This is a genomic window from Nocardia sp. NPDC049737 (genome assembly GCF_040674755.1).
Classification (GTDB): Bacteria; Actinomycetota; Actinomycetes; order Mycobacteriales; family Mycobacteriaceae; genus Nocardia.
In genome coordinates this window covers 114994-171636 of sequence record NZ_JBFANH010000015.1, presented here as the reverse complement: position 1 = coordinate 171636, position 56643 = coordinate 114994, and the positions used below count along the sequence as shown (strand labels likewise).

At 65.5% G+C, this 56643-nt stretch carries 52 protein-coding genes, 1 tRNA gene and 3 pseudogenes (2 of these 56 cut by a window edge); 28 read left to right on the top strand and 28 right to left on the bottom strand.

Annotated elements, in window-relative coordinates; translation table 11 throughout:
* A protein-coding gene (locus AB0J47_RS21370) for a HAMP domain-containing sensor histidine kinase (protein WP_364348311.1) crosses the window boundary here: on the top strand, nucleotides 1–729 show its 3' portion. It extends 483 nt beyond the left edge of the window; the window shows 729 of its 1212 coding nt (coding positions 484–1212); its start codon lies off the left edge, out of view; the stop codon is at nucleotides 727–729.
* A 91-nt stretch (nucleotides 730–820) separates the two neighbouring features.
* Entirely contained in the window at nucleotides 821–1324 is a 504-nt protein-coding gene (locus AB0J47_RS21365) for a hypothetical protein (RefSeq protein ID WP_364348308.1), read from the top strand.
* A 284-nt stretch (nucleotides 1325–1608) separates the two neighbouring features.
* Here AB0J47_RS21365 and AB0J47_RS21360 read toward each other — a convergent pair whose 3' ends face one another.
* The 5 genes from AB0J47_RS21360 to AB0J47_RS21340 all read right to left on the bottom strand — a co-directional run bounded on the left by AB0J47_RS21360 (nucleotide 1609) and on the right by AB0J47_RS21340 (nucleotide 5942).
* The gene (locus tag AB0J47_RS21360) at nucleotides 1609–2904 is read right to left on the bottom strand and encodes an amino acid permease (RefSeq protein WP_364348305.1); all 1296 of its coding nucleotides are present in this window, start codon (nucleotides 2902–2904) and stop codon (nucleotides 1609–1611) included.
* A 1108-nt stretch (nucleotides 2905–4012) separates the two neighbouring features.
* A complete protein-coding gene (locus tag AB0J47_RS21355) occupies nucleotides 4013–4336 on the bottom strand; it encodes a DUF1048 domain-containing protein (RefSeq protein ID WP_364348302.1) in 324 nt (107 codons plus the stop codon).
* Between the two features lies 1 nt (nucleotide 4337).
* Nucleotides 4338–4694: a DUF1048 domain-containing protein gene (locus AB0J47_RS21350; RefSeq protein ID WP_364348299.1), complete on the bottom strand. Its 357-nt coding sequence runs from the start codon at nucleotides 4692–4694 to the stop codon at nucleotides 4338–4340.
* Nucleotides 4691–4999, bottom strand: coding sequence for a PadR family transcriptional regulator (locus AB0J47_RS21345; protein ID WP_364348493.1), 309 nt, complete (start codon nucleotides 4997–4999; stop codon nucleotides 4691–4693). Before AB0J47_RS21345 ends, AB0J47_RS21350 begins: the two co-directional genes overlap by 4 nt.
* 793 nt (nucleotides 5000–5792) lie before the next feature.
* Nucleotides 5793–5942 (bottom strand): hypothetical protein, encoded by a 150-nt coding sequence (locus tag AB0J47_RS21340; RefSeq protein ID WP_364348296.1) that lies wholly within the window; start codon nucleotides 5940–5942, stop codon nucleotides 5793–5795.
* A gap of 583 nt (nucleotides 5943–6525) precedes the next feature.
* Here AB0J47_RS21340 and AB0J47_RS21335 point away from each other — a divergent pair.
* On the top strand, nucleotides 6526–8463 hold the full coding sequence (locus tag AB0J47_RS21335; RefSeq protein ID WP_364348293.1) for a potassium transporter Kup: 1938 nt from the start codon (nucleotides 6526–6528) through the stop codon (nucleotides 8461–8463).
* A gap of 380 nt (nucleotides 8464–8843) precedes the next feature.
* On the opposite strand, the gene AB0J47_RS21330 is transcribed toward AB0J47_RS21335, so the two are convergent.
* Nucleotides 8844–9155 carry a hypothetical protein gene (locus AB0J47_RS21330; protein WP_364348290.1) on the bottom strand — a complete coding sequence of 104 codons (312 nt, stop codon included), beginning with the start codon at nucleotides 9153–9155 and terminating at the stop codon, nucleotides 8844–8846.
* Between the two features lie 204 nt (nucleotides 9156–9359).
* On the opposite strand from AB0J47_RS21330, the pseudogene AB0J47_RS21325 reads away from it, so the two are divergent.
* From AB0J47_RS21325 to AB0J47_RS21315, 3 genes and pseudogenes are all read left to right on the top strand, one after another.
* Nucleotides 9360–9811: pseudogene (locus AB0J47_RS21325) on the top strand (transposase); the annotation flags it as partial.
* A 120-nt stretch (nucleotides 9812–9931) separates the two neighbouring features.
* Entirely contained in the window at nucleotides 9932–10744 is an 813-nt protein-coding gene (locus tag AB0J47_RS21320) for an alpha/beta hydrolase (RefSeq protein ID WP_364348490.1), read from the top strand.
* 84 nt (nucleotides 10745–10828) lie between these two features.
* Nucleotides 10829–11233: a hypothetical protein gene (locus tag AB0J47_RS21315; protein WP_364348287.1), complete on the top strand. Its 405-nt coding sequence runs from the start codon at nucleotides 10829–10831 to the stop codon at nucleotides 11231–11233.
* 520 nt (nucleotides 11234–11753) lie between these two features.
* On the opposite strand, the gene AB0J47_RS21310 is transcribed toward AB0J47_RS21315, so the two are convergent.
* The 3 genes from AB0J47_RS21310 to AB0J47_RS21300 form a co-directional block, all read right to left on the bottom strand.
* Nucleotides 11754–12614 carry an alpha/beta hydrolase gene (locus AB0J47_RS21310; protein ID WP_364348284.1) on the bottom strand — a complete coding sequence of 287 codons (861 nt, stop codon included), beginning with the start codon at nucleotides 12612–12614 and terminating at the stop codon, nucleotides 11754–11756.
* Between the two features lie 417 nt (nucleotides 12615–13031).
* The gene (locus tag AB0J47_RS21305) at nucleotides 13032–13310 is read right to left on the bottom strand and encodes a hypothetical protein (protein WP_364348281.1); all 279 of its coding nucleotides are present in this window, start codon (nucleotides 13308–13310) and stop codon (nucleotides 13032–13034) included.
* 357 nt (nucleotides 13311–13667) lie between these two features.
* On the bottom strand, nucleotides 13668–14027 hold the full coding sequence (locus tag AB0J47_RS21300) for a hypothetical protein (protein ID WP_364348278.1): 360 nt from the start codon (nucleotides 14025–14027) through the stop codon (nucleotides 13668–13670).
* A 128-nt stretch (nucleotides 14028–14155) separates the two neighbouring features.
* On the opposite strand from AB0J47_RS21300, the gene AB0J47_RS21295 reads away from it, so the two are divergent.
* The 5 genes and pseudogenes from AB0J47_RS21295 (at nucleotide 14156) to AB0J47_RS21275 (ending at nucleotide 21140) form a co-directional block, all read left to right on the top strand.
* The gene (locus AB0J47_RS21295; protein WP_364348275.1) at nucleotides 14156–16159 is read left to right on the top strand and encodes an APC family permease; all 2004 of its coding nucleotides are present in this window, start codon (nucleotides 14156–14158) and stop codon (nucleotides 16157–16159) included.
* Between the two features lie 955 nt (nucleotides 16160–17114).
* Nucleotides 17115–17749 (top strand): annotated as a pseudogene (locus AB0J47_RS21290) (DDE-type integrase/transposase/recombinase); the annotation flags it as partial.
* Between the two features lie 1570 nt (nucleotides 17750–19319).
* Nucleotides 19320–19910: pseudogene (locus AB0J47_RS21285) on the top strand (recombinase family protein); the annotation flags it as partial.
* A 233-nt stretch (nucleotides 19911–20143) separates the two neighbouring features.
* Nucleotides 20144–20908, top strand: a complete 765-nt coding sequence (locus tag AB0J47_RS21280) for a recombinase family protein (protein WP_364348487.1) — start codon at nucleotides 20144–20146, stop codon at nucleotides 20906–20908.
* On the top strand, nucleotides 20874–21140 hold the full coding sequence (locus AB0J47_RS21275; protein ID WP_364348272.1) for a hypothetical protein: 267 nt from the start codon (nucleotides 20874–20876) through the stop codon (nucleotides 21138–21140). The genes AB0J47_RS21280 and AB0J47_RS21275 overlap by 35 nt, the downstream gene beginning before the upstream one ends.
* On the opposite strand, the gene AB0J47_RS21270 is transcribed toward AB0J47_RS21275, so the two are convergent.
* A tRNA-Leu gene (locus AB0J47_RS21270) sits at nucleotides 21119–21206 on the bottom strand. The two genes, AB0J47_RS21275 and AB0J47_RS21270, sit on opposite strands and share 22 nt — an antisense overlap.
* A gap of 156 nt (nucleotides 21207–21362) precedes the next feature.
* On the opposite strand from AB0J47_RS21270, the gene AB0J47_RS21265 reads away from it, so the two are divergent.
* Complete coding sequence (locus tag AB0J47_RS21265; RefSeq protein ID WP_364348269.1) at nucleotides 21363–21719, top strand: helix-turn-helix domain-containing protein; 357 nt, start codon at nucleotides 21363–21365, stop codon at nucleotides 21717–21719.
* Between the two features lie 3 nt (nucleotides 21720–21722).
* On the opposite strand, the gene AB0J47_RS21260 is transcribed toward AB0J47_RS21265, so the two are convergent.
* Nucleotides 21723–22598, bottom strand: a complete 876-nt coding sequence (locus tag AB0J47_RS21260; protein WP_364348266.1) for a lysophospholipid acyltransferase family protein — start codon at nucleotides 22596–22598, stop codon at nucleotides 21723–21725.
* Nucleotides 22599–22791: 193 nt separating this feature from the next.
* Here AB0J47_RS21260 and AB0J47_RS21255 point away from each other — a divergent pair, with 193 nt between their 5' ends.
* Together AB0J47_RS21255 and AB0J47_RS21250 are read left to right on the top strand one after the other, a co-directional pair.
* Nucleotides 22792–24153 carry a M20/M25/M40 family metallo-hydrolase gene (locus tag AB0J47_RS21255; protein ID WP_364348263.1) on the top strand — a complete coding sequence of 454 codons (1362 nt, stop codon included), beginning with the start codon at nucleotides 22792–22794 and terminating at the stop codon, nucleotides 24151–24153.
* Nucleotides 24154–24171: 18 nt separating this feature from the next.
* Nucleotides 24172–24708: a YbhB/YbcL family Raf kinase inhibitor-like protein gene (locus tag AB0J47_RS21250; protein WP_364348260.1), complete on the top strand. Its 537-nt coding sequence runs from the start codon at nucleotides 24172–24174 to the stop codon at nucleotides 24706–24708.
* Between the two features lie 53 nt (nucleotides 24709–24761).
* On the opposite strand, the gene AB0J47_RS21245 is transcribed toward AB0J47_RS21250, so the two are convergent.
* From AB0J47_RS21245 to AB0J47_RS21230, 4 genes are all read right to left on the bottom strand, one after another.
* Nucleotides 24762–26594 carry a long-chain fatty acid--CoA ligase gene (locus AB0J47_RS21245; protein ID WP_364348257.1) on the bottom strand — a complete coding sequence of 611 codons (1833 nt, stop codon included), beginning with the start codon at nucleotides 26592–26594 and terminating at the stop codon, nucleotides 24762–24764.
* 188 nt (nucleotides 26595–26782) lie between these two features.
* Entirely contained in the window at nucleotides 26783–27610 is an 828-nt protein-coding gene (locus tag AB0J47_RS21240; RefSeq protein ID WP_364348254.1) for a GTP cyclohydrolase II, read from the bottom strand.
* A gap of 514 nt (nucleotides 27611–28124) precedes the next feature.
* Nucleotides 28125–29135, bottom strand: a complete 1011-nt coding sequence (locus AB0J47_RS21235; RefSeq protein WP_364348251.1) for a GTP cyclohydrolase II — start codon at nucleotides 29133–29135, stop codon at nucleotides 28125–28127.
* Between the two features lie 143 nt (nucleotides 29136–29278).
* Nucleotides 29279–30784: a PfkB family carbohydrate kinase gene (locus AB0J47_RS21230; protein WP_364348248.1), complete on the bottom strand. Its 1506-nt coding sequence runs from the start codon at nucleotides 30782–30784 to the stop codon at nucleotides 29279–29281.
* Nucleotides 30785–31246: 462 nt separating this feature from the next.
* Here AB0J47_RS21230 and AB0J47_RS21225 point away from each other — a divergent pair, with 462 nt between their 5' ends.
* Together AB0J47_RS21225 and AB0J47_RS21220 are read left to right on the top strand one after the other, a co-directional pair.
* A complete protein-coding gene (locus tag AB0J47_RS21225; protein WP_364348245.1) occupies nucleotides 31247–31534 on the top strand; it encodes a hypothetical protein in 288 nt (95 codons plus the stop codon).
* A 55-nt stretch (nucleotides 31535–31589) separates the two neighbouring features.
* Complete coding sequence (locus AB0J47_RS21220) at nucleotides 31590–31976, top strand: hypothetical protein (protein WP_364348242.1); 387 nt, start codon at nucleotides 31590–31592, stop codon at nucleotides 31974–31976.
* A 48-nt stretch (nucleotides 31977–32024) separates the two neighbouring features.
* Here AB0J47_RS21220 and AB0J47_RS21215 read toward each other — a convergent pair whose 3' ends face one another.
* From AB0J47_RS21215 to AB0J47_RS21200, 4 genes are all read right to left on the bottom strand, one after another.
* The gene (locus AB0J47_RS21215) at nucleotides 32025–32951 is read right to left on the bottom strand and encodes a PfkB family carbohydrate kinase (RefSeq protein WP_364348239.1); all 927 of its coding nucleotides are present in this window, start codon (nucleotides 32949–32951) and stop codon (nucleotides 32025–32027) included.
* Between the two features lie 181 nt (nucleotides 32952–33132).
* Nucleotides 33133–34209: a quinone-dependent dihydroorotate dehydrogenase gene (locus AB0J47_RS21210; RefSeq protein ID WP_364348236.1), complete on the bottom strand. Its 1077-nt coding sequence runs from the start codon at nucleotides 34207–34209 to the stop codon at nucleotides 33133–33135.
* Between the two features lie 4 nt (nucleotides 34210–34213).
* A complete protein-coding gene (locus tag AB0J47_RS21205; protein WP_040691094.1) occupies nucleotides 34214–34459 on the bottom strand; it encodes a DUF5703 family protein in 246 nt (81 codons plus the stop codon).
* Nucleotides 34459–35517, bottom strand: a complete 1059-nt coding sequence (locus tag AB0J47_RS21200; protein WP_364348232.1) for a hypothetical protein — start codon at nucleotides 35515–35517, stop codon at nucleotides 34459–34461. The genes AB0J47_RS21205 and AB0J47_RS21200 overlap by 1 nt, the downstream gene beginning before the upstream one ends.
* A 154-nt stretch (nucleotides 35518–35671) precedes the next feature.
* Here AB0J47_RS21200 and AB0J47_RS21195 point away from each other — a divergent pair, with 154 nt between their 5' ends.
* Genes AB0J47_RS21195 through AB0J47_RS21180 form a run of 4 tightly spaced genes read left to right on the top strand, consistent with a single transcriptional unit; the run spans nucleotide 35672 to nucleotide 39042 of the window.
* Nucleotides 35672–36028, top strand: coding sequence for a hypothetical protein (locus AB0J47_RS21195; RefSeq protein ID WP_364348229.1), 357 nt, complete (start codon nucleotides 35672–35674; stop codon nucleotides 36026–36028).
* Between the two features lie 6 nt (nucleotides 36029–36034).
* Nucleotides 36035–36562: a hypothetical protein gene (locus AB0J47_RS21190; protein ID WP_364348226.1), complete on the top strand. Its 528-nt coding sequence runs from the start codon at nucleotides 36035–36037 to the stop codon at nucleotides 36560–36562.
* A complete protein-coding gene (locus tag AB0J47_RS21185) occupies nucleotides 36563–38656 on the top strand; it encodes an MMPL family transporter (RefSeq protein WP_364348223.1) in 2094 nt (697 codons plus the stop codon).
* A gap of 35 nt (nucleotides 38657–38691) precedes the next feature.
* Nucleotides 38692–39042, top strand: a complete 351-nt coding sequence (locus AB0J47_RS21180; protein ID WP_364348220.1) for a YrdB family protein — start codon at nucleotides 38692–38694, stop codon at nucleotides 39040–39042.
* A gap of 160 nt (nucleotides 39043–39202) precedes the next feature.
* On the opposite strand, the gene AB0J47_RS21175 is transcribed toward AB0J47_RS21180, so the two are convergent.
* The 4 genes from AB0J47_RS21175 to AB0J47_RS21160 form a co-directional block, all read right to left on the bottom strand.
* Nucleotides 39203–40108: a heme ABC transporter ATP-binding protein gene (locus AB0J47_RS21175; protein WP_364348217.1), complete on the bottom strand. Its 906-nt coding sequence runs from the start codon at nucleotides 40106–40108 to the stop codon at nucleotides 39203–39205.
* Nucleotides 40109–40409: 301 nt separating this feature from the next.
* Nucleotides 40410–41483, bottom strand: coding sequence for an iron ABC transporter permease (locus AB0J47_RS21170; RefSeq protein WP_364348484.1), 1074 nt, complete (start codon nucleotides 41481–41483; stop codon nucleotides 40410–40412).
* 79 nt (nucleotides 41484–41562) lie between these two features.
* Nucleotides 41563–42600, bottom strand: coding sequence for an ABC transporter substrate-binding protein (locus AB0J47_RS21165; protein ID WP_364348214.1), 1038 nt, complete (start codon nucleotides 42598–42600; stop codon nucleotides 41563–41565).
* Nucleotides 42601–42628: 28 nt separating this feature from the next.
* A complete protein-coding gene (locus AB0J47_RS21160) occupies nucleotides 42629–43606 on the bottom strand; it encodes an aldo/keto reductase (protein WP_364348481.1) in 978 nt (325 codons plus the stop codon).
* 237 nt (nucleotides 43607–43843) lie between these two features.
* Between AB0J47_RS21160 and AB0J47_RS21155 the strand changes: the two genes are divergently transcribed.
* The 4 genes from AB0J47_RS21155 to AB0J47_RS21140 all read left to right on the top strand — a co-directional run bounded on the left by AB0J47_RS21155 (nucleotide 43844) and on the right by AB0J47_RS21140 (nucleotide 46993).
* Entirely contained in the window at nucleotides 43844–44773 is a 930-nt protein-coding gene (locus AB0J47_RS21155) for an undecaprenyl-diphosphate phosphatase (protein WP_364348478.1), read from the top strand.
* Nucleotides 44774–44789: 16 nt separating this feature from the next.
* The gene (locus AB0J47_RS21150) at nucleotides 44790–45530 is read left to right on the top strand and encodes a histidine phosphatase family protein (RefSeq protein WP_364348211.1); all 741 of its coding nucleotides are present in this window, start codon (nucleotides 44790–44792) and stop codon (nucleotides 45528–45530) included.
* 83 nt (nucleotides 45531–45613) lie between these two features.
* The gene (locus AB0J47_RS21145) at nucleotides 45614–46198 is read left to right on the top strand and encodes a DUF3090 domain-containing protein (RefSeq protein ID WP_364348208.1); all 585 of its coding nucleotides are present in this window, start codon (nucleotides 45614–45616) and stop codon (nucleotides 46196–46198) included.
* A gap of 3 nt (nucleotides 46199–46201) precedes the next feature.
* Nucleotides 46202–46993 carry an SCO1664 family protein gene (locus tag AB0J47_RS21140; RefSeq protein WP_364348205.1) on the top strand — a complete coding sequence of 264 codons (792 nt, stop codon included), beginning with the start codon at nucleotides 46202–46204 and terminating at the stop codon, nucleotides 46991–46993.
* Nucleotides 46994–47072: 79 nt separating this feature from the next.
* Here the strand turns inward: AB0J47_RS21140 and AB0J47_RS21135 are convergent, their stop codons facing one another.
* Complete coding sequence (locus tag AB0J47_RS21135; RefSeq protein WP_364348475.1) at nucleotides 47073–47921, bottom strand: LLM class flavin-dependent oxidoreductase; 849 nt, start codon at nucleotides 47919–47921, stop codon at nucleotides 47073–47075.
* A 263-nt stretch (nucleotides 47922–48184) separates the two neighbouring features.
* On the opposite strand from AB0J47_RS21135, the gene mshC reads away from it, so the two are divergent.
* Entirely contained in the window at nucleotides 48185–49423 is a 1239-nt protein-coding gene (mshC, locus tag AB0J47_RS21130) for a cysteine--1-D-myo-inosityl 2-amino-2-deoxy-alpha-D-glucopyranoside ligase (protein ID WP_364348202.1), read from the top strand.
* A 67-nt stretch (nucleotides 49424–49490) separates the two neighbouring features.
* Here mshC and AB0J47_RS21125 read toward each other — a convergent pair whose 3' ends face one another.
* Nucleotides 49491–50087 (bottom strand): hypothetical protein, encoded by a 597-nt coding sequence (locus AB0J47_RS21125; RefSeq protein ID WP_364348199.1) that lies wholly within the window; start codon nucleotides 50085–50087, stop codon nucleotides 49491–49493.
* Nucleotides 50088–50322: 235 nt separating this feature from the next.
* Between AB0J47_RS21125 and AB0J47_RS21120 the strand changes: the two genes are divergently transcribed.
* Nucleotides 50323–51360: an MBL fold metallo-hydrolase gene (locus AB0J47_RS21120; RefSeq protein ID WP_364348196.1), complete on the top strand. Its 1038-nt coding sequence runs from the start codon at nucleotides 50323–50325 to the stop codon at nucleotides 51358–51360.
* A gap of 98 nt (nucleotides 51361–51458) precedes the next feature.
* Here AB0J47_RS21120 and AB0J47_RS21115 read toward each other — a convergent pair whose 3' ends face one another.
* Nucleotides 51459–52121: a TetR/AcrR family transcriptional regulator gene (locus AB0J47_RS21115; RefSeq protein WP_364348193.1), complete on the bottom strand. Its 663-nt coding sequence runs from the start codon at nucleotides 52119–52121 to the stop codon at nucleotides 51459–51461.
* Between the two features lie 116 nt (nucleotides 52122–52237).
* Between AB0J47_RS21115 and AB0J47_RS21110 the strand changes: the two genes are divergently transcribed.
* Entirely contained in the window at nucleotides 52238–53659 is a 1422-nt protein-coding gene (locus AB0J47_RS21110) for a cytochrome P450 (protein WP_364348190.1), read from the top strand.
* Nucleotides 53656–53847: a ferredoxin gene (locus AB0J47_RS21105; RefSeq protein ID WP_364348187.1), complete on the top strand. Its 192-nt coding sequence runs from the start codon at nucleotides 53656–53658 to the stop codon at nucleotides 53845–53847. Before AB0J47_RS21110 ends, AB0J47_RS21105 begins: the two co-directional genes overlap by 4 nt.
* Before the next feature lie 67 nt (nucleotides 53848–53914).
* Here AB0J47_RS21105 and fadD11 read toward each other — a convergent pair whose 3' ends face one another.
* Complete coding sequence (gene fadD11, locus AB0J47_RS21100) at nucleotides 53915–55729, bottom strand: fatty acid--CoA ligase FadD11 (RefSeq protein WP_364348184.1); 1815 nt, start codon at nucleotides 55727–55729, stop codon at nucleotides 53915–53917.
* Between the two features lie 110 nt (nucleotides 55730–55839).
* Nucleotides 55840–56643 carry the 3' portion of a class I SAM-dependent methyltransferase gene (locus tag AB0J47_RS21095; protein ID WP_364348181.1) on the bottom strand. 351 nt of this gene lie beyond the right edge of the window, so the window shows 804 of its 1155 coding nt (coding positions 352–1155); its start codon lies off the right edge, out of view — the gene reads right to left on this strand; the stop codon is at nucleotides 55840–55842.

The following is a 56643-nucleotide window of genomic DNA, read 5'->3' as shown; positions in this document are numbered from 1 at the left end:
CTGGCGATACTGACCGGTGCCTGGGTCGCGCGCAGGGCGGTAACCCCGCTTATCGCGGCGCTGACATTGCAACGCCGGTTCGTCGCCGACGCGGGCCATGAACTGCGCACCCCGCTGACGCTGTTGAGCACCAGGGCCCAGCTATTGCGGCGGCACCTGCGCGGCCACCCGGCCGAAGCCGAGGTCGACAGTCTGGTAGTCGATGCTGGTCAGCTGGCCGACATTCTCGATGACCTGCTGCTGGCGGCCGATCCCCGACAGGAGGCTCAGCCTCGGCCATTCGATCTGGCTGCCCTGCTACGGGATGCGGTGAGCGCCGCCGAACCGGCGGCCGACCAGCGTGGTGTCCGACTAGAAATGATCGCCGCACCGGTGCAGCTGCAAGGCTTCGAAGCGGGGCTGCGGCGAGCCGTGAATGCTTTGTTGGACAACGGAATACGTCATGCGGATAGTCTGGTGCGGGTGGTGCTCGGAAGCGATGGCCGACATGTGCGGATCGATGTCACCGACGACGGCCCCGGGATCGATACCGATGTTCTGCCCATCCTGTTCACCCGTTTCGCGTCGACGCCGACCACCGCGAACCCGAGCGAACGACGTCGCTACGGGCTCGGTCTGTCATTGGTCAGCGAGATCGCCGCCAGGCACGGCGGTACGGTTTCGGCTCGCAATCACGACGGCGGCGGCGCGACGCTGTCGATGACGCTGCCCACCGGTGCGCAGCGCTGAATTGCCTTCGTCTCACCGCGTCCCAGAAACCTCCAAGAATCGGCTCATAGGGTTGGTCGCACCACGTTACCCGGTGACCGAGGAGATTCGAATGGCTATGGGGTTCAATACGATCAACGGGCTACCTACCCACATCCTGCTGGTTCACGTTGTCGTCGTACTGGTGCCGCTGGCCGCACTAATGCTGGTGGCGTCCGTGTTGTGGCCCACTGCTCGACACCGCTTGGGCCCGATCACGCCCCTTGTGTCGTTGGCCGCGCTGGTGGCGATTCCGTTGACGACCGAATCCGGCGAGTGGCTCGAACACCACACCGCCCATGATCCGTTGGTGCGCATCCACACGCAGTTGGCCGATGGTCTGCTGCCGTGGTCGGCGGTGACTTTCCTGCTGGCGGTCGTATGGTGGGCCACGCACAGCGAGTGGGTCGCCCGATGGTCTCGGACCGCCAGGATCGCTGCTGTTACCGCGAACCGGGTTGTCATCATCGCGATGGTTGCCGTCGCGGTGGCTGTGTCTGCTGGTTCGGTGGTGCAGGTCTACCGAATCGGTGACAGCGGCGCGAAGGCCGCCTGGCATGACCGGCTCGGATCGTAGCCGGGACGGGATCGGAGCGTCGATCAGCGGTCGGGAACCTTGCTGCTACTGGCGTGTTCGACCAGACACACGTCCAAACCGGTCCACAGCTGAACTTTTCGCGTAAACCGCCGAACATCCGTTTTTCGAGCCGGAAATGCGGGGTGACATTTTGGGGCAGTGGCTCGAGGGACGGGGTGGGTGCCGACATTTCGCGTGCCTCGTCGGCGGTCTCGGCGTCATCGCGTTCGGGGTGGTTGTGTATGTGTTTGCCGAGGGAGTTCGGCCGCTTCGCATGTGTCGATTTAGGCGGCCTCGGCTTCGATGGTTGCGTGGGCGATGCCGCGGGGTCGTCCGGCTCGGGTCCAGCCCCAGTAGAGCAGAGCGGCGAGGAGGAGGGCCGCGGCGAGGGAGGCGAGCGGTTCGCCGCGAGCGAGGTTGACGATGAGAGTGAAGGTGACGACGGTGGCGCCGAAGAGGTTGACGGTGAGCCACTTTCGTTGCCGGTCTTGATGGGAGAAGTGAGCCATGGCGATCAGGCCGGTGAGGAAGCTGACGAAGACCGCGACGGCGTAGAACAGCACGAGGCGCTGGTCTTGGCCGTCGGCTGCCACGGTGACTGCTGCCGAGACGGTGGTGAACACAGCGACTCCCCAGTAGGGGGTGTGGTGGGTGTTGGTATGGCCCAGCACTGCGGGCAGGATCCCGCCTTCGCGGCCAGTCGCGTCGATGTATCGGGCGAGGGCTTTGAGGAGCCCGGGCCCGGCTTGGAATGATGACGATGCCGCAGACAGCAGGAGTAGGGCGGTCGCGGCTTGGAAGAAGGCGTAGACGGCCGGTGAGGTGGCGGCTTGGGCGAGGTCGGCGAGTTGGGTGGAGTCGGTGCCTGGGACACCGATGTGCAGGTGGACTGCGGCAGCGGTCAGCCCGAGGGTGAGTCCGCCGACCACACCGAGGGTGAGCCACAGGGTGATTCGCCCGAACCGGCGTCGTCCTCGATCGTCGAGTTGGCCGAGTTGAGCGATCGCGGAGGAGGGGGCTTCGACACCGGTGGCCAGCGCCATCGCGACCGGGAACGCCAAGGCGACAGCCAGCACCGGAGCGCGGTCGGCGTGGTCGGTGATGGCAGCATGTGCGGTTCCGGTGGTGAAGCCGTCGATGATGACGATGGTGCCGCCGATGATGAACAACATGGTCAGCACGGCGAAGAGGGTGCGACCGAGGTGCCCGAACCAGGTGATGACGGCCACGAACACCAGCAACCCCAGAGCTAGGGGTATCCGCCAGTCCGCGAGGCCGGGGATGTAGGCGATTACCGCGGAGGACCCCGCGGACACGCTGATCGCGATGGTCAACACGAAATCGACGATCAGTGCGCCGATCGGGATGAACGCCCACGCCTCGCCGAACGCCTCACCGGCTGCCGCGGCGGCGCCCCCACCTTGGGGGTAGCGGGCCACCAGTTGCTGGTAGTTGACGATGATCACCCCGATGATGGCGACGACCAGCCCCATCGTGACCAGCAGTAACCCGAGATCGCCGTGCAGTGCGCGCAGGGCGGCTTCGATGGCGTAGGCGACCGATGACACCGGGTCGGCCATCACAGCAAAGGCGAAAGCCGTCAACAATACTGGCCGTGAATGCAATACCGACCGGAATCGGGCGGTCGCGGATCGGGGCGGTGCGGCAGGCAGGTCCTGTGATACGGGCATGAGCGCGGTTCCCTCCGGTCGACAGCACTACGTGATCGCCGACCAGATCTTCCCGGCACACCAGAACCCAAATTACCCCAGTGCATGACGCCCTGCTGCCGATATCGAAGGACGTTGCACGCTACGGTCCTTCGAGGTGCGGACCGCGCGGACGCCAGCGAGCAGTGGCTGTGTGGATACGATGGGCATTGTGTTGGTGTGCGCTTTCCACCGGCCTCTTCGCGTAGTGACCGCCGTGCTCGCAACGGCCGGGATGGGCCTCTGGTCCTGTCGGGGTTCGCCTATTCGGTTGCGGGACCGGTGGTTACCTGGGATCAAACCCTGCCATCGTCGATGCGCCCATGAACTCGCCTGAGCTGTTAGGTCAACAAAGCTCTGAGTTGTGGGATCTCCTCGACGAGAGGCCGTGCCCGGCCGCCTTCGCTGATCGACTCGAACTGCCAAACGCCTCGTCCTGTGTTCGCGACTATGTCAAGAACGCCCGCAGTTGGGGGATGGCCTCGACGGGATGTTGTGCGCGGATGGCTTCGCCGATCGCGTCGAACTGCCACACCCCGTTCTGTGTGAGCACCATTCGGCCACCCCTTCGCCGGACCGCCCGACCCGCCGACCGGGTCGGGTTGCCGACCAGACTTCCCGGCGCACCACCCGTAAAGATGCCGTAAAGACCCCCGGTTGGGCAAACCGGGGATATGTCGTTGCTCGGCCTGTGGGGTGGCGGGCGGGCGGTGAACGGGTGCCGTGGTGTGGGTGCGGCGGTCGCTGTGAAGGGCCGGTGAGTTTGCTCGGATCAAGCCGGCCGGAGTAGCCGCGGTGATGTAGCGGCGACTCTGGTCCGAGGATACGGTGCGGTCGATATCGCCGTGGATGGCGGTGATGTGGATGCCGACCGGGAGGTGAGCGATGAATGAGGCGAACCGCACCAACGGGAAAAATCCGCGGTCAGGGGCAGGCTTTCTCTGGCTCACAGACGGTCAGTGAGACAACGGAGCTCATTTCAGTCCCTTATCGACTTCCTTCCTGCGACAGACTCTTGATAGATGTCGGCATAGGTCCGTGAGTCTTTTATCAGGTGGTCGCAGAAAGCCGCGACATCATTGCCGATGAGTTCCATGACTCCTTTGTCGGCTGCGACCCCTTCCTCGAGGAAATCGAGAAGCCCCGAGAGCAAGCTCCCGTCGACTAGCTCGACTGGCCCGATCTTGAAAAAGTATTTTTGAATTTCCTTGTAGACAATCTGGTAATCGGTTGGGAGCGCTTTGACCCGCGCCATGTGCGCCCGCCACTCTCTCTTACCTTCGATGATGTCGCGGATGCCCACTTTATCCTCCTAGCCGGCCCAGTTTCCTTGCAACGTTGTTGTTGAGTTGGTCGCGCCACTTGTCGCGATAACTCTTGGCTCCTTCTTCGCCGGCAATCGCCGCGCAGAAGCCTTTGATGTCGTTGCCCAGTGCCTCGTGGACACTCTGACCATCCGACGCCGTTTCCTCGAGCAGTCCTAGCGCGCCGTCGAGGATCGGCATCAAGTTGCGACCCGTGAAGCCCGCATAAGGGGATATATGAATTTTGATATCTTCCCACGCCGCTGCATACTCTGGCGGGAGAGCATTGGCTCGAGCTTCGAAGGCCGTGTATTCCTTGGTGAGATCGCTGCCTGTGATCGTCTCCCAGAAGTTCATTTCTCGCTTCCCTTGAGCTCATTGATGCGCGATGAGACGTATTCCCATTTCGTCCAGAATGTCGCGAGCTCTTTGCGTCCCGCGTCGTTGAGTGCGTAAAATTTGCGCGGTGGACCGACGTCGGAAGGTCGTTTCGAAACATCGACCAGTCCATTTTTCTCCAACCGCAGCAGGATGGCGTAGACCGTCCCTTCGATGACGTCCGCGAAACCGAGTTCATTCAGCCGACGCGTGATGGCATAACCATATGTCTCCTCGGCGCCGATGATCTCGAGGACGCAGCCTTCGAGCGTACCTTTCAGCATTTCCGTCAAATTGTCCGTAGAAGCCCCTTTCGATAAGTGCGCTACTCGGTAGTACCGAGTACTGGTAGACTGTAACACAGAGTAGGTGTCGAGACACCCCGCGCCCGGATCGGAGAGCTCGTCGCGGAGCGGCCGTGGGTCGCGGTCGCGCGTGCGCAGCGATGCTCGCGACAGTCGTCGGGACAGCACTCATCAGGCACCCTGGGCGAACTCGATCCCGCACCCCCATTGGCGTGCCGGCCAAACACCTTCCAGCCTCCATAGAGCAGCCCGGAACAGCGCTTGCGGCCCGCATACCTGCGAGACCGGGCAAGCCAGAGTACTTCCAGTGGGTTGCACCGACCGGCGCTCGGCAAGCATCTCCGGTCATGCGGGGGAATAGCGCAAGGACCGAATAGCTACCCTCAATCAGTTTCCGATGTTGACCGGGATCGTCGGTTGGCGTTGACAATCGCTTTCGGCCAAGGGGCGAATGTTCTCTTCCAGTTGGAATGCTGCGAAAACACCTGGTAACTGATTGTTTTTGATGCTCGGCGCGCGTGGGTCGTCGAGGTCGTGGGTTAGCGGATCAGCCTGGGGTGAAGGGTGCGGAAGCACTCCCGACCCATGCGCGGGCGGAGCAGATCTTCGCTGTACTACTGCTCGATGAATTTCGAGCACATGCCGAACCCGCTGTGGATAGTGCGGGGTATCCGCAGGTCCCGATCGTGATGGTGACAATCCGCACCGGTCGGTGGTGAATCTCCGCCGCAACGAGTGGCTAGGGGCTTCTGCACGTGGAAGCCGCCAGGGGTCAGCCTCGCCATCCACTGAGGATCACGTAGGCGGTGACCACGAGGATGATCATCACCAGGATGGCGGAGCCGATCATGACCGCGTTCGTGCTGTAGCTGGGGAGATCCCCCGATTCGGTGGCGAGCAGCACCACGAGTCCAATGTTCATTGCTTCCCCCTTTGCGATATTTCGAGAGTAGGCCGCTGTTAGCAGGCTCGGCCGTTGAGATATCGCTAAGAAACCTCCGGAGCCCGAGGTCAGAGCCGGGCGGCGTCGAGCGCCGGTGTTGCCACGGCGGCGATGCGTCGATCCGACGCGGCGGGGAAATGATCGTGTGGGTGAGGTCCGCGGGTGGGGAAGACGCTGGTCCCGAATTCCGCCGCCGGACTGTGGGCGCTCATCCGCGGGCGCGCGGTTGATCAATGTGGTCCCGCTCGGAACCGCCAGGGCCGCGGCCGAACCCGATAGCACAGGGGTGCGCGCCTGCACGGCTCGATAAGGGGTCCCGGACTACGACGACCTCAGCCTGCGCCGGGTCCAGCCTCGCGCGAAATACGGCAATCCGGCGGATCCGCAGCGACTTCGCTGCGCAGAGGCCCAGGCTCTCTTAACTGGCAACCCAAACCGCCCGATAACGTGGCGACACACGTTGTGTGATCGATGAGATGTGACAGACCACCGAGTCGTTACGGTGGCATCGTCGTGGTCCCCGCCGTGATCGGGTGCGGATCAGCAAACGAGGAGTTGGGGCATGAGCACGGAGTCTCTGGTCACCGAGTCGGCGCGGGTGGCGAGCGGTGCGCATTCGGCGGGGGTGGCGGTGGTGGTCGGTGCGCTCGGGGTGGTGTTCGGTGATATCGGTACCAGCCCGATCTATACCTTGCAGACGGTGTTCAACCCGGATGATCCGCATCCGGTGCCGATCAGCTCGGCGAACGTGTACGGCATCGTGTCGCTGATCTTCTGGTCGGTGATGCTGATCGTCACGCTGACCTACGTGACCCTGGTGATGCGCGCCGACAACGACGGTGAGGGCGGGATCATGGCGTTGATCACGTTGCTGCGCCGGATGGGTGGGACACGCGGTCGGGCCGCCACCGCGCTGGCCGGGCTGGGGATCTTCGGTGCCGCACTGTTTTTCGGTGACAGCATGATCACCCCCGCGATCTCGGTGTTATCCGCGGTGGAAGGTGTGAAGGTCGTCGAGTCGGGGTTGGAGGATCTGATCGTGCCGCTCACGGTGGTGATCATCGTGGGTTTGTTCGCGGTGCAGCGGCACGGGACCGCGGTGGTCGGTCGGTTGTTCGGGCCGGTGATGATCGTCTGGTTCGTCTCGATCGGTGCTTGCGGGGTGGGTGGCATCGCCGGGCATCCGGAAATTCTGAAGGCGCTCTCGCCGACCTATGCGTTGAGTTTCATGTTCGGGCATTTCGGTATCGCTTTCTTCGCGTTGGCGGCTGTGGTGCTCGCGGTCACCGGCGCGGAGGCGTTGTACGCGGATATGGGCCATTTCGGTCGCAAGGCGATCACGCGCGGCTGGTTGGGGTTGGTGCTTCCGGCGTGCACGCTGAGCTATCTCGGTCAGGGTGCGCTGCTGCTCGGTGACGAGAGCGCGGTGAGTAGTCCGTTCTTCCTGTTGGCGCCTGGGTGGGCGCGGCTGCCGATGGTGTTGATCGCGACCGCCGCCACGGTGATCGCCTCCCAGGCGGTGATCACCGGTGCCTATTCGGTGGCGTCGCAGGCTGCTCAGCTCGGTTATCTGCCGCGGTTGCGGGTGGCGCACACCTCGGAGTCGACGATCGGGCAGATATATGTCCCCTGGATCAACTGGGTGCTGATGGTTTCGGTGATCACTCTGGTGTTCGCGTTCCGTAGCTCGGCGGCGTTGGCGTATGCGTTCGGTATGGCGGTGGTAGCGACGATCACGATCACTACCCTGCTGTTCTTCTACATCGCTCGGGCCAAGTGGGGTGCCCCGCTGTGGCTGGTCCTGCTCGGTGCTGTTCCGTTGCTGGCGGTCGACCTGCTGTTTTTGGCGGCGAATATGACCAAACTGGTGCACGGGGCGTGGCTGCCGCTGTTGATCGGGGTCACGGCGTTCACCGTGATGACCACGTGGGCGCGAGGGCGTGCGGTCGTCACCCGGGCGCGGGAGGAGAAGGAGGGGCCCCTGCGCGGGTTCATCGATCAATTACGCGATCGTCAGCCGCCGCTGCTGCGGATCCCCGGCACCGCAGTGTTTTTGAACCGCGGCAAACAGACCACGCCGCTGGCGATGCGCGCCAATGTCGAACACAACCTGGTGCTGCATGAGCACGTGGTCATCCTGGCGATCGACACACTGCCGGTGCCGCGCGTCCCGGACGACGAACGCACCGAGATCGATTCCCTCGGCTACGGCGACGACGGCATCATCCACGTGACAGCACATTTCGGGTACATGGAGACACCGAACGTCCCGCACACGCTGCGGCTGCTCGACCCCACCCAAACCGAAGGCCAGATCTCGGTCGATGGTGCCACGTACTACCTGTCGAAGATCGAGTTGAAGAAGGGTCCGGCACCGACCATGGCTGCATGGCGAAAGCGACTGTTCATCGCCACCTCCTACATCACCGCCGACGCCGCCGCATACTTCGGCCTGCCGGGCGAGCGGACAGTGATCATGGGTTCGCGCATCGAGGTGTGAACACGACCGAATCTGCCTCGCCGACATCATCGAAACCGTAAGGACGCCATCAATATTAGCCTGCCGAACCCCAGCACGTTCGTGCGTTAGCGTCTGCGATATTGGGTGAGGTTGGTGAGTCTGGATCGGGGCACGGGCGGGCGTGGGCGAGGTATTCGGCCCAGCTGGCTCGGGCGTAGTGGGCCCATTTCTGGGTTCCTCCCCGGGCCAATTGATGATCAACTCCGCACCGCTCGCAGTCCTTTAGACAGCGTCTCGTGTCGATGATTTCGCCTCCGCGACCTGCTGGTAGCAGGTGAGTGGGGCGGCGAGTGGGGCTCATGTCACTGGCGGGTGTCCGAACAGGTCGAGTACGGGAACTGGTTGACCGGCCCCGCGCTTCAGCGGGTAAGGCCGGCCTCATGGTCGGCGGCAGCGATTGCGTCGTGAAAACGCTTGTGGACCCAATGGCGCTGGCCCAGGATGTTCACCTGCCCCCATCGGCCGGAGACCGGACCGAGCTGGGTGTGTCGTGGCATGGTGCCCACCAGCTGCTGCGGCTTAGCGCCGCCCGACAGCTTGCTGCTCTCCAGCACGTATATGGCGTTCGCAGTGACTGCCACGCACCGATACTTGTTCCAGAACATCGTGAGACCCGTGAGATATGTGATGAGGAAGAAGATGAAGCTCGGCGCAGTCTGGCAGATGAACACCTGCCGGATTTCACTGCCAGCGGGAAGTAGCGGTGCCGAACGCTCTACTAGGTCCTGCCGCGGTTCGAATGGCGCCGGACGATCCGGTTCGGGGCTGCTCGTCACTCACAACTTCATACCACCTCGGCCCTGAGACCGCGTCTTCCGTGGCTGTGATTCGTGTGTGGCGCGCCGAAATCGTTTGTGCCCCAGGATGTTCGACTCGTGACCGATGAACTGTCGAAAAGTCTTGTGCCGGACGAACTGTGGGCACTGACCGAGCCGTTGCTGCCGAAGTTCACCCCGCGCCCGCAAGGCGCTGGCCCGACTCCGACCGACGAGCGGGCGGTGTTCGTGTTGACCAGCGGCTGTGGCGGATGCCGCCGCCGTCGTTCGGCGTCACCGTCGCGACGGACCGCGCACCGCCGATTCACTGTGTGGACCGAGGCCGCTCTGTGGCGGCGTCTACACCGCGCGATGCTGGACGAGCCGGGCGGTGAAGGTCTGATCGACTGGTCGCGGGCGGTGATCGACGCGGCGACAGTGCGAGCCGAAAAGGGGGATCCACGACCGGCCCCAGCCGGGTCGATCGTGGCAAGACCGGCTCGAAGATCCACGTGCTGTCCGACCGCGCGGGAATCCCACTGGCCGTGGGTATTTCGGCTGCCAACACCAACTGGCCGTCAGGAGGCGCCGCTGCCTCCCCTGGCCCGGTGCGAGCAGGTGGAACACCGTATCAGTGGCCGTGTCAGGCAGGTGTCAGGGTGGTGTCAGGCCAGACGCCGACAGTGGTTGCCATGACGAAGAACAGCGCCTCCTCGACCAATTCGACCTGGACCGGCATGGTGCCGGTCGATGACACGGCCTTGGCCGTGACCGACACCGGCGGCCCGGGCCAGCCCGTCGTCTACCTCAACGGCGCCTACGCCGATCAGTCGCACTGGCGGCGGGTGATCGCCGACCTCGGCCCCGGCTACCGGCACATCGCCTACGACGAGCGGGCCCGCGGCAAATCCAAGCAGTCCGCGGACTACTCCTTCGAGGCGTGCTTACGAGACGTCGATGCCGTGCTCGCGGCGCGCGGGGTGGAGCGGCCGATTCTGGTGGGCTGGTCCTACGGCGGGATCCTCGCGTGGCACTGGGCCGACCGGAATCCGGACCGCGTCCTGGGGACGGTGACCGTGGACGCCGCTCCGTGCGGCTTGACCGGCGAGGAAGGCGCGGAGCGGATCCGCAAGCTGTTCCACCGGATGCGGTTTCTGCTGCCGCTGACGCGTCCGTTCGGCATGGCCGCGCGGATGAGCGCTGCCCAGCACGCCGAGGTCAACATCGAACTCAACGAGATCGCCGACGCCAGCGTGCCGGTCCTCGACCGCGCGACCCGTCCGGTGCGGTTCGTCCTGGCCACGGGTAACAGCCTCGGGAGCAAAGACGGGGAGATGGAACAGGTGCGGGCCTCACTGGATCCGGTGCTTGCCCGCAACCCGAACGTCACGGTGAGCGCGAAGGTCGCGAGCAACCATTCCCACATCCTGCGCAAAGACTTCCGCGCCGTCGCCCAGGCCGTCCGTGAGACGGCAGCGGCCCAGGAAGGTACGTCGAACCGATAACCAACGGGCCCCTACCTCACCGCATTCCATCCTCCGACCATTCAATCGAATTCCACCACAACAGATTTCAAGGAGAACACCACCATGTCCTTCACCCTCACCGACCAGGACAAGACCACCCTGCGCACCGCCGCCTACGGTGCCGTCTCGCTGCTGGCCGCAGCTGACGCCACCGGCAAGCCGCACAAGATCGCCACCAACGGCACCATCGCCCTGTCCTCGGCGACCGGCCTGGTCGGGCACGTCCTCGCCGAAAAGTCAGGGAGCATCAAGCTCAATGGCAAGTCCGTAGCTGAACTCGCCGACCAGGTACTACCGGCCCTAACCGCAGCGGTGAGCCTGCTTGCCAAGCAGACTCCAGCAGAAGCCGACAACTTCCGCAGCACCGTCCTCCTCGCGATCGAAGCCGCCCAGATCCACCACAGCCAGCCCAGCCCCACCATGGCCGAGATGGTCCGCAAGATCACCGGGGCCCTCGACGCCGCATGATGGGATGACAGCCGGGACAGCGAAGCGGCATCAGACCTGTGACCAGGGGCGACGCACGTCACGAGACCGGAAGAGCTCGCGCTCTGTCCGGTCTCGTGCTGGCCGGGCCCGCAGCTGCACCGTTGCTTCCGTCGGCGCCGACTTCAGCTGCTCGTTCTCCATCCGCAACCGCAGTGTCCCTGCGCTCCGGCCGGGCCGCCGGGCACTTCTTCCAGCGCTCTTGTCCTCGCTCCACGAACGTCTGCTTCCACTTGGCGACCGACATCGCACTCGAGCGCGCGCTCGCGCCGAGGGGCGGGTTGTCGGTAGCCTCCGGAACTGGCGGCAAGCCGATCCACCAGTGGCTCGAGGTGCCCCCGTTCCTGAGCGCACCGCCGATGGTCATCGAGTGACCGTCGCAAATCGACCCATCCACCATCACTGTGTGCTCGCCACCGCCGGTGTCGAGGCAACGGTGGCGGCTCGAAGCACCACAGCTACAGCCCTGCGGATGCTGGCTCAGTGCATCTGTCGGCCGGGTTCAGGTAGCGGGCGGTTCGGCCACTTCGGCGACTAGTGATACCACGTTGTCGAGGTGGCTTGGGGTGGTCAGGTGTCCCATGCCAGGGAAGACCCGAAGGTCGAGGTTCATGGTTCGGCGTACCGCTGGTGCCAGTCGTCGGGGTGGCAGGAACCGGTCATATTCTCCGACCCCGACTACACAGGGCCGCTCGGCGCAGCGGGCCAGTAGCGGGGCGGGTAGGGGCGGTGGGGCCAGGGTGGTACGGCAATAGCTGGCCATAAGGGTCATCCATTCCACCTCGGTCTCGGGAGGGTTCTCGCCGGGGGCGACGAAAAGCCGAAGCATTCGGCGGGTGTGTTCGGCGGTGGGATGCAGTAGCCAAATGGCCGAAGCCAGCGCCAGTTTCGGGTCTACCGTCAGACGGATGAAACCGGCGGGTGAGACAAGTGCGCGCCCCGCGATCCGGGGCGAGTCGGCGGCCAAGGTCACCGCGGCGCCCAGCGAATTGCCCACCAGCACAACACCGTCCACCTCCATGGCGGCCAGGACCTCGTCCAGCACGCGGCCATACCAGGCCAACCGGGTCCGGTGCGGCCGGTGGGGGTCGCTGAGTCCGGGCTGTCCGGGCAGATCCAGCACCGTGGTCTCCCAGCGGGCCGACAGCGCCCTTAGCCACGGCAGAGCCACCGCGGCGTTGGAGCCGGTCCCGGGCACCATGACGACCCGCGGCGGTCCGGTCCCGGCCGAGGTGAGTTCGACTGGGCCGACGCTGGTTTCCACCGTCGAGTTGGCGAGTGGGAAGTCCGCTCGCGCCAAGGCTTTCGAACACCATTGCCGCACCGTGTGCTGCCCATGTGGGTTCTTGTATGCGGTCGGCATTGGGCCAGTGTGCCCGGCGGCCAGTGTGCGTTCAATTCGGCGACGTGCGTGTACGAACGGGATTCCCTGTTGCTATCGGCAGACCCCACCGTCAAGTCCGAGACTGCGGGACGGGGCGTGGCGGGATCGGTGCGGTTGACCAGATCGGTCATGCGACGGAATTCGTTCCGTTCGATGTCGAGCGACGCCAGTCCGACCACCACGTCGTCGCCGTCATTGGCGGTGGTGAGGTGGACGTGCGGCAGCGCTTGGTGCTCGACGATGTGTGGGCGTCCGCGTTCTCGGGAACCAGCAGAAACCGGGCTTGATCCGGCAGCGCGACGAGATGTACTGCGACGATATGGTCGCTGCCGCCATGATTGATCGCGTAGCCCACCCCGCCGAAGTCTTTCCCGCGAAGGCGACGTCGACCGGCAGCTATTCTGTGTCGTCGCTTTGTTCTTCGGCGAGTTCGACCAGCACGTCGCTTGCATCACGGTTGCCCTCGGCGGCGAGTCGCCGCAATTCAGCGATGTCGCCACGTTCGGATGCCAGTTCAACGAGTTGGTCGATTGCATCACGGTTGCCATCGGCAGCCAGTCGCCGCAGCTCGTCCATATCGCCACGCTCACCGGCGAGTTCGACGAGTTCGTCAGCCGCGTCACGGTCGCCGGCGGCGACCCTGGCGCGCAGGGCGGACAGATCGGAATCGGTCATGAGAGTCACCCTATCGGTGGTTTTGGCGCGGGACTGGATTACTCGACCGGGCTTCATGCGTCCCAGCCATCGACTATTCCCGCCCACCTCCGGCGACCGCAGGCCACGTTTGAGATGCGGAACGAATGGGGCAGAACTCTGAATTCGGCACGCTTTGCGCGATTGTCGCGTTCGGAATGCGTTCTGGCGCTTGATAGTTGAATATGTTGTCACAGCGACATATGTCTCGGTTGCTCTGATCTTGGACCGTTGGCGATCGTGTTCCCGCGCTTGGCCAGGCCCACGCCACCCCGCGGGTCGTCAGTTGGATCATGTGGTTCTGCTCTTACGACCGTTCAGCGAGTCCGGTGCCCGGGTTCATCGCTCGCAGACGTGATCGGTGTGTTCGTAGAGGGCGGTCCATACGGCGAGGTACGACAGTGATGCGACGGTGTCGACGCCTCGGCTGGTCAATCCGACCGTGTCGGTTAGGGTGAGCGGGCGGTCCCAGCTGCCGGGGTTGTCGGTGGTGATCAGTCCGTGTGCGGCGAGCACCCGCAACGCGGGTATCAGCGCGCTGCGACGGCCCGCGATGGTGGTGGCCAGCTCCGCGATGGCGTGCGGGCGGCTCGACAGCGCGTCGAGGACTTCGACGACGTGGGGGTGGCTTACCAGCTCGCGCAAGCTCGCGAGGTCGTCGGGTTGGTCGTTCACCGAACGGTGGGTGTCAGCGGACATTATGTTCGGACGGTAGCGGCGGATGAGTTGCTCGAGGTGTCTTCTTGACGTTATTTTGGTGATTGGGCCAAATTATTTACGGAATCTCTACGGCTGTGTGTGCGTCGAGAGCCTTAGGCTGGCCCATCGTGGTTTCACCGGTCGACGTGGTCAAGCGTCTTGTGCTCGGGCGTCCGTTTCGTAGTGATCGGCTCGGTGAGACGTTGCTGCCGAAGCGGCTGGCGCTGCCGATTTTCGCCAGCGACCCTTTGTCGTCGGTCGCGTACGCGACACAAGAGATTCTGCTGATCCTCACCTTGGGTGGGCTCGCCTATATCCATTTGGCGCCGTGGGTGGGCGCTGCGGTCGTGGTGTTGCTGGCGGTGGTCGTTTTGTCCTACCGGCAGGTGGTGCAGGCCTACCCGTCCGGTGGCGGTTCCTATGAGGTGGTCGCGGAGAATCTGGGACCGGTCCCGGGGCTGGTGGTCGCGGCGGCGCTGCTCGTGGACTATGTGATGACCGTGGCGGTATCGGTCGCGGCGGGCGTGGACAACATCATCTCCGCGGTCCCGGATCTCAATCCTTATCGGGTCGCGATCAATATCGGATTCATTGCGTTTCTCACGGCGATGAATCTGCGGGGTGTCCGCGAATCGGGGCGCGCGTTCGCCGTGCCGACGTATGCGTTCGTCGCGGGTGTGCTGTTGATGGTTGTGATCGGGCTCGGCCAGGCCCTGCTCGGTCACGCGCCGGTCGCTGAAAGCGCGCACTACGAGATCAAACCCGAGCAGGTCGGCCTCAGTAGTGCGGCGGTAGCGTTTCTGGTGTTGCGCGCCTTTTCCTCAGGTTGTACCGCGTTGACCGGTGCGGAGGCGATTTCCAATGGTGTTCCGGCGTTCCGGAAACCGAAGGCGCTCAACGCGGCCCGCACCATGTCGGCGATGGGCATCATCTCGATCACGATGTTCTCCGGGGTGACCGCGCTGGCGATGATCTCCCACACCCGGGTCACCGAGGACACCTGCGATCTGATCGGGTTCCCCGGCGACTGCCACACCGATCCGCAGCGCACGGTGATCGCGCAGATCGCCGCAGCGGTATTCGGCGGCAACAGCGTGGTCTTCTACTACCTGATGGTGACCACGGCGCTGATCCTGGTCCTGGCGGCCAATACCGCCTACAACGGGTTTCCGCTGCTGAGTTCGATTCTGGCGCAGCACCGGTACATGCCGCGCCAGCTACACACCCGCGGGGATCGGTTGGCGTATTCCAACGGCATCATCCTGCTCGCTGTCGTCGCGGGCGCGCTGATCTACGCCTTCGATGGTTCGGCGACCCGGTTGATCCAGCTCTACATCGTCGGGGTGTTCACCTCGTTCACGCTGTGTCAGGCGGGCATGGTGCGGCATTGGAACCGTGAACTGGCCACGGCCACAACGGTTGGCGAGCGGGGTCGCATCCATCGAGCCAGGGCGATCAACGCGTTCGGGTCCTGTTTCACCGGCATCGTGCTCGTCGTGGTGATGATCACCAAGTTCAGCCACGGCGCGTACCTGGTGGTGTTCGCGATCCCCGTGCTGGTCGCGCTGATGTATTTCATCCACCGCCATTACACCTCGGTGCGCGCCGAACTCGACATCGCCGACGGTGACGAGGAAACCCTGCCCAGCCGGGTGCATGCCATCGTGCTGGTCTCGGGCTGGACCAAAGCGGCGCGGCGCGCGGTGCAATTCGCCCGCGCTACCCGCCCGGACACCCTGACCGCGATCACCGTCAACGTCGACGATGTCGATACCCGCCTGCTGGACCAGGAGTGGGAGCGCCGCAACGTGATCATTCCGTTGAAGGTGATCGAATCCCCCTATCGGGAGATCACTCGCCCGGTGCTCGACTACATCAAACGACTCCGCCGGGACCAGCCCCGTGACGTCGTCAGCGTCTTCATCCCCGAATACGTGGTCGGGCACTGGTGGGAGAACCTGCTGCACAATCAGAGCTCGCTACGGTTGAAGGCGCGGTTGTTGTTCGAGCCGGGTGTGATGGTGACCAGCGTGCCGTGGCAGTTGCGGTCCTCGGCATCGCGGGACTTGTCGCGCGTCGAACACCACCCCGGCGAAGTACGCAAAGGCATCACAGCCTCGCCGCCGCACTAGCGGACTGCTGAACAGCGCGGTGTGACGAATTCTGGAATCCGTGTGCGCATGGCAAAGCTATGGCTGAGCCCCTGGGCGGTCCGCGACACACCCCACAGCCTGAAGGCGCCGCATTAGTACCCCATTATGCTTGCCAAATATTAGCTGATGGGTCTGTTCGTGCCATTTCGCGACTGCTGGGCTTCGGCACGGTCGTGCATCCTCTCACATAGGAGACCGAACGGTCTCCATAGGTCAGGAGTCAACCGAAGCCGGGGCAGTCCCGGGCAATGATGGGTTTGGTGTTGCGGTAGTGCAGGAGTTGTCCGGTCGGTGGGCTGTGGCGTTGTTGGGCATGGTGGAGTAGGTGGCGCATGAGGGTGGGGGAGACGGGTTGCCATCGGTCGATGCCTTCTTTTTCGCGTAGCAGGATCAGGCAGTGGTGTGGGTCGAGGTCGCAGGGGCGTAGGTGTAGGGCGCCGCTGCGGCGGCAGGCGGTTTCGATGTGCAGGCGCAGGATGAGGGTGTCGAGTTCGGGGTCGTTGCCGGTGAGGGCGGTGACGTGGCAGATCTCGGTGAGTTGGGGTGAGGGGATTGCTTGGCGGTGTGATGGGGGTCGGGTGGGTATTGCTAGATGGCGGGCGGGGTTTCGGGTGGGGTGGATCCAGTTGTTGTCTTCGGCGTAGCGGTAGAGGCAGCGTGCGGTTCTGATGAAGTGTTCTCGTGCGCTTGTGCCGGTCCGTGCGCCGGGTTTGGAGCTGCTGGCGGCTTGTACTGCTCGGGCTTTCTCGTCGAGGTCGGCCTTGGATATCGCGTCGAGTGGCTGGTTGTCCCAGGTGTTTTCGAGGTGGTTGAGGTGGGTGTTATAGGTGCGCAGGGCGCCTGGGGTGAGGCCGTAGTTTCGGGATCACGTAACCGAAGGTCGGTACCGCAGGGGTGTCGGTCGGTGGCTGTGATGCCGATCTGCGACAGCAGGGTGTATTCGTGGGACATCACCAAGCTCGCCGACCCGGTCACAGGCCAATATTTCGACGCCTACGTGATGATCGACATCTGCTCCCGCTACATCGTCGGCGTCCACGTCCACAACTATGAATCCGGCGTCCTGGCAACGGAATTGATGAAGGAGATCTTCGGCGTCCACGGAATCCCGCAAGTGGTGCACGCCGATCGGGGCACCTCGATGACCTCCAAGACCGTCGCCACGCTGCTCGCCGATCTCGAAGTCACTCGCTCGCATTCACGACCACGAGTGTCCAATGACGGCCCCTACTCCGAATCGCTTTTCAAGACTTTGAAATACGGGCCGGAATTCCCTGAACGATTCGGATCACTCACCCAGGCAAGGCAATTCATGGATTCCTTCGCTCAGTGGTACAACCACGAGCACCGACACACCGGCATCGGACTCATACCCCCGCCGATGTCCATTACGGGCTGGCTACCGGCAAAGCCGCCGACCGGCAGTCGGTGCTGGCCGATGCCCGCGCCCGCCACCCGCAGCGCTTCGCCACCACCACAGCACCGAAGATCCTTGACCTCCCCGACACCGTCTGGATCAACCAACCAGCTCACGGCAGCACCCAGGAGACCGACACGACAGCCGCTTAAACACACCCACCGGTCTCATTCAGCTTGAAAAAATTCCGGGATCGCAATCGGGGCAGGTCGTTCGGACGTCAGCTGCAAGTGCTGCTCTGAATGGTTGCTCAAACCGAAGTTGGGCGGATGAACCTCGGATGTGCCGGAGATCGCCCGCGGAGAGTTCGGGTACTGTTGGCACGCTCGCAGGTGATGACGCCGTCATCACAAGGCATCAGAACCAGGCGCTGAGCACGTGATGACCGTGTCGTCAGCTGAGTGGTAGATTATGTCGCGAAATGTAGTGGCACGTTGCGAAAGCGCAGTTGAGCGGCGGTGATACGCGCAGGTCAGCTCGTTGACCTGGTCGTTTTCGGTGGGGCCCAATGGTGTTCGATTCCCCCAGGTGGCTCTAAAGCCGCTGCGGCAAACAATCTTTCAATACTTTTCCGCAATTTGCGTGACATCGCACGTATTGGTTGATTCAGTGCCGGGTATCGAGGCATGACGATTCGAGCCTGGCGAATCATCCTGTGGCCGTTGCTACTTCGCAGGGAAGCCGAATTATTTTTCAGGGTCGGTGGCGCAAGTGTTGAGAGCACCCGGGTCTGACACGAATTCTTTGTCGTCTGCATTCGGTTTCACATGGTGGCTGTCTGGTGCGGACGACTCATCCGAACCAGACAGCCCCGGGTATCGAGCTGCTCGGTCAGAGTCTGCATACCGGAAAAGGTTTCAGTGGCGTGCACGAGAAATGGCGAACCACAATCGCGCACGCGACGGCAGAGAGCAGTTTCAGCGATCGCTCTGGTCGCCGACGTAGTCCGCGGGCGGGGAGAGCGGCTGTTGTTCGCCGGTGAGGACCGAAACCGCTCAGGCCATTTCCTCGGTCCCGGCGCCGGTGTAGAGGCACGGTGTTGTGGTGGGCCACGGAGCAGCCTGACAGTTCGGGTAGTCTGGAACGCGGGAGAATCAGCAGACGGGTGGTCAGGAGCCTGACATGCCCCCTCGTCCGCCACGTCGCTTGCGCGCGTCATGTGGCTGATCTGTCCTCGCCTGTCCGCCAGTGCGAGTCGCGAAGACAGTACACATGGTCTTGAATTGGGGGCGTCGCCAGTCCCTAAGGTCAAGCGGAGACCAGCTGGTCTCCCGAGCCTCACAACGTCACCAGAGTCATTTTCAGCGGACATCGCCGTGAGAGACCGGGTTCGGGCTCGGCTGCCCATGGTGTCAGAGCTGTCACGATCAGCGGGGCGGCGAATTGCTGTAACTGGGACACATTCGGTGGAGGGGTTCGGTTTCGAGCAGTGATTCGCAACGCAGCCCGACAGTTCGCTGGTGATCGTTTAGTACTGGTCGTCGCCGGTCCGGAAACCGGTACAACTGTGGTGGGTTCGCCCGCTGTGCCGATAGATGTACTGCGAGTCTTGCGACGCAGCTTGGAGCATCCCGAGTGCACAACAATCTTGTGTCCCACAATGTGTTTGGGGCGCGGGGGTGCTGATCGTGTGCGCTGACCACAGCAACCGGCGTGTTAACGATGGCAGTGATGGGCCTGGCATCATCAGAGTTGTTTGCCCCGAAGGCCCGCCGGAGTTGAATGCCAGCGCGGCCAGGGTGCTGCTCGAGTTGCTGCTGCGACATGCCTGTGAACACCGCGCTGAGAGGGAGGACGATGCCGACCGAGTCCAACGAGTGGGCCGTACTCGACGAGTTGCTCGGTCTCGTCCCCGAGGCCGTCGAAAGCAGCGTTGATCAACGCTTCGCGTTCTACGGGCGCTGCTCGACCGAGGACAATCAAGACCCGGAGACCTCTTACCGTTGGCAGCGGGGCAACGCGGAGAAGTTCGTTGCCGAGGGGTCCATCGTCGCGGACTATTTCGACATCGGGCAGTCGCGTTCGGTGCCCTGGCACCGTCGCGGGGAAGCTGCGCGTCTGCTGGCTGATCTGAAGAATCCCGCCCGGGGGTGGTCGGCCATTGTCGTGGGTGAGGGAACACGATGCTGGTTCGGTAACCAGTTCAGTTTGGTCGCGCCGCAGGTCCAAGCCCACGGGGTGCAGGTGTGGGTGCCCGAGCTCGGGGGACGTTTCGACCCGCGCAACGTCACGCACTCGATGTTGATGAGCATGCTGGGCGGACTGAGTGAGTCCGAACGCCAACACGTGCCGCAGCGCACCCGCGCCAGCATGGACGCTCAAGTCCTCAACGAAGGCCGACACCAAGGCGGACGCGCGCCATATGGCTACATGGTGGTCGACGGTCCGCCGCATCCCAACCCCAATCGGGCCTGCGACGGACTCAAACTACGGATCCTGTCGATCGACGCAGCCACCGCGCCGGTGGTGGCTCGTATTTTCCGTGACTACCTCGCCGGTTGCGGTGACAAAGCCATCGCTATCGCGCTCAACCGAGAAGGCGTGCCGTGTCCGTCGGCGCATCGGCCCAGCAGAACCGGCACCGTTCCCAAGACGGCTGGCAAGCGGGCACGGTTGCCGCGATCCTGCAGAATCCCCGCTACACCGGCTACGCGGTCTTCGGCCGGTGGACCAAACATGAAGAACTTCTCGATCCCGACGACGCCGCCGCCGGCAACATCGCCCGGTTCCGGCGATCACCCACCCACCGCGTCGTCCGCTCGAAACGCCCCGCTCACCCTGCCATCGTCTCGGTCGAAACCTTCACCCAAGCGCAACTGCTCAGGGGCCAGCGTGCGGGCACCAGCAACCGATCGCGCGGCAAGCTCGAACGCAACAGACCAGCCAGCGGTCTGCGCCCGTACCTGCTGAGCGGACTCGTCCGCTGTGATGCGTGTGGCCGAAAGATGCAGGCGGAGTTGGTCCGCGACGCCGTCTACTACAGATGTCGCGCCAAATCCATCGCCCCCGGTAGCCCCCTCCTACAAGAGCACCCCCGGACAGTGAACCTGCGCGAAGACATTGTCCTCGGGCCCGATAGATGCCTGGATCGCGAGTCTGTTCGACCGAAACCACCGCGAGAACACCATCGCCGCCCTCATTGCCACCCAGCACACCGACGACACCGACACCCATCGCCAAACACTGCGACAACGCGTCACCGACGCCGAAGCCAGACTCACCCGCCATCTCGCCGCGATAGAAGCAGGCGTCGACCCGCAAGCCCTCGTCACGGCCATGAACACCGCACAAGCCGACAAAGCGGCAGCTAGAGCCGAGCTGCAGAATCTCCCCAAAATAGACCGGCTCACCGAAACTGAGATCAGGAAACTGATCGAATCTCTCGGCGACATCCGCGCTGTCCTCGCCGCCGGGAACCCCTCCGACAAGATCCAGCTGTATGCAGCGCTCGACCTCCAGGTGCGCTACCAACACCAACAACAGCTCGCAATCGTTGGTGTGACCCCCTGTGGGGTTAGCACTGGTGTCCGGAGGGGGACTTGAACCCCCACGCCCGATAAAGGGCACTAGCACCTCAAGCTAGCGCGTCTGCCATTCCGCCACCCGGACCGGTGTGCTCAGCAAGGTTATCGGATGTGGCTGCGTTGACCAAATCGCGGGTTTAGCTGGTGATTTTCGGTGTTTCTGCCCCGCGTTGCCCGAGCTGATGACGAGTACCTACTATTCGAGCCAGTACTTGCCGATGCGCATGTGGAACGGGTAGGGATGGGTGCGAAGAGATCCGGGCCGTACTTCTGCGGCATCGACGCGGCGATGGATGTGGTGGGCGGCAAGTGGAAAGCGCTGATCCTGTGGGAGTTGGCGAATCATGGCGTGCGCCGCTTCGGCGAGCTGCGCCGCGGCTTGCCAGGTGTATCGGAGAAGATGCTGATCCAGCAGCTGCGGGAGCTGGAGGAGGACGGCATCGTGGATCGCGAGATCTACCGCGAGGTGCCGCCGAAGGTCGAGTACCGGCTGACCGAATTGGGTAGCGCACTCAATGCGGCGCTGGAACCACTGGGTGCGTGGGGGCGCGATCGCATCGATCGGATCGGCGCCGGGCGCGTCCACCCGCCCGCGTGAGGCTCATCCCAGGATCGGCAGCGTGCGTTCCTCGGCCAGTTTCGACAATGCCTCCTGCATGATCCCGGTGACGTACTCGTAGCCGCGATCCACATCCAGCTCCGACCCCAATATCTGGTGCAGGTCGATCGGCGGCAGGAATTCGACCGTCACTTTTGTCGGCAACGGAATATGCCCGGCGAGGTCGCTGATATTCAGCCCCCACGGCAGCGCCAGCGAAATCGGGAACACCTTCAATCGCAGCGTCCGATCCAGCCGCAGCAGCCGGGCGATCCGGTCGCCGCGGGTGAGCATGAGGGCGTTCTGCTGAGCGCCGTAGTTCACGAACGGCACAATCGGCACGTTTTCGTCCCAGGCCACTCGCAGGAATCCGGTGCGTCCGGCGAAATCGAGCTGGTCCTCCTCCCAGGTCGGGCGGTGCACCTCCCAGTCACCGCCGGGATACACCAGTACCGCCGCGCCACTGCGCAGCGCCGCTTTGGCACTTTCGGGGTCGGCCGCCACCGTGCCGAAGCGGGACAGGAACATGCCGAGCAGCGGCACGGCCATCACCAGATTGTGGGCGAGTTGATAAAAGGGACGGTCGGGTCCGAAATAGCGCGCGAACGCCAGAGTCGTCACGAGCGCCTCGGGCGAGACATTGCCACCGGAGTGGTTGCCGACCAATAGCATCGGGCCGTTTTTCGGTATCCGCTCCATACCGCGTACCTCCGCCCGGAAGTACGCGCGAACCAGTTGCCAGGAAGGTCCGACCGTGTGGGCGATGAATCCAGGATCCCGGTCGTTCATATCCGCCTCGGGAATCCGCGCTCGTACCTGCTGGGCGACCCAGTCGGTCGCGGTATCGATCGGTGGCAATGGCAGGTTCGGGAGCTTCATGGGTCCGGCTTTCCGATCAAGGCTTTTGACCGGGACATACCCGGCCGTGCCGCGACCACACAGCGTCGGCGATTGCGATCAGCGTGAATCGACCCGCACCCGCGCGCGATCGCGCACCTCGCGACGGCGGGCGGTGCCGTGCGGGAACGGCTATGGCGACACGCGGGCGGTGTCAGGTGGTAGGAAAGGGTACGTGTCTGCAACTGGCGAAGTATCCGGTCCGAACACCACGTCTCGTGCCGTGTCCGAGGTGGTCGAATTGGTCAGTACGCTGATCCGGTTCGACACTTCCAACACCGGAGATCTGGCAACCACCAAGGGTGAGCGCGAATGCGCGCAGTGGGTGGCCGATCAGCTGCATCAGGCGGGATATACGACCGAGTACGTGGAGTCGGGCGCACCGTGTCGCGGAAATGTGTTCGCGCGGTTGAAAGGGGCCGATTCGAGCCGCGGTGCGCTGCTGATCCACGGGCATCTGGATGTGGTGCCCGCAGAGGCCGCGGACTGGAGTGTGCATCCGTTCTCCGGCGCGGTGCGCGACGGCTATGTGTGGGGGCGCGGCGCGATCGATATGAAGGATATGGTCGGCATGATGCTGGCCATCGCGCGCCAGTTCAAGATCGAGGGGACGGTGCCACCACGCGATATCGTCTTCGCCTTCCTCGCCGACGAGGAGAACGGCGGCAAGTGGGGTTCGCAGTGGCTGGTGCAGAATCGGCCCGACCTGTTCGACGGGATCACCGAGGCGGTGGGGGAGGTCGGCGGTTTCTCGTTGACCGTGCCGCGCCCGGACGGCACCGACCGTCGGTTGTATCTGGTGGAAACCGCCGAGAAGGGGCTCGGTTGGATGCGGTTGCGCGCCAAGGCGCGTGCCGGTCACGGCTCATTCCTGCACGAGGACAATGCCGTCACGATTCTGGCCGCGGCGGTGGCGCGCTTGGGCAAACACACCTTCCCCCTGGTACTTTCGGATTCGGTCGCCGAATTCCTGGCCGCGGTCGCCGAGGAGACCGGCCTGGAATTCGATCCGTCGAGTCCCGATATCGAGGGCCAGCTCGCGAAGTTGGGCACGATCTCCCGCATTATCGGCGCGACACTGCGCGATACCGCGAACCCAACCATGCTGCAGGCGGGTTACAAGGCGAATGTGATCCCGCAGACCGCCGAGGCGGTCGTGGACTGTCGCGTGGTGCCGGGGCGGCAGGCCGCGTTCGAGCGTGAGGTGGACGAGCTGATCGGCCCGGATGTCGAGCGCGAGTGGATCACCAAACTCGATTCCTACGAAACGACATTCGATGGACATCTCGTCGACGCGATGAACGACGCCATTCTCGCCCACGACCCGCAGGGCCGCACCGTGCCCTATATGCTCTCCGGCGGCACCGACGCAAAGGCCTTCGCCCGCTTGGGTATTCGCTGCTTCGGTTTCGCACCGCTGCAGCTGCCGCCGGAGTTGGACTTCACGGCACTGTTCCACGGCGTCGATGAGCGGGTTCCGGTGCAGGCACTCGAATTCGGCACCCGGGTGCTGGAACACTTCCTGTTGAACAGCTGACGATCGAAAGGACTCACCGTGCCCGACTACTCCTACAACCCGTACGACGCGCTGCCGGAGGTGCCCAGCTTCACGGTGACCTCAGAGGATGTCGCCGATGGCGAGAGCTTCGGCAACGATCAGGTCAGCGGCGTCTTCGGCGCGGGCGGCAAGGATGTCTCGCCGCAGCTGTCCTGGTCTGGATTCCCTGCGCAGACAAAGAGTTTCGCGGTCACCGTCTACGATCCGGACGCACCGACCGCGGCCGGTTTCTGGCACTGGGCGGTGGCCAACATCCCGGTGAGCACCACCTCGCTGCCGCGCGGGTCGGGCAGTGAGGGTGGTGTGCTGCCCGAAGGGGCGGTCACGTTGCGCAATGACGGCGCGTTCCCGGGATTCGTCGGTGCGGCGCCACCAGCCGGACACGGGTACCACCGCTACTTCATCGTCGTGCACGCGGTGGATGTGGAGCGGTTGGAGATCGACGAGAACGGCACCCCCGCCTTTCTCGGGTTCAACCTTTTCTCGCACACCCTGGCCCGCGCCACCATCGTCGCCAAGTACGAGGTCGTCTAGACATAGCGGGAAAACGACGGTGGCCCTGAGCTTTTGCTCAGGGCCACCGGTCATTACGAGACGTTCACCACCGATTCAGGCAGCGGCGTGGTGTAGAGCGAGGCGATCTCCTCGGCGTACTTCGCCGCGATCGGGTTGCGCTTGAGCTTCATCGTCGGGGTCAACTCATCACCGCCCGGCTCCCACGGCGTCCCGACCACGGTGAATCGCTTGATCTGCTCGACTCGCGACAGCTTGCGGTTGCCCGCGACGACCGCGGCCAGCACCTCGTCCAGGATCTCCTTGCGGGTGGCCAGTGCGGCCAGATCGTCGGCGGGCGCGTCGATTTCCTTGGCCCGGATGGCCGCGGTGTCCGGGTCGAGCACGATAAGCGCGGAGATGAACGGTTTGGCCTCACCGATCGCCACCACCTGACCGACCAGCGAGGAGGCGGCCTTGACCGCGTTCTCGATATTGGTCGGGGAGATGTTCTTACCCGACTCGTTGATGATCAGTTCCTTCTTGCGGTCCACGATCCGCACATAGCCGTCGGCATCGATGGTTGCGACGTCACCGGTGGCCAGCCAGCCGTCGTCGTCGAGCGCGTCCTTGGTCTTATCGGGCTGCTTGCGGTAACCCGGCGTGACGATCGCGCCGCGCACCAGCAGTTCGCCGTCCTCGCCGAGCCGCAACTCGAGGCCTTCGACGGCCCGGCCGACCGAACCCGGGCGCGGCTTGGCCAGTTCGGTGTAGGTGGCCACACCGGTTGTCTCCGACATGCCCCATACCTCGCTGACGGTGAACCCGAGTCCGAGGAAGTATTCGAGGGTTTCGGCCGGGATCGCGGCGGCGCCCGAGGCGGCCACCTTGAGGTTGTCCAGGCCGAGCGCGGCCCGCAGCTTCGAGAGCACCAGCGCGTCGGCGACCTTGTACTGCGCCGCGAGCAGCGGGCTGCCCCCCTTACCTGCCAGCTCGGCGCGCGCCGCCGCGACGCCGGTGTTGATGGCCCAGTTCGCCAGTGCCTTCTTCACCGGGCTCGCTTCGGTGGCCACCTTGCCGTCGATACCGGCCTTGATCTTCTGCCACACCCGGGGCACACCGAAGAATACGGTGGGACGCGCGTCGGGCAGTGCGGCGGCGATCTCACGCGGATCCGGTACGCAGGTGATCAGGATGCCGGTGAGCAGGCTGATGGCATGGCCGGAGATGCGGTCGGCGACGTGCGCGGCGGGCAGATAGGAGATCGCGCGGTCGTCGAGGCCGACTCGCAGCGGGCCGTTGACCAGCGCGATGATCTGGGCCAGCACATTGCGGTGGGTGATCTCTACGCCCTTGGACGGGCCGGTGGTGCCCGAGGTGTAGATCAGCGTGGCGAGATCATCGGGGGTCACCGCCTGCCAAGCGGCGTCGAAATCGAAGTCGGCGGCCGGATTCGCCTCCAGGTCGGCGAGGCCGACCGCATCGGCGGCCGGACCGTCCACCACCACGATGTGTTCGAGCTGCACACCCGCGCCCTTGATGACGTCGAGGAAGGCGCGCTCGGTGATCACCACCTTGTTCTCCGCATTGGTGAACAGATGCGTGATCTGCTCGGATGAGCTGGTGTTGTAGATCGAGAACGGTGTAGCGCCCAGATGCAGTGCCGCCGTATCGACCAGATTGAACTCGGGCCGGTTGGTGAGCATGATGCCGACGGTGTCGCCGTGGCCGACGCCAAGGCCGGCCAGTCCCGCCGCCAGCGTGCGCACCCGCTCGCCGTATTCGCGCCAGCTGATCTCCGTGGTGCCGCCGACCGTCCGCAACGCCACCTGATCCGGTCGTAACTTCACGGTCTCCTGGAATGCCTGCGGCACCGTGTACACCGTCTTGCCGGACTCGTGCGCGAAACCGATTTCTGTTGTCGTCATCTTCCCGTTTCCCGATATCTCTGGCGTGAACCGCGCCCGGAGCGACCGCATGGTTTCCACACGGTTCGAGACCCGCTGCTCCTGATAAATTGCAAGCGACTCTATCTCATCGTGTCACACGGTTCGATAGCACCATGTGGCGCGGCTCACTCATGGTAGCCAGACCGGGGTAATCGTGTCCGTTACTTCTATACGGACGAATCGGACCCCGCATCGCGCCCCCACGGCAGATCCGCGCCCCGCAGCCAGATCCGGCGAAGTGTGCTTGGCCGCACTTTGACACGCACGCGCCGGACCGTGTGACGCGTGCGCAGTGCAGGTCCGAGCCGCGACCAGATACGCAGAAAGGGCCCCGGTCGCTCGGGCACGGACTCCATGCGCGGCTCGCACAGCATGCCGTACGGCGGGATCATGTGCCCGCGACGGCGCCGTTTCGCCTCCAGATATTCAGCGGCCCGTTGGCTCAGCGGTTCGGTGTGCAACGGCACCCGGGTGACCGCCAGACCGGTCGAACGCAATTGGTCGACCTTCGCGGGATTGTTCGTGAGCAGTCGCACTGTGGTGAGTCCGAGATCCTGCAAGCTTTTGGCCGCAGCGTGGTAGGTGCGGCTATCCGCGGGCAGGCCAAGACTCTCGTAGCTTGCGAAGGTATCAATTCCGCGGCGTTCACTCTCCCGGTAGCCGAGCGCCTTCGCGATCAATCCGCTACCCCGGCCCTCCTGCTCCAGATAGATGAGCACGCCGCCGCTCTCGTCCCATATCCGGTCCAAGGCCTGGTCGAGTTCGGGCCCACAGTCGCAATCCTGCGAGCCGAGCGATTCGCCGTACAAACACCGCGAGTGAATTCGGACCAGACATCCGTCGCTCACCTCGCCATATAGCAGCACATACCCGCACTCGGCACCGCCGGACACCTCCATCACACGAAGTTGCAGGTCCCGCCCGTTGCGGGTGAACCGATGGGCGGTGTCGTCGTGAGCGCTCGAGTTGTCCACCACGGTGACCTCCGATTTCACGACCGGGATATGTAGCCTGGTGCGCTTGCTCGATCGCGGCGCCATACGCGCGGGAGCTTCCCCACGCCGATTTCGCCGCGCGAGGTCGATCGAGCGACATCGGCGCGCTCGCGCGACCGATGTCCGTCCCGTCCGGACGTCCGAGATGTCTTGACTCGCAGACGGAATCACTGGCCGGTCGCGATGGGAATTCGATATCGGTTGTGCCGCGGGAAGATCATCGACCAGCCGATCTGGATAATACTGCGCCATACCAGATCCATGCCGCGTGGTCTAAATCACAGCTGCGAAGAATTTGCGAATGTGACTGAGCGCCTAGCCGAATGAGCGGACCCTGTTGTCGGAAAAGCCAGCCACGCACATCGGTTCGCGCATCATCCGACCAGGGCTGCTGTCCGATTGCTGAGAAAGCTGGATCCGGGAGCGCGCCGGCCTATCGTCCGGGCGGCGAGAGCCGATGCACACCACTGCCGACAGTTCGGCGAGCAGCCTTGGAGCCGTGTCGTTTTCGCAGTTACGTACCGAACTGGTCCGCACCGGCGTGCGCCATTGCGCGAGCACGTCGGCGCCCGATCCCGCGAGGTGTGGGAGGGCGAGGTTCTCCTGGCGCGCGGATGTCATCCGATACCTCACCCAGGTCCGGATACGGGTAGCACGGCTGCTCGACATCGACCACCGACCGACGTGCCGCGTTGCGTATTCGTCGAGCGGGCCGGTACCCCCCACGCCTGTCGGGCCACATGCAAAGACCCAGGACCACCAAGCCCGTCGCAGCCGAAATCGTGGCGACGCCTATGTATCCGAGCAGAGCAGAGGGCAGCGCCATCACCGGAATCGCCACGGATGCCAGGTGAATACGGGCGCGTCGCTCCCGACTGACTTGCTCGACCGGCGAAACAGCCAGCAGTCTCGGGATCTGGTGTCCGCGATGACGCCGTTTGGCCTGCAGATATTTTCGCGCCCGCTCGCTGCGCGGCCAGGTGTGCAGCGGCACCCTGGTCACCGTGAGTCCGGCCTGCTCCAGCGGTTCCACCTTGTCGGGATTGTTCGTCAGCAGTCGTACCGATGTGAGTCCGAGATCACGCAAGCATTGGGCGGCCAACTCGTAGGACCGTGAATCCGCGCTCAGCTCCAGCCGCGCATAACTGGTGAAGGTATCGATGTCGAAGCGTTCGCTGGTCTGTAGCCCACGGGCCTTGTTGATCAGCCCGGCGCCGCGGCCCTCCTGTTCCAGATAGATCAGCACGCCCGCGCCCTCGTTCTGGATCATGTCCATGGCCATATCGAGCTCGGGGCCGCAGTCGCAGTCATCTGACCGCAGCGCGTCGCCGTAGAGGCAGCGGGAGTGGATCCGGACCAGACAGCCATCGCTGATTACGGGGGATCCGTGTGTCGCCTGCCCGAAGACCAGTGCGTGCCCGCCATCGACACCGTGCGGTATCGGCACGACGCCGACCTGTAGTTCGCGACCCCGGCGGGTCAAGCGGTGCCCGGTCTCATCGAGGCTAGACGCCGCTTCGGTCACGCTGGCCCTCCGATACATGGGATGAACTTGCAGGTGATGTGGCCTCGCCGATCGCCGTAACGTCCGCCCGTGACGGGTGCGAGCCAATTTACACACCAACCGAGGGGGGCCGCGTCAGCGGGGCCTCGACGCATCCTAGGCGCTCAGCCCGTGGTCGGCTCGTCGGCGGCGATGTGGACGATCCGATCGATATCGTGCTCCCGCGGCATCGCGTCCGGCACATCGCCGAACGACTGGGTGGCCACCATTGCCGCAGTGGCCCAACGGAATACCCGCTGGTCGACCGGTCCGGCCGTACCGACGAGTTGGCGCGCCAGAGCGGCCGAGAATGCGGCCGCCGCACCCGGTGAGTCGGCAAGCGCGACGGGGAAGTCGGCGATGCGGGTGTTGACGGCATCGGATCGCACCGTGCAGTGGAAGCCGTCGATCACACACACCGCACGAACACCCAGCATGCGCAGCCGTTGTGCGATGTTCTCGGCCGAGCCGATATCTTCCCCGGGCAGCATCTTGGCGAGTTCCCCTGTGGTGCCGACCAGGTAATCCACGGTGTCGAGGTAGCCGTACAGATACTGAGGGCTTTCGACGGCGGGGGTGGCATTCACCAGCAGCAGCGGACGCGGATTCAGGGCACGGATGGCGGCCATGGTCCGCTCGACGACATCGATCGGCTGCTCGAAGGTCAGCAGCACCGCGTCCGAGGCGGCCAGAGCGGACCGCACCTCCGGATCGCGGGGGTCATGGGTACCCAACCGGATCCGCTCATCCTTACAGCTGATGTAGCTCGAGGTCCCGGTGCTGGTGATCATCACGGCCGTCACTTGGGTCTGCGCGCCGGGGACCTCCTTGACCAGGCGGATGTCGACGTTCTCGGTTTCCAGATAGTCGCGGATATATCTGCCCGCGTCGTCGGCGCCGACCGCGGAGACCAATCGCACCTGAAGTCCCAGCCGTGCCGCTGCCACCGCACGATTGAGCCCCTTGCCACCCGCGTGCATCTCGAATCCGCCCGGCGTCGACTTGCCCGCCACCGGAATCTGCCCGATGCGGTATATATGATCGATCACGGAGTCGCCGATGACTGTGACGATTCCGCGTTGCGGCTGCGAATCCGGCAGCGTCACAAGCACTTTCGGTTCGGGAGTGAAACGATATCCGGATCGGCCGGCGTAGCTCGACGCGGCCACGAGCTGTCCCGCCAACGCGGTGAACGCCCGGCGCTCGGGCGTCGCTCGCAGGGAGCGCACGCTCGGCGGAGACGTGATGTCGTCTGCTCCGACCGTGCGATGCAACAGTTCCCACACCGCCGTGAGATATTCACGCCGCTCGCCGAGATCGGCCGCGTAGAGGCGCGCCAGATCGATTCCGTGCGGCGACTTTTCGCGCAGGAGTCCCAGCGACAACTCAGCGTCGGCGATCAGCCGGTGCGTCGGCGCCAATTGCCGGGCGAGGTCCCGAATTACCGGCAGGACGGCCTGCTCCACCGAGATGCCCTCGCGGCCCGCTCGCTCCTTGACAACGGGCAAATCCAGCAGGGGAGCGACGTCGATTTCCGTGGTGCGCAACCGATCCGCACTCAGGCCCGAACGTTTGCTGAGCCTGGTGAGAATGTTGCGGATGGCAACCGTGCGTGAGTCCTGCTGGACCATAGGCGGGCCTGTCCTCCATGACGCTGCGATCGTTCCCTGTGCCACTCTCACGATATGCCAATCGTCCGGGGTTTAGCCGTCGAGCGAACCGGCAATTACCAACTTACAACGGCAATTGACCGTAGTGAACGGCAAATGCCACACTGAGTTACGGCGACCAAGCGTCGTCCGCCAGATGACTCGGGAGGGCCCTGGTGATGAGAGTGATTCTGCTGATACGGCACGCACGGCGGCACGGGGAGCCGAGAGCCGGCGGCACCGAAACCGAGCTCGTTGCGAACCTCGCCACGGCCTAGGCGAACGAATCGAGTTCGCCGGAACGACATTTCACCCGATCAAGTCGACTCGTCGCCTGCTCCATCCGACGGCAACGAGCCCCGGCTGACCGCGACACAGTGGTCGACCGGGGCTCAGTGCACCCGAAATGCGGTCGGCGACAGCTCGGGCACCCCGGAGACAGCCGTGACGATCTATGAATGCAGCCGGTCGATTACCAGTAGCGTCACGCCCGACGAATGGGCATGGCGAGCAGGCCGCGAGGAACCGGCATGGCGATTGAGCTGGCTACCCGACCAGCTGACCCGCGAACAGGCCTGGGCCGGAATGCGATTGCAGGAGATGCTGAGCCACCCGGACCCGGCATCGGACCACGACGCGCACGCGCGGGCATTGGCCGATCAACTCGGTATCACCGTGCAGCAGGCACTGCACACGCTGCACCAACGGATGCTCGACCGGAGGCATTCGTGACCAGCTACGTACCCCCCGAGCTCATCGGGCTCGAATTGCTACACCGGAGGCACCCATGACCGTCGACACCACCAACTGGACCATGATCAGCGATATCACCCCCGAGTCGGCATACCGTCAGATCGGGTCGGGGGCCGCGGTCTGGCGACTGAGCTGGCTGCCGGATCGGCTGCTGACCCGCGAACAGGCGCTCGCGGGCATGGAACTCGACGAGATCCTCAGCGATCCGGATATCGTGCACGATCGGCACGCCCACGCCGACGCGGCCATCCTGGCCGGACGTGTCGGCATCATCTGGGAGCAGGCGGTGATCCTGTTGTCGAAGCGGATACTGACTCGACTACGCCAGCGTCCCAGCGGGATTCAGGACGACCCGGTGGACGGTGAATCCGCCTCTTGGATGTCGCTGCACGGCGACCGGACACCGTGGGTGTTCCGATAGTGTGCGGCGCCGCGGGGCATCGGCCGCCGGGAGGGGAGGCGGCCGATGTCATCGCGACGCGGGATACCGAGCCACGACCGCATCGATCGTGGCGGAGGTCGGCATACCGACCGGTACCGGACCCTCCACGGAGGTCGATGCCATCGCAGCGGTTGCCCAGTAGTAGTCCGGGCCAGTGGCGGGTCGCTCGGTCAGCAACAGCCGATACGCCAGCGCGGCACCGAACGCGGCACCGCCGCCAGGTGAATCTCCTTGTCGCGCTGCTGGATTCGCGGGCAGATCGAGGTTCACCGTGTCGGATCGGACGCGGCAGGCGAGGTGCTCGACCGCGCAGACACTGCGCACCCCCCGCGCGCGCAACCACGGCGCGACCGACGAGTCGAAATCCGCATCGCGTGTGCCTGCCAGGTCACCGAGCTCCCAGGGCGCCCCGATCAAATAATCGATCCTGTCGAGGTGGCGGAGCAGGTCGTGAGGTGCCTCGATCGGCGGTGCGGCGTGCACGATCAGCACGGGCGCGGGCCGCAGGCTCCGGACGGCGGCCAATACCCGATCGATCACCCAGCTCGGCTGTTCGAACGTCAGCAAGACCACATCCGCGGCGGCGAGCCCGTCACCGATGTGCTCGACATCGGGCACGATGCCATCCTCACGACAACCGATCGTGGTGCTCACGCCCGTCGGGTTGACCACCACCATCGTGATCGCGCTCGGCACGCCGGGTACGACGCGCACATGTTCGGTATTCACCCGCTCGGCACGCAGGTAGGCCAGTATCCGCCCGCCCGCGTCGTCGTCGCCCACCGCTGAAATCAGTCGCGATCGCAGGCCGAGTCGTGCCGCGGCGACGGCGCGGTTCAGCCCCTTGCCACCCGGATGGGCTTCGAAGCGTCCGTGCGCCTCCGGCCCTGCGGAAGGAACGTGATCGACACGGTAAATGTGATCGCTGACGGCGCCCCCGACGACGGTGACCACGCCACGAGGAACACACGCGTTCGCCGGTTCGGCATTCGTTCCCGGGGTCGTGCGGGACCATGCGCCGCCCCCTCTGGGTGCTGCATTCGATATGTCTTGCCGCACACCAGCTTAGGCCTCACACACGCGAAATGGCATGTGCCGCAACAATGCATCGACCGCGCGAAACGACCGGTCGGGATCAGGTATGAGCCACGTGCTCCGCGCCGACCGCCTCGGCGATCGAGTGGTAACCGGCTTCGCGCAGCCGCTGGGCGATCCCGCGGTGGATGTGGCGCATCCAGAACGGACCGCCGTAGATGAAGCCGGTGTAGCCCTGCAGCAGGGTGGCGCCGGCCTGGATGCGCTCCCAGGCCTGGTCGGCGGTTTCGATACCGCCGACCGAGATCAGCACCAGATGGTCGCCCACGCGGCGGTAGAGCCGCCGCAGCACCTCCAGCGAGCGCTCGGCAACCGGAGGACCGGACAACCCGCCCGCGCCCATGGCCGCGACCTGGCCGGCATCGGTGCGCAGGCCGTCGCGGCGGATGGTGGTGTTGGTGGCGACGATCCCGGCCAGGCCGAGTTCGACCGCGAGGTCGGCGACGGCGTCCACATCGTCGTCGGACAGGTCGGGGGCGATTTTCACCAATACCGGGACCTCGACGCTGTCGAGGACGGCCTGCAGCACCGGGCGCAGGGATTCGACGGCCTGCAGATCCCGCAGACCGGGAGTGTTGGGGGAGCTGACATTGACGACGACGAAGTCGGCCAGCGGCCCGAGCAGAGATGCGCTCACCGCGTAATCGGCCGCCGCGTCAGCGGGTTCGACGATCTTCGTCTTTCCGATATTCGCGCCGATCGGGACACCGCCGCGGCGGTTGCGCAGATGTTCGGCAGCTGCTGCGGCGCCGTGATTGTTGAACCCCATCCGGTTGATCAGGCTGTGGTCGGCCGACAGCCGGAACAACCGCGGCGCGGGATTGCCCGGCTGGGCCTGCGCGGTGACGGTGCCGATTTCAGCGAATCCGAATCCCAGTGGCGCCCAAGCGTTGACACCGTCGGCGTTCTTGTCGAACCCGGCGGCCAGCCCGAGCGGCGCGGGGAAGTCGATGCCGAAGGCGTGATTGCGCAGGATCGGATCGTCAGTGGTCAACACCTTGGTCATCGCCCAGCGCGACGGCGCGAACCGGGCCGCCAGCCGCATGACCGTGAACGCCAGATGGTGGATGCGTTCCGGCGGCAGCAGGAACATCAGGCGCAGCAGCAGTGAATACATGGCCTCACATTCCCGGTTCGGGCTGGGGTAGTAGTGCGGTTTTTCGGCGCCGCAGCAGTACCCGCCTGCTGCCGTCGGTGTAGGCTCGCACCCGCGACAGTTCCCAGCCGCCGAATTCGGCTTGGATGGCCAGCCGCATCGAGGCCGTCACCCGGGTCACCTCCGGTGGGAGCCGCAGTGGCACGTATTCGTAGTCGTCACTGGTGGTTTCCCAGCTCGCCGGTAGCGCTGCGCGTGATTGTGGCGCCATCACTGCCCTTTCTTCCGCTGGTCCGCGCGGATCCGTTGCAGACCGTCTCCGGTCGCGGAACCGACGAACAGGTCACCGGTGCGCTCGTCGATGGTCACCGAGTTCGGCTGGCGAACCGTCGGATAACGGCCCACCTCTCTCGGTATACCCGTCGACAGGTCGAATCCGACGACTTCGTTGCTCTGGGTACACGTCACCCACACGGTGTCGGACCGCTGATCGTAGGCAATCGCGTAAGGCGACGATCCTACCGGGAATCGCTGCCGCAGCACGAGCGGTCCGGCGGTGTAGACCAGCAGTTCGTCACCGGCGGTGTCGGTGACGGTGATGCGGCCGAACGGATCGGTAATCAGGTTGGTCGCGCCCTCACCCGCGCGCAGTGCCAGGCCGAGGCGGTCTTTGCCGAGATCGAGCTGGGTGAGCGAGGTCTGGCGGCGGTCCAGGACCGAGACATGGTTGCCGGTGAGGGCGAGGGCATCGGCGGAGGCGAGCCCGGAAATGGTGTCGGTGACCTTGCCGTCGGGGGAAAGTTCGCGCACCTTTCCATCGGCGGTGCCGACGAACAGCGTGCCGTCGTCGCGGTAGCGCACCGATCTGGCGTCGCCGTCCACGGGCACCTCGGTGGTCACGCCGGAGGTGATGTCGACACGCATGATCCGGTGGTCGCCGGGGATCAGCACTTCACCCGGCTTGCCCTGCGCCAAGCCGACACCGTGGGCGGGCAGCAGGAGGGTGCGCATCTCCTCGTTCGGCGCGCCAGTGGGATCGACGCGGGTGAAGGTCACGGGGTCGATGATGAACATCATTGTGCTGGTGTCGCGGCTCGCTTCGAGCGCAACCAGTTGTCCAGTGGCCGCCTCGGCGAATAGTCCGCCGACCGGGTTGCCGAGCCCCCATACGTCCCCGGCGGGGTGCGCGCTCTGCTCGGGCGCGACCGCCGCAGTCGCCGCCGGTCGAGTCTCGAGCTTGTCGCTATCGGAATCGGAGGAACATCCGGCGATCAGCGCCAGCACCGCCGCACCCGCAAGCGCAGCAGGTAGCGAACTATATGGGCGCATCCACCGAACTCCTAACTACGACAAATCATCGGCTACAGCACCATCTGACCATGATGGCGCACTTGACCGGCCTACCGGGGTAGTCGCTGGCGGAGAATGTCGGTGATGGGGGTTACCGTTGACTTGAATCAATATCCAATTCAGGGAGATCCGGTTGAAAGCCGACCATCCATCGGGATTTGCCATCGATGACATAACCGTTGGTCCGTTTGCTCACGGATTCGGCACCACGGCCGACGGCAGGCCCTACGCCTTCCGCACCGTGCGCTCCACCGTCGAGCTGGAGATCTATCGCGCCGATCTCGACAGCGATGTGCCCGGACCGGAGGACGTCGTCGCCGTCGCGCAGGCCCGCGCCACCGATATCGACCTCGACGACGAACGCAGCGTCGTCGCTCTGGTGCGCGACATGATCCCGGATGCGGTACCGGTCGAATCGGCCCCGGATAGGGACATGACGACCGTGCGGGCCCTGCTCGGCCGCATCAGTTCGGTCATTGATGGTATGTAGATGGTGATGCCAACCACACGATTCGTCCGTTCCGTGCTGACCGCGGCCATCCTCGTCGCGGCGGCTGCGGCGTGCAGCACCGGACCGGACGAGGCCTCGGTCGATGCCGCGCGTTCCTCGGCCAATGCCTCGCTGTCCTCCTCGATCGCGACCTCCTCCAGCGCCGCCCACCGACCACTGCCGAGCGCCGCCGAATTGGATGCGCAGATCAAACGCGCCCTGGATCCGGCACTACCCGACTCCGAACGCACCGACCTCATCGAGGACGGCGAAGCCTTCCGCGACGCCATCCCGGACATGTACAAGGCACTGCAGGACAATCCGCGCGCCGTCTACGGCGTCACCGATCCGGTCTTCGACAACCGCGACGGCACACTGACCGCGACCATGCGGCTGGACAAGGACGGCACCGGCACCGCGGTCCGCACGACCGTCGTGCATTTCGTGCTGCTCGACGGCAGGTGGAAGATCTCGCGCACCGACCTGTGCGGCATTCTGCGCTCGGCCGATTACCGCACCGCGGCCTGCGGCTAGATGATCGAATCCGGTTCGCTGCGGTGGGGTCGTCTCATCCACCGCCACCGCTATCTGGTGCTGGGCATCGCCATTGTCGCGGTGCTGCTCTCGGGCTGGTACGGCCGGGATCTGGCGGGCCGGCTGACTCAGGAGGGCTGGTTCGACGAGAGCAGTGAATCGGTGGCCGCCGCCAAGATCGCCGATGCCACCTTCGGCCGCGATACCGACAGCGACATCGTCTTGCTCTACACCGCGCCCGAGGGCATGACCGTCGACGATCCGACCGTGCGTGCGGCAGTGACGAATTCGCTGAAGCAGCTGCTTGCCCAGCACCCCGACCGGATTCTGAAGATCGACAGTTATTGGGACAGCCCCTTCGCCGCGCAGGCCACCGATGCCTCGCACACCCATGCCTTCGCCAGCGTCGGATTGCGCGGAGAGGGCACCGCGACGGTCGAGAACTACACCGCGATCAAGGGTGAGCTGGGTGCCGGGCGCGCGGGCGGTGGCCCCGGCGGCACCACGGTGCAGTTGGCCGGGCTGCAACCGATTGTCGAGGGCATCAATCAGGGCATGCAGGACGATATCCGCCGGGCCGAGATCATCGCGCTGCCGATCGTGGCGATCCTGCTGTATTTCGTATTCGGCGGGGTGGTCGGGGCGTTGCTGCCGGTGCTGATCGGCGGGATGACGGTACTCGGCACCCAGGGCACCATCCGGATGCTCACCGATCACATCGCGGTGAACGTTTTCGCCAGTGCGGTGGTGACGCTGGTGAGTCTGGGGTTGGCGATCGACTACGGACTGTTCACCGTGACCCGATTCCGGGAGGAGCTGGCCGGCGGGCACAGTGTGGAGGATGCGACGGCGCGCACCGTGGCCACGGCCGGGCGCACCGTACTGTTCTCGGCCGCGATCATCGCGATCAGCCTGGCGGCGTTGTTCATCTTCCCGAACGGGGTGTTGCGGTCGGTGCCCTATGGCGGCATCAGTTCGGTACTGCTGGCCGCACTGCTGTCGGTGACGGCGCTGCCCGCGGTGCTGAGCATTGTCGGACGGCGAATCGACCTGTGGGGTTGGCATCGGTTCTCGCGCACCAAGACCGAGGCGCAGATCGACTCGGGGTTCTTCTCGCGGCTGGCGACACGGGCGATGCGGCGACCATGGGCGGTGGTGGTGCCGATCGTGCTCGGACTGCTCGCGTTGATCGTTCCGATTCGCAATATCGAGTTCGGCGGGATCAGCGAACGGTATTTGTCCGAAGACAATCCGGCGCGGGTCGCGCAGGAACGGTTCGACCAGTTGTTCCCGAGTTTTCGCACCGAACCGATCAAACTGGTGGTGGTGGGCGCGAATCCGCAGCAGCTCAGCGATATTCGCTATGAGGCGAGCCGGATTCCCGGTCTGACGGGGCGTTTCGAACCCGGTGCGCCGACCAAGGACCAGATCAATGTGCTCAACGCCGGTCTCGCCGACAAGCGCAATGCGGACGCGGTGATCGATGCGCTGCGTGCGATTGCGGAACCTTCCGGGGTGGAGATCATGGTGACCGGGGTGCCCGCGCTCGAGCGTGACAGCATCAACGGGCTGCTCGTGCGGCTGCCGTTGCTGGTCGGGCTCCTGGCGGCCGCGGCGTTGGTGATGCTGTATCTGGCATTCCGTTCAATCGTGTTGGCGCTCAAGGCGGTATTGATGAGCGCGCTGAGCTTGGCCTCCACACTGGGTGTGCTCACCTGGGTGTTCGTCGAGGGGCACGGGGCCGGGAGCTTCGACTTCACACCGGGGCCGCTGATGTTCGCGGTGCTGGCGCTGATCGTGACGGTGGTGTTCGGGCTGTCCACCGACTACGAGGTGTTCCTGCTGTCGCGGATGGCCGAGGCGCGCGCGGACGGCGCGTCGCCGCCGGAGGCCATCCGCTACGGTATCGCCCACACCGGCGGGGTAATCACCTCTGCCGCAGCGATTCTCATCGTGGTGACCGGCGCTTTCGGGTTCTCCGACCTGGTGTTGATGAAATACATCGCCTACGGCATGATCGCGGCACTGGTCCTGGACGCGTCCGTGGTCCGCATGCTGTTGACGCCCGCGGTGTTGAAGCTGGTCTGGCGTTGACGGGGCTGCTCGTCAGCGGGTGAGAGGGATCGAGAATGACTGTGCTCGAGGGCGCGAATCTGGGCCTGATGTTCTTGCTCGAACTGGGTGTACTCGCCGGAGCGGCGATCTGGGGCTTCACCCTCGATGCGAACCCCATCGTGCGCGTCGTCGCCGGAATCGCCACCCCCGCGGTATTCATCGTGGTGTGGGCACTGTTCGCGGCGGGCGGCGGCAAGAATGCGCGATACCCCCTCACCGGCCCGTGGCGCGCCCTGTTGGAGATCGTCTGGTTCGGCGGCGCGGCGGTACTGATCGGTCTCGCCTTCACGGCACTGGCCGCAGCCGTGTTCTTCGCGATATGGGCGATCAACGCCGCCTTGCGGATGCTGTGGCATCAGGCCTGAAATCGCCTGTTCGGAGCCCGATCTCGGGCTGAGCGTTCACTTTTCGTGCGAACGTGACAGCAAACCGTCGACGACTCGGCCCGGTGTTAGTGGATGTGGCTCGGCTGCCAGTCGTGCTTGCGCGACGGCCGGCCTGTTTCGAAGCGGGGTCCGGCGACGGTCACCGACGGACGGGCAGGACCAGTTGGGCGCCGGTCACTGGGTGGTCGAGGACTTCGACAGGGTGTTGGTAGACGCGGGTGAGGAGTTCGGTGGTCAGAACTTTGCGGGGTGGGCCGTCGACGGCGATGCGGCCGGATTCCAGGACGGCGACGCGGTCGGCGTAGGCGGCGGCGATGCCGAGGTCGTGCAGGACGACGACGACGGCGGCGCCCGCGGCGGCCCGGGCGGTGGCCAGGCGTAGAACCGCTTCTTGATGGCCGAGGTCGAGAGCGGCGGTAGGTTCGTCCAGCAGCAGGGTTGCGGTGTCCTGAGCCAGGACGCGGGCCAGGGCGACACGGGCGCGTTCACCGCCGGAGAGTGTCGGAAATGGCCGGGCGGCAAGGTGTTCTACGTCGGCGACGGTCATGGCGGCGGCGATTCGCTCGTCATCGCGGTCCCGCCGCTCGGTCCGCACCCACGGCGCGCGCCCCATAGCGACCACCTCGCGAGCGGTGAACGGGAATCCGACGGTGTGGCTCTGCGGCAATACCGCCCGGCGCCGCGCCATATCCAAATGTGACCAGTGGCCCAGCGCCCGACCATCGAGTTCGATCGTGCCCTCGCTCGGCTCCAACTCACCCGCGAGCGCCGCCAACAGTGTCGACTTGCCCGCCCCGTTCGGCCCCACCAACGCTACGATCTCGCCCGCGACCACGTCGAAGTCGACCGCTTCGAGCACCCGCCGCGTATGCGCCCCCGAAGCACCACGCCTGTCGACGCTCACACCGCTGGCCCGAAGCGTCACCGCACCCGGCTGCGGCGGCACCGGCAACTCATGCGTCCGTGCGAACACCGACCCCAACCCCTCCAGCACCCTGCTCACACCTCCGCCCCACCTGCGGGCTGCGGCATGTATGCGCGACATTCGCTGATAATGCTGCCGCGCCGGGCCGTCGAGTTCGACATTCCTGCCTGCACTGCCTGTCGGCCCCTCGGCGCGTCGCGCCCGTCCACTGCCGGCCCGCGGTCCAGCATCGGCGTGCGAGGCCACCAGGAATCTGCGTTCGACCTGCCCGGTTGCCCCGCCCGCACGCTGCATGACTGATCGGCGGGAGAGATACATTTTCGGCCGAACACTCCGACGCGCTGGTGAACGGCGTTCGCGACAGGGGCCCACCACATTCCGAGCGTGCGCGGAACGGTTGCGTCCCAGCTGATTTCGCGACTCATGCCCAACCTCCCGCGCGAGCACGCGTGCGGCGCAGGAGCCAGAAGAAGAAGGGGCCGCCGATGAGGGAGGTGAGCATGCCGAGGGGCAGGTCGGCATTGTGGACCAGGGAGCGTGCGGCCACGTCGGCGGCGAGCAGCACGACCGCGCCGAGGATGGCGCTCAATGGGATCAGGATGCGGTGGGCGGGGCCGACCAGCATGCGAACCACATGCGGCACGATCAACCCGACGAACAGCACGATGCCGGTGAAGGCGACGCCCGCGGTGGCGAGGACGGCGACTACCACGATGACATTGCGCCGCAAGCGCTCCACGTCCACACCCAGGTGCCGGGCGGGGGATTCACCGAGAGCGAGCAGGTCCAGGCGGGGCGCGATGAGCACCGCGGCGAGAATACCGAGAGCGGCCAGCGGAGCGACGACGTGCACCGCATCCCAGGTGGCTCCATTGAGACTGCCCAATTGCCAGAACACGATCTGGTCGCGGGCGGCGGGGGTCGCGATGAACAGCAGCAACGCGATCAGGCCACCGGCGAAGGCATTGATCGCGACACCGGTCAGCACCAGCGTGACCACCTCGGTGCGCCCATTCGAGCGCGACAGCAGATACACCAGCAGTGTGGTCAGCAACCCCGCCGCGAATGCGGCCGCCGCCACCGACCACGCCGCCACGAACGCACCACCCACCACGATCACCGTGCCCGCGCCGACCGCGGCCCCCGCCGACACTCCGATCACACCGGGTTCGGCGAGCGGATTCGCGAACACCCCCTGCAACAACGCACCCGCTGTCGCCAATGCGGCGCCGACCAGGATCGCGAGCACCACGCGCGGGAACCGCACCTCCCACAGCGTCACCTCACCCGCCGGATGTGCGGGCATCGGCCCCCAGTCCAACCCGATCCGATGCAACACACTGCCCGCCACCTCAGCGGGTGTCGTCGGCACCTGCCCGATCGCCGCCGACGCCAACGCCAACACCACCAGCGCCGCCACCGCCACGGCGAACACGATCGCGGTCCGCGACCACCCTCGCGACTCGGGCGCAACGGGATGCGGACTGTGCGGCATCGCCGAGCCGGTCGCAGTTGCCCCGGTAGCCCTTCCGTTCACACCGGCACCTCGCCGCCATCCGCCCGTGACCTGCCGCTCATGCGGGCTTGGTGCCGTACACGGCCTCGCTGAGGGCGGCGATCACCCGGCCGGTATTCGGGCCGAAGCTCAACACCACCGAGTCGGCCATATCGACCACGCGCTTGTTGCGTCCGGCGGGTGTCTGGGCGATGCCCGGCACTTTTTCCAGTCCGTCGACGCCGCCGACCGACTTCAGCCCATCCGACATCACCAGCAGCACATCCGGTGCGGCCGCGATCATGGCCTCACTGGTGATCGCGACGAACGGCTCGGTCAACCCGGCCGCAGAGCCCGCATCACGTGCGCCGAGCGCGGTGATGAGGGCGTCGGCGCCGGAGCCGGGTCCGGCGAGCATGGTGATGGCGGTGCTGCGCAGGTAGAGAAAGGCGACGGTGAGGGCTTTGTCCTGCTTCGGCACCCCGGCACTGGCGGCGGCGATTTCGTCGCGGGTGCGCTGGGCAAGGGCCTGGCCGCGATCGGGTACACCGAGTGCGGCGGCGACTGCCACGATCTGCGGTACCACGCCGTCCATGGTGCGCTGCGGATCGAAGTAGACGACGGTCACCCCGGCCGCGCGCAACTGCTCACGCACCTGCGGGGCGGCGCTGGTGCTATCGGTGAGAAAGACCGAAGGACGCAGTGCCAGAACGGATTCCACGTTCAGCGAACCGCTGCCACCGGTCACGATCGGCAGATTCGCCACTGCGGGAAACCCGGCCGCGGTGCTGCGCCCGACCAGTTTGGCGCCCATACCCAACGCCCAGACCGTCTGCGCGAGGGTACCGAAGCGGTCGGCGGCGATGATGCGGCTGGCATCGGTGATGGTGACTTCGGCGCCGTCGAACGATCGGACGGTCGCCGGCAGCGCGGGCGTGGGTTCGGGCCCGATCGGCACCGGGTCGAGGTTCTCCAGTTTCGCGGTGACCGGCCCGCGGCCGCCGCTGCCCGTGGCATCACTGTCGGTACCGCAGGCCGAACCGACCAGCAGGGTCAGTGCCAGCAGGGCCAGGAGGGAACGCACCCCGCCGGATCGGACACGGTCGAGAAACCTCATGCAGGTAAGGCTAGCCTCCCGCATCGATTCACCCCGCCGCGCGTGCGCTGACATCGTCGAGCGCGGCCGCGATGGCACGCGGCAGTTCCAAAGTCTCGGCGGCCAGTACCCCGGTGAACTGGCCGATATCGCGTGCGCCGACGATCATGCTCGCGATGCCGGGACGGTCCCGGATCCAGGCCAGCGCAACGGCCAATGGTGAGGTGGCAAGTCCGTCGGCAGCGGTCACCAACGCTTCGACCACCCGGGTCGCATGGTCGTCGAGCCGGTGCCGGATCTCGGCGGCGGTCGCCTCGTCCGCACCGCGCGAATCGGCGGGCACCCCATCGCGGTATTTGCCGGTGAGAATGCCCCCGGCCAGCGGCGCGGTGGCGATCAACCCCACACCATGATGCTGGGCGGCCGGAATGAATTCGGTTTCGGTGTCGCGGGCCAGCAGCGAGTACGGGGTCTGGGCGACGGTGACGGGCGCGACCGCCGCCAGGCTGGCGACCTGCCACGCGTTGAACCCGCGCGCCCCCGCGTAACGCACCCGCCCGGAGCGCACCGCGAATTCGAGGGTGGCGGCGACCTCGTCCAGCGGAGTCGCCGGATCCCAGGCGGCGACATGCCAGATATCGAGATAGTCGGTGCCCAATTCGAGCAGCGTCCGATCCAGCTGGCGCAGCAGCGCGCGCCGCGAGGTGTCCACGGCCGGCCGCACCGGCTCCGGCTCGGGCACGTTCGGTCCGACGGGTGCGGGTGTGATCCACGGCGCGACACCCGCGCAGCCACTGAGCACCAGCTCGTCGCGGGAGACCAGATCGCCGAGCAGTTCGGCCAGGATCCGTTGTGCCGCACCGCCGGCGTAGGCGGGGGAGGTGTCGACCAATGTGCCGCCCGCCTCGGCGAAAGCCACCAACTGCACCGCAGCATCGTCGGCATCGGTATGCGCACCCCAGGTGTGGGTCGCAAGTCCTATCCGGGACACCCGTAGGCCGCTGCGGCCGACCGTCCGCTGTTCCATCACCGTGCCCGCGCTATCGTCACGGCGCCAAGCCTAGAGTGTGGATACGCAACTCGACGCCCACCAGCGCCGTGGGTCGCACGGTCGAGCCGGGCATGCCGACGCCATCTCGACACTGTACTGTCGCTGCGTGATTGCGGCGGTGGTCACAGTGATGGGATCGATCGCCGGACCAATTGCCCAGTAGGAACATATATTTCGGGCGGAAGTGGAGGCTGGTTCGTGGTCGGCGAGTCGATGACCTGGGTGCAGGCCTTGATTCTTGGTCTGGTGCAGGGTCTCACGGAATTTCTGCCGATCTCCTCTTCGGCGCATCTGCGCATCGTGTCCTCGGTGTTCTTCGGCGATGACGCGGGCGCCTCGTTCACCGCGGTAACCCAGTTGGGCACCGAGGCGGCGGTGCTGGTGTTCTTCGCCAAGGACATCTGGCGGATCATCGTCGCGTGGTTCGCCGGCGTGCGCGATCGGCTGACCAGCCGTGGCGAGCCGGAGCTGCCGCTGCACGACCAGCCCACCATGCGACTTCCGGTCATCACCGCCGATCACAAGCGCGTGCTGGACGAGCAGGCGCAGCGTGAACTCGACTATCGCATCGGCTGGTATGTGATCATCGCGACGATCCCGATCGGGGTGCTCGGGTTCCTGTTCAAGGATCAGATCCGCACCGGCGCCCGCAATCTGTGGCTGGTGTCGTTCATGCTGATCGCGTTCGCGCTGGTCATCGCGGCCGGTGAGTACTACGGGCGCAAGATCCGCCCGATCGAGCAGCTGACTACCCGCGACGGTTTGATCATGGGCTTCGCGCAATGTCTGGCCTTGATCCCGGGTGTGTCGCGTTCGGGCGCGACCGCGACGGCGGGTCTGTTCCTCGGGCTGGAGCGCGAAGCGGCGGTGCGGTTCTCGTTCCTACTCGCCATTCCCGCGGTGACGGCGTCAGGCCTGTTCAGCCTGCCGGATGCGTTCGAACCGGCGGGTGAGGGCCTCAATGCCAGCGGTCCGCAGCTGCTGGTCGCGACGATTCTGGCGTTCGTGGTCGGGTATGCCTCGGTGGCGTGGCTGTTGAAGTTCGTCGGCAAACATTCTCTGGACTGGTTCGTCGGCTACCGCATCGTGCTCGGGCTGACGGTCATGGGCCTGCTCGCGAGCGGAGTGGTTTCGGCGACATGATCGTTAGGCTGGTGCCATGACGGTGATCCTGCTGCGGCACGGTGTTTCGACCTCGAATACCGCCCGCACCCTCGCCGGGCGCAGTGCGGGCGTCGATCTGACCGAGCACGGCAATACCCAGGCCCGCGACGTCGCCGAACGGCTCGCCGCGCTGCCGATCGAGCACATCGTGCATTCGCCGCTGCTGCGCTGTCAGCGCACGGTCGCGCCGCTTGCGGAAAAGCTCGGTCTGGAACCGCAATACGATGATCGGTTGATCGAGGTCGACTATGGCGACTGGACCGGCAAAGCGATCGCGGATCTGCTGACCGAACCGCTGTGGAAGGTGGTGCAGCGGCACGCCTCGGGCGCGGTTTTCCCCAGCGGCGAAGGTCTGGCACAGGTGCAGATCCGTGCCGTGGCCGCGGTGCGCGAGCACGATCGACGCTTCGCCGAAAAGGCGGGTCACGATGTGTTGTGGGTGGCGTGCACGCACGGCGACGTGATCAAATCCGTGCTCGCCGACGCGCTCGGTCTGCACCTCGACGGTTTCCAGCGCATTGTGGTCGAACCCGCCTCGATCAGCATCGTGCGCTACACCCCGACCGCGCCGTATGTGGTTCGGCTCAATGACACGGGGGATCTGTCCGGTTTGGCTATCAAACCGCAACGGCCCGCCGCAGATTCCGGGACTCCCGCAGACCCTGAAGCCGGTCCGGTTCCCGGTGGCGAGCTCGGTGCGACCCCGAGTGCGGATAATGGGAATGCGGAGCTTTGAGATTCCTTGTAAACGAGTAGGTGGCGTGTTGCGGAGTCCAGCGCCGCGGGTAGTCGATCAGGGTCACGTATCAGGAGGTGCAGATGTCTCGCGCAATCCACGTATTTCGCACCCCCGATCGTTTTGTCGCCGGGACCGTCGGTGAGCCGGGCGATCGCTCGTTCTACCTGCAGGCGGTGCAGGAACCACGGGTGGTCAGCGTGTTGCTGGAGAAGCAGCAGGTAAAGGTGCTCGCCGATCGGATGGGTCTGCTGTTGGACGAGGTCGCGCGCCGCTTCGGCGCCGAGGTGCCGCCGCAGGCCGAGGACATTGCCGACAGCGACCCGCTGCTGACCCCGATCGACGCCGAGTTCCGGGTCGGCACCATGGGCTTGGGCTGGGACGCCGATGCTGGTGCGGTGGTGGTGGAGTTGCTGGCGATCACCGAAACCGAGGTCGACGAGTCGGTGGTGCTCGATGACACCGAGGAGGGTCCCGACGCGGTGCGGGTGTTCCTGACCCCGATCCAGGCGCGGGAGTTCGCGTTGCGCTCCACCCGGGTGATCGCGGCGGGTCGGCCGCCGTGTCCGCTGTGTGGGGAACCGCTCTCGTCGCGCGGACATATGTGTGTGCGAACCAACGGATATAAGCGCGGGGATATTTTCGGCGCGGCCGAGCTAGAGGAGTAGTCCGTGGCCGAGCCTCGGTGGCACACCGCGGAATTGACGGTGATCGGGCGGGTGACGACCGCGAGCAATGTCACCCTCGTCTGCGATGCGGATGGCTTCGACGGCGTTCGCGTGGTCTACAAGCCGGTGCGCGGGGAGCGGCCGCTGTGGGATTTCCCGGACGGCACCCTGGCCGGGCGTGAGGTGGCCTCCTATCGGGTGTCGGATGCCCTCGGATGGGGTGTCATTCCGGAGACGATTCTGCGCGATGGCCCCTACGGGCCGGGCATGGTGCAGCGGTGGGTGGAGTCGGTGGACAACCACACCGATCAGGGCGACCGGCTGGATCTGGTGGATCTGGTGCCGTTGGGTGCGGTGCCGGACGGGTTCTGCGAGGTGCTGCGCGCCCAGGATGCGGCGGGTAACGAGGTGTCGCTGATCCATGCCGACGATCCACGGTTGCAGCGGATGGCGGTGCTCGATGTGTTGCTCAACAATGCCGACCGCAAGGGCGGGCACGCGTTGGAAGGTACCGACGGGCAGGTCTACGGTGTCGACCACGGTATCTGCCTGCACACCGAGCACAAGTTGCGCACGGTGCTGTGGGGGTGGGCGGGCAAACCCATCTGTGACGGGTTGATGGCCGATATCGCCGCCTTCGCCAAGGAGCTACCCGGCACGCTCGCCGATGATCTCGCACCGCATCTCACCGATGCCGAGATCGAGGCGCTCGCCGACCGTGCGCGGGAGTTGCTGGACGATCCGGTGATGCCGATGCCGAGGACCTCGCGACCGATTCCGTGGCCCGCGTTCTGAGTCGTGCGCTGCCTGCGATAGCGGACGGCGCCGTGTTGCGAACACTGTGGTCGCGCCGGCCGACGGGGTCGTACCGCGCTCAGCTCAGTAGCGGGCGGACCTCGGCCCCGGCGAAGCGGACGAATCCGACCAGGTCGGGATCGTCGTCGGCGGGTTCGAGGACGACGGTGTCCGCTCCTGCCTCGGCGTAGCGGCGGACGGCTTCCGCGATGGCATGTGCGTCGCCCGCGACGCCTGCCTCGGGCGGGTGCTCACCGGAGTTGCGCTGCTGGGCCGCGGTCAGGCGTTCGACCGCGTCCGGGCCGGTGGCGGTGAGCAGGTTGACGATGACGCGATGCGGTTCGGTGCGTTGGACTTTCGCGCGGCCTTCCTCGATACGCGCTCGGGCGGCGCGGACGCCGTCTGGGGTGGTTCGTGAGGTGAGGATGGTGGCGTCGGCTAGTTCACCGGACAGTCGCAGGGTCTGCGGGCCGGTCGCGGCGGCGGTGAGCGGTGGGGGCGTGCTGGGCGGCCAGGCCAGGGCGACATTGTCCAGGCGCACGTATCGGCCTGCGGCACTGACCTTTTCACCGTTCAGCAGCCCGCGCAGCGCACCCAACTGTTCGCGCAGCAGCGTCATCGGCGACTCGACCCGCGCACCGATCTGTCCCATCCAGTCCTGCACTCCGTGCCCGAAACCCGGAATCACCCGGCCCGGATGCAGCCGCAGCAGCGCCGCTACTTCCATTGCCGTGAGCGCCACGTTCCGCAGTGGTACCGGCATCACCCCGATCCCGACACGCACCCGCTCGGTCCGCGCCAACACCGTTGCGGCGGTGGCGATCCCACCGGACCAGAAGCAATCCTCCCACAACCAGAGTTCTTCGAGACCACCGTCCTCGGCCGCGGCCGCCACCGCGAGCAAACGTTCCGGGGAAACCTGGGGCATCGACACCGCACCGAGAACAGTCACCCGTCCAACCTAGCGCGGTCCCACTCGGCCCCGGTCGAATTCGGGCGCACGGTGCTCGCAGCAAACTCATCGACAGTGACCTACGCCACTCGCGGCAATTCGATCCGCCGGACGGCAAACATTGACATCCGACTTTTGCGACATAGGGGCAGGTCAGCTCCGGGGTGGTTGCCATACAACCTACCGTTGCGAGCAGGGTGCGGCGCAATGGCCGCCACCACACCTTTACCCTCGTAATCATGCAGTCCTGGTCCGATACCGCCCTACCGACAATTCCCGGCGCAGGGCCACCGTTGCGGTTGTACGACACCGCCGACCGGCAGGTTCGCCCGGTGACCCCGGGCCCCACGGCCACTATGTACGTCTGCGGGATCACCCCCTATGACGCCACCCATCTCGGGCATGCCGCCACCTACCTGACCTTCGACCTGGTCAACAGGTTGTGGCGCGATGCGGGCCATGAGGTGCACTACGTGCAGAACGTCACCGACGTCGACGACCCGCTGTTCGAGCGCGCGGCCCGTGACGGTGTGGACTGGCGCGATCTGGGCACCCGAGAGATCAATCTGTTCCGCGAGGACATGACTGCCCTGCGCATCGTGCCGCCGCGCGACTACATCGGCGCCGTGGAATCGGTCGACGAGGTCATCGAATTCGTGCAGAAGCTGCTGGCCTCCGGCGCGGCCTACACCGTCGACGACGCCGAATATCCCGACATCTATTTCCGCGCCGACGCCACCGAACAGTTCGGCTACGAATCCGGCTACGACCGCGCAACCATGGAGCGTCTGTTTGCCGAGCGCGGCGGCGACCCGGACCGTCCCGGCAAGCGCGACACCATCGACGCGCTGCTGTGGCGCGCCGCGCGTCCCGACGAGCCGTCGTGGCCGGCGCCGTTCGGTGCGGGGCGACCCGGCTGGCATATCGAGTGTGCGGCGATCGCGCTCAATCGCGTCGGGCCCGAATTCGATATCCAGGGCGGCGGCAGCGACTTGATCTACCCGCACCACGAATACTCCGCCGCACACGCCGAGGCGCTGATCGCGGGCCGCCGCTTCGCCCGCCACTACGTGCACGCCGGCCTCATCGGCTTGGACGGCGAGAAGATGTCCAAATCGCGCGGCAACTTGGTTCTCGTCTCGAAGCTGCGCGCCGCGGGCGTCGACCCCGCCGCCATCCGCCTAGGCCTGCTCGACGGTCACTATCGCCAGGACCGCATGTGGACCGACACCGTCCTCGCCCACGCCACCGCCCGCCTGGACCTGTGGCGCCGAGCCACCGCCCTCACCTGCGGCCCCGCCGCCGAAGACACCGTCGCCCGCCTGCGCCAGCACCTTGCCGACGACCTCGACACACCGAAGGCCCTTGCCGCCGTGGACAACTGGGCCAACCAGGCCCTGAACTACGCAGGTCAGGACCGCGAAGCCCCGGCCCTCATCTCCACCGCCGTGGACGCGCTGCTGGGCGTGCAGTTGTAGTCCGAATCGGTGTAGCGCAGGTTTGCGAACATGAATCGCGCTGCCCGAGGGGAATTCTGTGCAACACCTACCACGGAAGTAGGTCGGTCACGGCGGGGAGGTCCTTTCCGTCGAGAACCATGTCGACGGTCAGTGCCGACGCCAGCGCCATGCTGGCGAGGGGTTCGGGCAACGGCCGGGTTCTCGCCATGGTGAAATGGCCACGGACCGTCGCGACCTCGTTGTCGGTCTCGTCCCGAATCGACCACGTGGTGATCCGGAGCATGCCGTTGCCGTTCATGCCGCCGACCCGTTGCCCTGCGCCGGAGACGAACGAAAACCGCTTCTGGCCCCAAACCTTTTCCTGCACAGCCTTTCCGATGTACTCACCATCGGGTCCGTGCACGATCAGCGTGTTCTTGAAAACCTTGCGGGGACGGGTCACGGCGAGGACACGAGCGCTGAATTCGTCCCGGATCTCCAGGCGGCGTGTGAAGGGGCCGTCGATCCGCAAGAGCAGAAGACGAGCGAACATTTTCCCACGACCCTCGCCGCTCTCGGAAACCGCGCCGATCCGCGCGCCATTCTGGTCGTATATGTCATGCGTCGCAGCCAGATCGAGGATTGTGACGGTCCGGTCGAAAATGAGGGCGGGTGCTGTGTAGAGCGGCTGATGCTGTCGCATGTCGAACACCTCTCCGTCCTGGGCGGGCGCTCCTTCGGTTCCTCGAGCCGATGACAGACTCCTCGTCGATATTGTCCTCAGTTGATGATCCGGTCGCGCGCGTACCGAAATGTTCGGTCCGGATCAGCGCGGGATCGGGGTGTGGGTTGTTCGGGGAGGTGATCCGTGATGTTGTACACGGGTGTGTGGGATTCATCCTCGGGGTTTGGTGGGACGGTGGGCTGCGCTCGGTAGTGTGATCGGCGCTCGTGCGGCGGGGCGGTTGCAGGCCTCGGCGGCGCAGGCGGATCCGCGGACGGTGGCGGCGCGGGTGCGGTTTTTCGGGGCCGATGTCGTGGATCCGGATACCGGTGCGGTACGTGCGGATCGGGTGGTGTTGTCCTGGGTAGGGTGCACGACCTATGCGTTCGCCGTGGCCGGGTCGGTGTTTCTGCTGGATGCGTGGGTGCCGCGGCTGACGAGCACCGGTTATGTGCCCGCGACGGCGCAGGATCTGGCGGATCTGGCGCCGGAGGCGATCTTCATCGGGCATGGGCACTTCGATCATGCCGCTGATGCGGGGCGGGTCGCCGAGGCGTCGGGGGCAGTCGTGTACGGAACCGCCGAGCACGGCGTGAATATCCGCGCGCAGGTGGCGGATTCGACATTCCGGACGGTCGCGCTCGGGGATGGGACGTCGCTGCCAGGGGAACGGCACGAGTTCAGTGTGGGACCGGTCGAGGTCACCGCTATCCGTCACGTGCACTCCGCGCCCACCGCTCCCGAGCGGCCCGGCGGGTCGGCGCCGTTCTTCCCGCTACCGGAGCTGGGCGCGCTGGTGCGGCATCCACCGACGCTGGCCGGTGTTCTGCAGAGTGCGGCGCGCCTGAACGATCCGGAGGGCGGTAGCCTGCTCTACCAATTCCGCATTCCCGGATTCTCGCTGGTCTGGCACGATTCCTCCGGTCCGCTCACGGAAAAGGCCCCGCAGGTCTTCGACGTCTTCGCCGACCTGCCACCCACTGACGTCCAGATCGGCGCGGTCCAGGGCTTCAACCAGATCACCAACGGTCTTCGCGATCCCCGCCGCTACATCGAGGCCATCCGCCCCGAATTGTTCGTCCCCACCCACCACGACAACTGGTTTCCCGGCCTGACCGCCTCCGCCGCCACCTACGACATCCGACTGCGCGGCGAACTGTCGCGCATCCCCACCGACCACCGACCGAACCTGCGCCCTCTGCACGACCCGCTCGACTACGTCAACCCCCACCGCCTGACCTTCCCGCTGTAACCCCAACTCCCACAGCGACTTACGACTGTTCGCCCGATCTGCGAGGGCCATTCGTCCGAACCTTCTGCCGCACAGATTCCTCCAGACGGCAGGGCCGTTCAGAGGGCTGGTTTGGGTGGGAGGCGGGCTGCCATGGTCGCGAGGTTGTCGGCGAAGGTGAGAACGAATTCGACGCAGAGGTCGATGAGTTCGTCGCGGGTGACGTCGATGCCGCCGTCGAGCCAGGCCAGGATCAGTTCGGCGGCGCCTCCGGTGATCATCAGCGAGACCGCGCGCACCAGGGTGTCGCTGCCCGGCGGCGGGTCGAGCAGGGCACGTTCCTGATCGGCGACGACGTCGGCGATGGTGCGCATGGCGGCGGCGCGGCGGCGCATCAGGGTATCGCTGCCGTGGGCTTCGGCGAAGGCGATGCGGGCGCGGCGGGGGTCGTCGATGACGGAGGTGACGATGGCGGTTACCGCCGCGCGCGTTTTCGCCGCAATCCCCTCCGGTGCCGCGGCAAGCGCGTCGAGGGAACTGCGGACAGCGGTATCGATGATCTCGTCGTGCACCGCGGCGGCCAAGGCGTCGAGATCCGGGAAGCTTTCGTAGAAGAAGCGTGGGCCGACCTTGGCCTGTTCGCAGACTCCGCGCACCGTGGTGGTCGCCCAGCCCTGGGTGCCGATGATGTCCAGGGCAGCGTCCATCAGGCGACGGCGGCGTTCCTCGCGCCGCTGCTCGGCGGAGGCGCCGCGGTAGATCCCGGTCGCTGCCCGTGTCACAGGCTCAGTATGCCGCAGGCAAATCAGGAAACAATCGTTTACGGAAACCATTGATTCCTGTATGGTGTGGATCACATGATTTTCGCAAGGTTGCGAGAGGACGCATGATGTCGACGATGGGCCGACGGGCAAAGTACGCCGCATCCGCGCTGGCCGAGCGCTATCCGACACGGACCCGAGCCCTCGCCGAACCACCCGTCGGTAGCCAATTGCGGCCGATACTAGGCGATTACGGCTTACCGGTGATCGGGCACGCCCTCCCAGCCATGACGGACAACCTCGATTTCGCTCGGCGGCGTTTCGAGAAATACGGTCCCGTGCAGTGGTCGGGACTGCTCGGGCGTCAGGTCGTGATGGTGGTGAGCCCGGAGGCGATCGAGGAGGTGCTCGCGGACCGGGACAAGGTGTACTCCGCCAAGGGCGGCTACGACTTCTTCATCGGCCCGTTCTTCCGTGGCGGCATCCTGCTGCGCGATTTCGACGAGCATCGCTACCACCGGCGCATCCTGCAGCAGGCCTTCACCCGGCAGCGGCTGGTCGGCTACCTCGACATCACCACACCGGCGATCGCCCGCGGCATGGACGACTGGGTGCCCGCCAACGAGTTTCAGCTCTTCCCGGCAACGAAACACCTGCTGCTACGCATGGCATCGGAGGTTTTCATGGGCGCACGCCTCGGCCCCGAGGCAGCGCGGCTCGAACGTGCGTTCATCGATGCGGTGCGCGGCGGACAGGCGTTGGTGCGCACCAATCTGCCCGGCGGTGTGTGGGCGAAGGGCTTGCGCGGGCGCAAGGTACTCGAGGACTACTGCCGCCGGGAAATGCCCGCCCGGCGCGCCGGTACCGGTGATGACCTGTTCAGCGTGCTGTGCCACACCGCCAGCGACGAGGGCCACACCTTCACCGATCAGGACATCGTCGACCACCTGATCTTCGTCCTGATGGCCGCACACGACACCAGCACCATCGCACTGGCGATGATGGGCTATCAACTCGGTCTGCACCCCGAATGGCAGGACCGGCTGCGCGCCGAATCGCAAGCGCTGGGCAAGGATTGGCTCGATTACGACGATCTGGACCGGCTGCCCGCTCTGGATCTGGTGTTCAAGGAGATCCTGCGGATGTACTCCCCGGTCGGCCAGCAGATCCGGGAGACGGTGCGCGACACCTCGATTCAAGGCCACTTCCTCCCTGCGGGCACCATCGTCGTCATCGGCTCGCATTCGGCGATGCGCATCGACCGCTGGTGGCGTGACCCGGATGTCTTCGATCCGGAGCGATTCACCGCCGAACGCCACGAGGACAAATCCCATCGCTACGTCTGGGCGCCCTTCGGCGGCGGAGCCCACAAATGCATCGGCCTGTACTTCGGCGGTATGACCGTCAAGGCGATCATGCATCGCATGCTGTTGCACTACCAATGGTCGGTACCCGCCGGATATGCGCCGCCGATGGGTTGGGCGACCGGCCCCATCCCACTCGACGGCCTCCCGATCCAACTGCAAGCCGCACGCGTCGAAACACGGCGGCCCGCATGAAAATCACTGCCGACCGAACCCGCTGCCAAGGCCACGCCATGTGCGAAGCCCTCCTTCCGCACATCTTCCAGGTCGACGACTCCGGCAAAGTCCGCATCCTCACCACCCCCATCCCCACCCGCGACCACCCCGACGCCCAACTCGCCATCGACACCTGCCCCGTCGAAGCCCTCCGCGCCGAGGCGTGAGAACGTGCTGGCGGCCAGGCACTCTCGACGTTCGCCGCCACCGTGACATGGTGATCGCTTGTCCGGGTCAGACCTCGGAGGGGACTTGGGTGGCGGGTTCGTGGGTGGTGGCGGATAGGGTTGGGGTGTAGAGGGTTTCGATTTCGGCGGCGTATTTGGTCGCGATGGGCTTGCGGCGCAGTTTCATGGTGAGGGTGATTTCGTCACCGCCGGGCTCCCAGAAGGTGGGCAGGATGGTGAAGCGTTTGATCTGTTCCACTCGGGACAGTTTCGCGTTGCCCGCGGCGATACCCTGGGCGATTTCGGCGATGACGCCGGGGTCAGCAGCCAAGGCGGTGGCGGAGGCGTCGGGCAGACCTCGTTGGGCCGCATAGGGTGTCGCGGATTCGGCGTCGAGCACGATCAGGGCGGTGTTGTAGGGACGGGCGTCGCCGATGGTGACGATCGAGCCGACCAGTGGGGTGGCGGCCTTGATGGTGTTCTCGATATTGGCCGGGGACATGTTCTTTCCCGCCGCGTTGATGATGAGTTCCTTCTTGCGGTCGACTACGCGCAGGTAGCCGTCCGCGTCGCGGGTCAGGATATCGCCGGTGTGTAGCCAGCCGTCGACGTCGACGGTATCGGCGGTCTTGCCCGGATCCTTGCGGTAGCGCTTCATGACGAGCGGTCCGCGGACCAGGAATTCGCCGTCGTCGGCGATTTTGGCCTCCGAACCGGGCAGCATACGTCCGACGGTGCCCAGGCGCGCCTGGGCGGGTGGGCTGGCGCTGGCCACACAGGTCAGTTCGGACATACCCCAGATCTCGCAGATGGGGATGCCAAGGCCGCAGAAGAAGCCGAGAGTCTGCGGCGGTATCGGCGCGGCGCCCGACATCGCCCACTTCACCTGGTCCAGGCCGAGTTCGGCGCGCAGCTTCGACAGCACCGACTGGTCGGCCTCGGCCCATTCGGCGGCCAACTCCGCATCGACGGTCCCGCCCTCCAGCAGCACGGCGGCCTTGCGTGCGGCCACACCGAGTGCCCATTGCAGTGCGGCCCTTGTGGTTTCGTCGGGTTCATTGGCGACCGAGAATTCGACCGCGGCCTTGAACTTCTCCCACACCCGCGGCACCGCACCCCAAATCGTCGGGCGCGCATCCCGCAACGCCGCCGGCAGTTGGTCGCGGTCGGGCACGACGGTGATCTGGATGCCGTAGTACTCCTGTAGATATAGCGCGGTGAACCGGTCGGCCATGTGAGCGGTCGGCAGGTAGGAGGTCTGCCGGTCGCCGAATTCCACGGGGAGGACGGCGTTGAAGGCATGCGCCTCGGCGGTCAGGTTGGCGTGGGTGATCTCGACACCCTTGGGATTTCCGGTGGTGCCGGAGGTGTAGACCAGCGTCGCGATATCGTCGGCCCGCACCGACCGCCACGTTGCCTCGAAGTCGAAATCGTTGCGGCCCTTGGCCTTCAGTTCCGCGAGGCTGATCGTTGCGGCGTGCTCGGCATCCATGCACACGATGGTCTCGATCTGGGCACCGCAGGTGCGCACCCGCTCGACGTACTGTTCCTCACAGATCACCACCCGATTGCCCGCATTGCCGAACACATAGTTCAGCTGCTCGGGCGCGAGGGTGTTGTACACCGAGAACGAGGTCGCGCCGGTGTGCTGCGCGCCCACCTCGATCGGATAGAACTCGACCCGATTGGCCATCATCAGCGCGACGGTATCCCCGCGCCCGATGCCGAGCGCATGCAGTCCCGCCGCGATATGGCGAACCTGCTCGGCGTACTCCCGCCAGGTCAACGCGTGCCCGCCACCAATGGAGCGCACCGCGATCGCCTCGGGATCGATCGCCGCCACCCGCTGGAAGGCGGCACAGGAGGTATTCGGTTCGGTCATCGCACACCACAATCACTACGCCCACATTTTTCTTCCCGACCGTAAGTTGCCACCCGATCCCGCGTGCCGTTTTCACCGGATTTCGCGGGATGGACCCGCCACCGACAGGATCAGCCAGTGGCTTTGACGAATTCCGGCTGCTGGCACGGTATCTGGGTGGCCAGGCGCCACAGGGAGGTGACTTCTGCGGCTCGGGCTGCGTGCAGCGGGTCCGTGGTGTCGCGAGATCGGGAGTGGCGGGGCCTGGTGTCGATGCGGTCGATGAGGTGCAGGCCTGCCGAGTCGATGGCGGTGAGAAGTTCGGTGCGGGTACGCAGGCCGAGGCGTTCGGCCAGATCGGATAGGACCAGCCAGGCCTCACCGCCGGGTTCGAGGTGCGCGGGGAGTTCGCTCAAGAAGGCGCTGAGCATGGCGCTGTCCGGGTCGTAGACACCCTGTTCGACGGCGGAGGTCGGACGGACCGGGAGCCACGGTGGATTGCAGACGATCAGGTGTGCGCGGCCGCCGGGGTACAGGCCGGGGCCCTGGACATCGATACGGTTCGTGAGACCGAGGCGGTCGATATTGTCGCGGGCGCAGGCGAGTGCGCGCGGATTGATATCGGTGGCGACGATGTGGTCGACGCCGCGGCGGGCCAGCACGGCCGCGAGCACGCCGGTTCCGGTTCCGAGATCGAAGGCGGTGTGGTGTTCGACCGGTAACGGCGCCTTCGCGACCAGATCGATGTATTCGCCGCGTACAGGGGAGAACACCCCGTAGTGCGGGTGGATCCGCGCGCCGAGGGCAGCTACCGGGACACCATTTTCGCGCCACTCGTGCGCCCCGATCGCGCCGAGTAGTTCGGTCAACGCGATTACCATCGGCTCGCGCGCGGAGCCATAGGCCTCGGTGCACGCCTGCCGCACATCGGGTGC

Bases quoted from the DNA above. Each gene is read 5' to 3' on its own strand.
- AB0J47_RS21365 (WP_364348308.1), top strand. From the start codon at position 821: ATGGCTATGGGGTTCAATACGATCAACGGGCTACCTACCCACATCCTG.
- AB0J47_RS21360 (WP_364348305.1), bottom strand. From the start codon at position 2,904: ATGGCCGACCCGGTGTCATCGGTCGCCTACGCCATCGAAGCCGCCCTG.
- AB0J47_RS21350 (WP_364348299.1), bottom strand. From the start codon at position 4,694: ATGAACTTCTGGGAGACGATCACAGGCAGCGATCTCACCAAGGAATAC.
- AB0J47_RS21345 (WP_364348493.1), bottom strand. From the start codon at position 4,999: ATGCTGAAAGGTACGCTCGAAGGCTGCGTCCTCGAGATCATCGGCGCC.
- AB0J47_RS21340 (WP_364348296.1), bottom strand. From the start codon at position 5,942: ATGAACATTGGACTCGTGGTGCTGCTCGCCACCGAATCGGGGGATCTC.
- AB0J47_RS21335 (WP_364348293.1), top strand. From the start codon at position 6,526: ATGAGCACGGAGTCTCTGGTCACCGAGTCGGCGCGGGTGGCGAGCGGT.
- AB0J47_RS21320 (WP_364348490.1), top strand. From the start codon at position 9,932: ATGACGAAGAACAGCGCCTCCTCGACCAATTCGACCTGGACCGGCATG.
- AB0J47_RS21315 (WP_364348287.1), top strand. From the start codon at position 10,829: ATGTCCTTCACCCTCACCGACCAGGACAAGACCACCCTGCGCACCGCC.
- AB0J47_RS21310 (WP_364348284.1), bottom strand. From the start codon at position 12,614: ATGCCGACCGCATACAAGAACCCACATGGGCAGCACACGGTGCGGCAA.
- AB0J47_RS21305 (WP_364348281.1), bottom strand. From the start codon at position 13,310: ATGACCGATTCCGATCTGTCCGCCCTGCGCGCCAGGGTCGCCGCCGGC.
- AB0J47_RS21300 (WP_364348278.1), bottom strand. From the start codon at position 14,027: ATGTCCGCTGACACCCACCGTTCGGTGAACGACCAACCCGACGACCTC.
- AB0J47_RS21275 (WP_364348272.1), top strand. From the start codon at position 20,874: ATGAACACCGCACAAGCCGACAAAGCGGCAGCTAGAGCCGAGCTGCAG.
- AB0J47_RS21265 (WP_364348269.1), top strand. From the start codon at position 21,363: ATGGGTGCGAAGAGATCCGGGCCGTACTTCTGCGGCATCGACGCGGCG.
- AB0J47_RS21260 (WP_364348266.1), bottom strand. From the start codon at position 22,598: ATGAAGCTCCCGAACCTGCCATTGCCACCGATCGATACCGCGACCGAC.
- AB0J47_RS21245 (WP_364348257.1), bottom strand. From the start codon at position 26,594: ATGACGACAACAGAAATCGGTTTCGCGCACGAGTCCGGCAAGACGGTG.
- AB0J47_RS21230 (WP_364348248.1), bottom strand. From the start codon at position 30,784: ATGGTCCAGCAGGACTCACGCACGGTTGCCATCCGCAACATTCTCACC.
- AB0J47_RS21220 (WP_364348242.1), top strand. From the start codon at position 31,590: ATGACCGTCGACACCACCAACTGGACCATGATCAGCGATATCACCCCC.
- AB0J47_RS21210 (WP_364348236.1), bottom strand. From the start codon at position 34,209: ATGTATTCACTGCTGCTGCGCCTGATGTTCCTGCTGCCGCCGGAACGC.
- AB0J47_RS21205 (WP_040691094.1), bottom strand. From the start codon at position 34,459: ATGGCGCCACAATCACGCGCAGCGCTACCGGCGAGCTGGGAAACCACC.
- AB0J47_RS21200 (WP_364348232.1), bottom strand. From the start codon at position 35,517: ATGCGCCCATATAGTTCGCTACCTGCTGCGCTTGCGGGTGCGGCGGTG.
- AB0J47_RS21190 (WP_364348226.1), top strand. From the start codon at position 36,035: ATGCCAACCACACGATTCGTCCGTTCCGTGCTGACCGCGGCCATCCTC.
- AB0J47_RS21185 (WP_364348223.1), top strand. From the start codon at position 36,563: ATGATCGAATCCGGTTCGCTGCGGTGGGGTCGTCTCATCCACCGCCAC.
- AB0J47_RS21180 (WP_364348220.1), top strand. From the start codon at position 38,692: ATGACTGTGCTCGAGGGCGCGAATCTGGGCCTGATGTTCTTGCTCGAA.
- AB0J47_RS21175 (WP_364348217.1), bottom strand. From the start codon at position 40,108: ATGTCGCGCATACATGCCGCAGCCCGCAGGTGGGGCGGAGGTGTGAGC.
- AB0J47_RS21170 (WP_364348484.1), bottom strand. From the start codon at position 41,483: ATGCCGCACAGTCCGCATCCCGTTGCGCCCGAGTCGCGAGGGTGGTCG.
- AB0J47_RS21165 (WP_364348214.1), bottom strand. From the start codon at position 42,600: ATGAGGTTTCTCGACCGTGTCCGATCCGGCGGGGTGCGTTCCCTCCTG.
- AB0J47_RS21160 (WP_364348481.1), bottom strand. From the start codon at position 43,606: ATGGAACAGCGGACGGTCGGCCGCAGCGGCCTACGGGTGTCCCGGATA.
- AB0J47_RS21155 (WP_364348478.1), top strand. From the start codon at position 43,844: ATGACCTGGGTGCAGGCCTTGATTCTTGGTCTGGTGCAGGGTCTCACG.
- AB0J47_RS21150 (WP_364348211.1), top strand. From the start codon at position 44,790: ATGACGGTGATCCTGCTGCGGCACGGTGTTTCGACCTCGAATACCGCC.
- AB0J47_RS21145 (WP_364348208.1), top strand. From the start codon at position 45,614: ATGTCTCGCGCAATCCACGTATTTCGCACCCCCGATCGTTTTGTCGCC.
- AB0J47_RS21135 (WP_364348475.1), bottom strand. From the start codon at position 47,921: ATGCCCCAGGTTTCCCCGGAACGTTTGCTCGCGGTGGCGGCCGCGGCC.
- mshC (WP_364348202.1), top strand. From the start codon at position 48,185: ATGCAGTCCTGGTCCGATACCGCCCTACCGACAATTCCCGGCGCAGGG.
- AB0J47_RS21125 (WP_364348199.1), bottom strand. From the start codon at position 50,087: ATGCGACAGCATCAGCCGCTCTACACAGCACCCGCCCTCATTTTCGAC.
- AB0J47_RS21110 (WP_364348190.1), top strand. From the start codon at position 52,238: ATGGGCCGACGGGCAAAGTACGCCGCATCCGCGCTGGCCGAGCGCTAT.
- AB0J47_RS21105 (WP_364348187.1), top strand. From the start codon at position 53,656: ATGAAAATCACTGCCGACCGAACCCGCTGCCAAGGCCACGCCATGTGC.
- fadD11 (WP_364348184.1), bottom strand. From the start codon at position 55,729: ATGACCGAACCGAATACCTCCTGTGCCGCCTTCCAGCGGGTGGCGGCG.